Below are 57,671 nucleotides of genomic sequence, written 5' to 3'. Positions count from 1 at the left end.
AGTCCGCGCTGTTGGCCTTGGTGCCGTACCCGTTGTCCGACAGCACGTCGAACGTGCCGTCGGCGTTGCGCAGCACACCGCTGAAGCCCTGCACCGGCTGGTCGGCGAACGGCGGCACGATCCCGTTGACCGGGGCCGTGCCGAGGGCGGCGCCCGACGGCTCGCTGCCCGGCACGAACGTCACCGCGGGCAGTGCGGCGAACCCGGTCAACGTGGCGCGGCCGAAGTCGTGCCGGTCGCCGGGCGCGGCCGAGCCCGGCACCGCCGTCGACACCAGGACGAGCGCGGACAGACCGATGACCAGCGGTCTCCTCATGGGGGTTCCGTTCTGCCGTGGCACGCCCACCGGGGACGCGCATGCGCGGAACGGTAGGCGGACCCGGTTAACGGTGGGTGCCGACCCGGCGCGGGGCGGTCTTCCGGCGCCGTTGCCCGAAGACCGCCCCCCGATCGAGGCGTCAGCCCGCGTACGCCTCGAACTCGCCGAGCTGGGCGGCGGGCCAGCCGGTGTTGCCGGTGAACGTCAGCCGCAGGTAGCGGTGGTTCGCCGAGACCGGGATGGTGACCTGGTTGCCCGACGCCGGGTCGAACCGGAACCCGGCCGACGCCACGAGCCGGCCGTAGGTGGTGCCGTCGGTGCTGCCGGACACGCTCAAGGTCTGCGTCCGGGCGGCCCACGCCGCGGCGGGCGGCAGCTTCAGCACGATCCGGTTCACCGCGATCCGGCTGCCCAGGTCCACCGTGAACGCCTGCGGGAACGCGTTGTTCGGGCTCTCCCAGTACGTGGTGGCGTCGCCGTCCACCGCGTTGCCGCCCGGGAAACCGCCGTTGGCCGCGGCCTGCACCGGCTTGCCACGCGCCACGTTGCCGGTCGGCTGAGGCGTGGTGGTCGTGGTCGTGGTGGTGGTCGACGCCCGGCCGGAGTAGACCTCCAGCTCGGACAGCTGGGCGGCGGGCCAGGCGGTGTTGCCGGTGAACGTCAGCCGCAGGTGGCGGTGCGCGCCGGAGACCGGGATGGTGACCTGGTTGCCCGACACCGGGTCGAACCGGTACCCGGCCGACGCCACGATCTGGCCGTAGTTGCCGCCGTCCGCACTGCCGGAGACCGACAACGTCTGCGTGCGCGCCTGCCACGCCGAGGGCGGCGGGAGCTTCAGCACCAGGCGGCCGACGTTCTCCGACCGTCCCAGGTCGACGGTCAACGACTGCGGGAACTGGTTGTTCGCGCTCTCCCAGTAGGTGTTGGCGTCACCGTCCACGGCGTGGCCCGCCGGGAAGCCGCCGTTGGCGGTGGAAGCGCTGACCGCCTTGCCCCTGGCCAGGTTGCCGCCCGGCGGAACGGTCGTCGTCGTGGTGGTGGTGGTCGTGGTCGTTGTCGTGGTGGTGGTGCTGGTCGGCGGGTCGGTCGGGTCGGTGTAGATCGGGTCCGGCCACGGGCCGCAGTACGACGGGCCGTCCCAGCCGGAGTTGCCCGCGCCCCTGGTGATCTGGAACGCGTTCTCGCCCAGGCAGCTGTAGATGCCCGCCCGGCCGAGGCCGGTGGCGGTGACGTTGGTGAACGACGCCGCACCCGGCGACTGGAGCTGGACGCCGAACGTGCCGGCGCCGTTGATGCGCACGCCGTCGAAGTGGACGTTGGTGATCGTGCCGCTGATGAACTGGATGGCCTCGTAGTTGCTGTCGACCAGATCGGTGTCGGTGACGTCGATCCGGCCGTTCATCGCGCCGTCGCGGGCGTCGAACCACAGCGCGCCGACGCCGAACTGCCAGTTCGAGTCGAGCACGCCCGCGCGCAGCGTCGTGTTCTTCGACAGGGTGGTCGTGCCGGACAGGGGCACCGAGGAGAAGCGGTTGCCGACGTGGATGCCGCCGCCCTGGTCCTGGGTGTCGGCCACGACGTTCTCGGTGGCGACGTTGTCCCGGCCGCCGTAGATCGCGATGCCGTTGGCCTTCATCGGCACGACCACCGTGTTGCGGCGGATCGTGTTGCCGTGGTCGGCCTGCTGCTCCGACCAGAACGCGATGCCGTCGTCGCTGATGTTGCGGAACAGGTTGTTCTCGATCAGCACGTTGCTGATGCCGCGGTGCAGGTTCATGCCGTCGGCGAGCTGGTCGACGACCTTGTTGTCGCGGATGGTGAGGCCGGAGAACGGGCCGTCCAGCCACAGGCCGACCTTGGTGTGCTGGAGGAACATGCCGGAGATCACCGAGCCGCCGCCCAGCGCGCCGCCGATGGCGTTGGTCTGGTCGCAGTCGACCCGGTTGGTGACCTCGCCGATGATCGCGAAGTCGTGCAGGCCGACGCGGGTGCTCACGCCGGAGTTGCCGCCCTGGCCGCAGCTCGACGGCTCGCCCAGGCCGTAGAACCCGACCCGGTCACCGGTGACCACGCTGTGCCAGTGGCCCGCGCCGCGGACGGTGACCTGGTCGACGGTGACGTGCTTGGTGACGGTGAACCGCCCCGCCGGGATCCAGACCTCGCGGCCGGCCGCCCTGGCCGCGGCGATCGCGGCGTCGAAGGCGGCGTTGTCGTTGGTGCCGTCGTTCGGGGTGGCGCCGTGCTCGGTGACGGAGACCGAGTTCGCGGGCCGGGTGGCGGGCGCGGCGACGAGCTCGAAGTCGGCGAGGTCGATCGTGTAGGACGGCGCGGTGTCGCCGGCGTCGATCTGGAGCTTCACCTTGGCGCCGGCCGGCAGTGTGCGGGGGAACAGGGCGCGGGTGGAGTCGTAGAGGTGGTGCGGCTTGCCCTGGTTCGGGTCGTTGGCATAGGGGTAGCCGCCGTAGCGCCAGGCGTACTTCGAGGTGAGCGTGAGGCTGCCGGACTTCGTGCCGTCGAGGTAGAGCGACAGCGGCGCGGTGATGCCGGCGCCGTTGTTGCCGTCGGGGACGCTGTAGCGGATGTCGATCGAGTTCGCGGGCTCGGTGAGGGTGAACTCGACGTACCTGCCCTGGCCGGACAGCGTCACGGCGCGGCGTCCGGACGCCTCGCCCTCCAGCGTGCCCTGGCGGCGGCCGGGGCCGATCTTCGTGCCGTTCGTGGCGGCGTTCTCGGCCTCGTGCTCCACGAAGGGCACGTCGGCGCCCCGGCCGGGGATGTCGAACGGGGACGTGGCCGCCGCCGCGGCGACCCGGGCCGCGACCTCGCCGGGTGCGGCGGCGATCGTCATCGTGGTCACCAGGGACGTGGCCACCACCGCCGCGCCGAGCGCCAGGGGACGCCGGAGGGTGGGGTTGACTCGCATGGGTTCAGCCCTTCGTTGGACGGGACCTCGGTCTGCAAGCAGGGGTGTCAACGGAGTGTGGCGTGGCGCACACCATAAGCAGCCCCATCACGGGACCGCAAGATGTCTACTGAAAGACGCAAAAAGTTGACGACTGCTGAAGATACAGGGTCGCATGGTCCACTTGCGAGCTGCTTGCGGAAACTTGCGTTGATTTGCATGACCGGGGCGAGGCCCGGTCGGTGAGGTTCGGTCGGCACGGTTCGGTCGGGCTGGACGGGTGCCGCTCAGTAGGCGCCGCTCAGCTTGCGGTGGTCCCACGACACCACCGAGGTCGGCGCGAACCGCAACCCGACCCGCTTCACCGCCTGCGCGGCCACGAACGCGTCCAGCTCGGGCCCGCTGTGCCCGGAGTACCGCGCCGCCACCGCCGCGCCGATGCGGGCGACTTCCGCCTGCTCCTCGACCAGCCGCACGTCGCACTCCATGGTCACGCCGCGCAGCTGGTCGTAGGTCTGCCCCGCCTCCAGTTGCAGCGTGGCCTCGGGCGTGCGCCGCAGGTTCGCCACCTTCTGCGACGCCCGGTAGGTCCAGCCGGCCAGTTCGCCGTCCTCCACCACGAACCACAGCGGCACGAGGTGCGGCCTGCCGCGGGGGCCGATCGTGGCCACCGTGACCACGCGCTGCTCCTCCAGGAAGGCGCGCACCTCGTTCGTGGTCATCGTGATCAGGGCCCGGCGCGACATGCGCGTCAGGATAGGCGGCTGTTCTCCCGCGACGCGGTCGAGCCGAGTCCGGCGGTCAGGTCGCCGACGGTCCCGTTCTCCAACAACTCCAGAAAGACGTCCACCAGGTGCGGGTCGAACCGGGCACCGCGCCCGGACCGCAGCTCGCGCACCGCCTGCTCGTGGGTCAACGCCCGCCGGTGCGGCCGGTCGGCGCGCATCGCCGCCCACGCGTCGCACACGGACAGGATCCGCGCCTCGACCCGGATGGCGTCACGGGTCAGGCCGGCGGGGTAGCCCGCGCCGTCCCACCGCTCGTGGTGCTGGCGGATGACCTCGGCCACCTCGCCGTGGTCGGGCAGCACGCCGACCATCCGGGCGCCGCTGTCGGGGTGTTCGTGCAGCAGGTGCCACTGCTGGTCGGTCAACGGGCCGGACTCGGTGAGCAGGTCGTCGGGCAGCACGATCATGCCGACGTCCAGCAGCCGTCCGGCGCGGTGCGCGTTGTGGACCTCGGCCGGGTCCCGCTTGAGGTGCTCGGCGACGGTCCGCGCCCACTCGGCGATGGCCAGACTGCGCCCGGGACTGGCCACGCGCAGGTCGACCAGGTCCGCGACCTGGTTCAGGTAGTCCACCGCGACGTCCTCCCGGTGTTCGGTGAGCGATGTGCCACCGGCGACCGCCCGGTCCCGCCCGAGATCCTTGGCCAGGTACAGCGCGCGGTCAGCCGCCGACACCAAAGCGGACGCGGTGCCGTAGTGCGGCGCGAACGCGGCGGTGCCGGCGGAGAGCGTAACCGTCACCGAACGGCGACCGCTCACGGCGATCGGATGGTGCGACACACCGTGCCGCAACCGTTCCGCCAGACGGCTCAGGTTCTCGGCGTCCACACCGGTCGCGATCAGCGCGAACTCCTCGCCGCCGTACCTGGCCAGCACCCGGCCCGGCCCGGAGACCGCCTGCAACCGGTCGGCCACCTCGACCAGCACCCGGTCGCCCGCCGGGTGCCCGAACCGGTCGTTGATGGACTTGAACCGGTCGACGTCGAGGATCACCACGCCGAGCGGGCTGCCGGCGCGCCGGGCCCGGGCCACCTCGTCGGCCAGCCGTGCCTCGAAGTAGCGGCGGCTGCGCAGCCGGGTGAGGCTGTCGGTGATGGCGAGCCTGCGCTGGTCCACCGCCAGGCCGGCGAGCCGGGTCGCGGTCAGCGCGAACAGCACCGCGCAGCCCGCCGCGATGACCGGCACGTCGCGGCGCACGCCCTGGGCGTTCTGCAGGAGCAGCAGCGTGGGCCCGATCAGCGCACCGCAGGACAGGACCGCCAGCCGCGGCCAGCTCAGCCGCAGGCCCGGCACGTCGACGGCCTGCGCCATCCGACGGGTCGACGGGTGCAGCGCGCACGCACCGAACGCCACCTTGCCGGCCAGCCAGATCGCGTCCAGGAAGTTGCCCGCCTCGTAGCTGCCGTCGAGGCGTTGCAGCACGTACACCGTGTCCGCGGTCAGCGTGGCGGCCAGCCAGAACGCGAGCAGCACGAACGACACGTCCCGCCGACCGTCGCCGAGCAGCAGCCGCAGCGACACCAGCAGCAGGACCAGGTCCATCACCGGGTAGGCCAGCGACACCATCTCGACCAGCACCGGCGTACCGAGGCGGGTCTGCGGGCCGATCACGAAGACCCACGACAGCAGGCCCGCCGCCACGGTGAGCGACACCGCGTCGAGCAGGCTGGGCAGGTCGCGGCCCGCGCGGCGGCGCCGGATCAGCATGAGCACGCCGGTCACGGCGATCGGGTAGTGGCCGAGGTAGAAGATGTCGGCGTAGGACGGGTAGCTCGTGTCGTCCAGCACGTAGTGCGAGGCGTAGAACGTGGCGTCGGCCAGGGCGGCGACCAGTTGCGCCACCCCGAGGACGATCCACGGCGCGCGCACCTTGGGTGCGTCCCGCCGCGCGCCCCACCAGGCGGCGAGCGCGACGACGACGCTCAGGCCGCCGTAGATGATCAGTCGGACCGGCACCGCGCCCAGGAATGGCGGCAGCAGGTAGTAGACGCCGACCATGAGCAGGCCGAAAGCCAGGAAAGCGGTCCAGACCAAGTGCTGCTTTTCGGTGGGGATTCCGCGGTTTTCGTCCGACGTGACTCCGGCGCGCAATCGCGGCTCTCCCAACTGCGGCTAACGCTGATGTCCTACCAGGGGCGGGGTCATGAGACCCGAACTACGGGTCTGCGTCAATCCCTGTTGCCGAGTCTTCATCCACTGAACAGACGCTTCCGTGCGTCCGCATGGCCTCGGACACACATTATAGGGTGCATATTGTCCGCGGTGCGATCGATCGTGGCGCGTGGTGCCCGAGCGAGGGGGAACGATGGCGAACGACCTGCTGGAGCGGGTGCGGGAGGAGCTGCGGGGCGAGGGCGGAACGAACCGGCTGGTGCCGTTGATCGCCCGCGGTGCCGTGCCACCGGCCACGTTGGCGGCGTTGGCGGCCGAGGAGCACCGCATCGTGCAGAGCGACTGGCGAGCGTTCCTCACGTTGGCCGCGCAGTCCACGCGGCCGGCGCAGCGCGAGTTCTTCGCGGCGGTCGCGGGCGGTGAGGGGTTGGCGTTGGTCAAACTGGGTGATTTCGCCGCGGCGTGCGGCCTGACGCCGGACGACGTGGCCGCGTACCGGCCGTTGCCGGGATGTCAGGCATATCCGTCGTACGTGGCCAGGCTGGCGTTGGACGGCAATCCGCACGACGCGCTCCTCGCGATTCTGGCGAACTTCGCGGAATGGGGTGGCTATTGCGCGACGATCGCCGCCGCGCTGCGCGAGCACTACGGTTTCGACGACGCCGGGTGTGCGTTCTTCGACTTCTTCGCCCAGCCCGCGCCGGACTTGGACGCCCTGGGCCTGCGCGCCCTCGACGAGGTCCTGGCCACCGGCTGGGCCCCCGAGGCCGCCCTGCCCGCCGCCCGCCTCCTCCACTCCTACGAACTGATGTTCTGGAACACCCTGGCCGACCTCCCCCACCCCTGACCCCCACGCGAGTCGAACCTCCAGGACCAGCGAGTCGAACCTCCAGGACCAGCGAGTCGAACCTCCAGGACCACTGAGTTCTACGTTCAGGTACCCAGGGCCGTTCAACGACGTGGTCCTGAGCGTTGAACTCGGCGGGCCTGAGGGTTCGACTCGCGCGACCTGAGGGTTCGACTCGCGGGGCTTGGAGGTTCGACTCGCGGGTTAGTGGGTGGTGGGTTGGGTGTCCCAGTTCTCGGCCAGGTCGGGGCGGCCGAACAGGTAGCCCTGGGCGTAGGCGCAGCCGGCCTTGCGGAGCCAGTCGGCCTGGGCCTGGGTCTCGATGCCCTCGGCGACGGTGTGCGCGCCCAGGACGTCGGCGAGGTCGATGATGCAGCGGACCACGCCCGCGGTGCGGCCGGTGTCGTTCAACGCGGCCGTGAACGACCTGTCGATCTTCACCACGTCGAACGGGTACCGCTGCAGGTAGCTCAACGACGAGTACCCGGTGCCGAAGTCGTCCAACGCGACCCGCACCCCGGTCTCCCGCACCTCCATCAGCCCGCGCATCGCCGCGCCGTCGGCCCACACCGACTCGGTCACCTCGATGGTCAACCGCTCCGGCGGCAGCCCGGTCGTCTTCAACACCCGGTCCAACGCCGGCAGGAACGTCGGCGCGGACAACTGCCGGGTGGACACGTTCACCGTCACCCCGAGCGCCCGCCCTTGCTCGCGCCATCGCATCGCCTGCTCGCACGCGCCGGCCAGCACCTTGTTGCCCAGCGGCACGATGAGCCCGGTCTCCTCGGCCAGCCCGATGAACTCCCCCGGCCCGAGCAGCCCGTGCCCCGGCCGCTGCCACCGCACCAACGCCTCCGCGCCCGCCGCCGCCGACGTCGCCAGGTCCACGATCGGCTGGTAGTGCAGCACCAGCTGCCCGTCGGACACCGCGGTGCGCAGGTCGGCCTTGTCCCGCTGCCGGGCCAGCACCCGCTCGCCCATCTCCGGTCGGAACAGCCGGATCCGGCCGCCGCCCTCGCGCTTGGCCACGTACATCGCGGTGTCCGCGTCGCGCAGCAGGTCCGCCGTGCCCACCCCGGGTGACGACACCGCGATGCCGACGCTGGCCCGGATCACCGTCTCGTGCCCCAGCCCGGTCAACGGCCGCGCCAGCTCCGACAGGATGCGCGTGGCCAGCCGGGCCGAGTCGCGCACGTCGTGGCCGGGCGCGAGCACCGCGAACTCGTCGCCGCCCAGCCGGGCCGCCGTGGCCACGCGTCCGACGGCACGGCCGACGCGCTCGGCCGCCGACACCAGGTACCAGTCGCCCGCCTCGTGCCCCTCGGCGTCGTTGACCTCCTTGAACCCGTCGAGGTCTATCACCAGCAGGCCGACCGCCTCACCGGCCAGCAGCGCCTCGTCCACCAGGTGCAGGAAGTGCGCGCGCCCGGCGAGCCCGGTCAGCTCGTCCCGCTCGGCACGCGTGCGCATCGCGTCCTCCAGCTCACGGCGCTTGCTCACGTCCAGCGCGGTGACCAGGGTGTGCTTCTCGGAGACGTGCTCGACGGGCACCGCGTGCACGGCCAGCACGCCGGTCGAACCGTCCGCGCGGGTCACGCGGACCTCGACCGCCTCGTCGGCCGAACGGCAGCCGCGCTCGCAGTCGGTGATGTCCGGGCCGTGCGGGCACGGCACCCGGCCGGGTGCCGCCGCGGGCCACGCCAGCAGCTCGCGCGCCCGGTCGTTGTGCAGGCGGGGCGCGCCCTCGGCGTCGACCAGCACGAGCCCGATCGGGCTGGCCCGCACCACCGCGTCGACCGTGCGGCGCGCGTCCTCCACGAGTCGGGCCGAGCGGGTCGTCTCGTGCAGCGCCATCGCACCGACCATCAGCCCGACCAGCGGCATGAGGATGGACAGGATCAGCGGACCGGACACGGCGGCCGGCTTGACCGCGATCCACACCGCGCAGCCGCTCAGGTAACCGAACAGCGCGGGCAGGGCTTTGAACGGGAACGGTTCGTTGTCGCCGCGCAGCGCGCGGCGCACGGTCACCGCGAACAGGAACGCGATGACGGGTTGCGGGTTGGGCAGCACGAACGCCCCGCCGTGGGCGACCACGCACTCGACCGCCGCGACGAGCCAGCTGTCCCGGTTCGGGCGCAGCCACCACGACACGAGCACCAACGGCACCAGCGCGCCGAGCACCAGGTGGCTGGGGCCGACGCCGACGAAGAACAGCTGGAGGGTGAAGGCGACGGCGCTGAGCCAGGCGTAGACCTCGGCCAGCCGCCTGGTCCGGCGAAGCCCGGCCTCACCGGGCGACGAAAGCGGGTCGTCCACCACGCTGCGGGTTGGACGCGCCACGCCCGGTTACCCCCAAGTCAAGCGGCGATCGACTGAAACTCCGAAACGGAAGATCGAACTATCCATATCGGTGTTCACGTTCTCAACCGCCATTCGGGTGAGTCCACTATGGACCTCCGAAGAGCCGGGCCCGGGGGTGCTCAGGAGCCGGGGGTGGAGCCCTGCGGCGGGTCGCTGTCGGGCAGCGGGTCGGGGGTGGTCTCGGCGAGGTCGGCCGCCACCGCCTTGGCCTCGTCGATCTTGCGCTGGGACGCGGCCAGCCGCTCGTCCTCCTCGGGCGTCTCGACGCGGAAGGCGTCGGCGTCGGGCGCCGCGGTGTCGGTCGAGTCGATCTCGCGTTCGTCTTCGTAGGCCATGTGACCAGGGTTTCCGCGCACCCCCGGACCAAACTTGGACACCGGCCGCACGGCGGGTTACCGTCGATAAGAGCCCGCTGGTTCGTAAGGCCGCCGAGGAGACCCGATGTCGAGCACGACGACCGCGCCACCCCGCCCGTCCGCGCGGCGACGCGTGATCTTCACGGCGGTGTTGCTGACGGTGACCGCACTGCTGTTCTGGGTGCCCTGGACGGGGTTGCTAGCGCCGGGCGCGCGGTGGCCGTGGCCGGTGCAGGCGATCGGCACGGCGTTCTTCGTCGTCACGTCGGTGGCGTTCCCGTTGCTGCTGGTCCGCGCGCACGGCCGCCGCTACTCCGACCGGGCCGCACGCGTGGCGCACCTGATGCTGGGCGTGGCGTGGGTGTTCTTCGCCTGGACCGTGATCGGCCACGCGGTGCGGCTGGTGCTGGCGGTCGCGGGAGTGGAGAACCCGTTCCGGGCGAGGGTCCTCGCGGTGGCCCTGCTCGCGGTCGGCCTCGCGCTGGTCGCCCACGGCATCCGGGAGGCACGGCGGGTGCCGAGGGTGAAGCGGACCGACGTGGTGCTGCCCCGGCTGGACGAGGCGTTCGACGGGCTCACCGTCGCGGTGCTCGCGGACACCCACTACGGCGCGATCGACCGCACGAAGTGGTCCGTCGGCACGGTGGCGGCGGTCAACGCGCTGGACCCGGACGTCGTCGTCCACGTGGGCGACATCGCGGACGGCACGGTGGCGCAGCGCCGTGGCCAGGCCGCCGCGCTGGGTGACGTGCGGGCGCGGCACCGGTTCTACGTATCGGGCAACCACGAGTACATCAGCAACGCGCAGGCGTGGCTGGACCACATGGCCGAGTTGGGCTGGACGAGCCTGCACAACCAGCACCGGGTGCTGGAGCGCGGTGACGCCCGGCTGGTGTTCGCGGGCGTGGACGACGTCACCGGCGCGCACTCCGGCGAGGCGGGCCACGGTGCGGACCTCGACGCGGCGCTGGCAGGCACCCGCGCCGACGACCCGGTGGTGCTGCTGGCGCACCAGCCCAGCGAGATCGGCAAGGCCGTGGCGGCGGGGGTCGACCTCCAGCTGTCCGGGCACACGCACGGCGGTCAGATCTGGCCGTTCCACCTGCTGGTGCGGTTGCAGCAGCCGGTGCTGGCGGGGCTGAGCCGCCACGGCGAGCGCACGCGGCTCTACACGAGCCGGGGCGCCGGGTTCTGGGGTCCCCCGCTGCGCGTCTTCGCGCCGAGCGAGATCTCCCTGCTCACGCTGCGCGCCGCCTGACGGGCCGACCGCTCCGCCGGCACCGGTGAGGCCGATTCCGCGACCTCACCCGAATGGCCCTGTCGAATTCGGACAGATCGGACCGTCCACGACGCGGATGAGCACTGTCAGTGGGCCTTTTCGGGCGTCTTCTTACCCTTTCGTAGGGACACTTCACACGTAAGTAGCACAGGCGTTGTTGGCGGAACACAGGAGTCGGACCCTGCCTACAAGGGACGGTCCGCTCCCGTCGTCGAGGCGATGGGCAGGCCCTCGGCACCTACGTTCACGCCTAAGGACTCTCATGACCGAACTATCCCGCCGTGACGTCTTCCGCCGCGGCGCGGCGGCCGCAGTGGTCGCCGCCGCCACGGTCGGCTTCGTCACCGCGGCCCCGTCCAGCACGACGGCCGACCCCCACGGCCCCCACGCCCAGGCGCCCACCGACCCGCGCGACTTCGAGGAGAACTACAAGGGCAAGAAGATCAAGGGCGAGCACGACAAGGCCAACGGCAAGCACAAGGTCCACATCAACGGCAAGAAGCTCGGTGTCATGCAGATCGAGCTGCCGGTCGCCCCCGACTCGACCGGGACGTACACCGCCGTGGTCAGCACGCTCAACCACTTCGACCCCATCCCGCTCGACGAGGGCAACAACCGCGACGGCCTCAAGAAGTTGGCCAAGCTCGCCGTGGACCAGCTCGGGGATCAGGAACTCACCCACCACGCCGACCACACCCACCGCTGACCGGCGCCTGACCACCCCGAGAGGAGTGCCCAGCCATGGGAACCCGCAAGAGCGCGGCCGTGCTGACGGCCACCGAGAAGTCGAACTTCGTGGCCGCGGTGAAGTCGTTGAAGGCGCAGACCAGCGGCCGCAACTACGACTGGTTCGTGCGCACCCACATGGACTACTTCGGCACCGTCAACAGCCACAACTACGCGCACTGGTCGTCGTCGTTCCTGCCGTGGCACCGGCAGTACCTGCTGGAGCTGGAGAACGCCCTGAAGGCGTACAACCCGGCGGTCGACCTGCCCTACTGGAACTGGACGGCCAACCGCTCCACCACCGGCGCGCCGTTCACCTCCGACTTCATGGGCGGCAACGGCTCCGGTGGCAACGGCGCCGTCCTCAGCGGACCGTTCGCCGGGTCCACGAGGTGGCGGATCAACGTCAGCGCCACGTCCTCGACGTCGCTGCGCCGGGCGATGACGTTGCGCGGCTCGCTGCCCACGACGTCCGATGTGGACACCGTGATGGGTGTGTCCACCTACGACGTGTCGCCGTGGAACTCGTCGTCCAGCGCCGGCATGCGCAACCGCATGGAGGGCGGCCTGTCCCCCGGTCTGCACGGGCGCGTGCACAACTGGGTGGGCGGGCACATGGCGCAGATCGACTCGCCGAACGACCCGGTGTTCTTCCTGCACCACTGCTACATCGACCGGCTGTGGTCGCGCTGGCAGGCGGCCTGGGGCTTCGGCTCCGACCGGTACCAACCGGGCGGGAACGTGGCGGGCGTCGTCGACGTCGGCGAGGTGCTCGCCCCGTTCGGCGTCACGGTGGCCTCCACGCTGGACCACCGCGGCCTCTACACCTACGCCTGACGGGCTTCGCCGCGCGGGCCGCTAGCGAGTGCGGCGGCCCGGCTGCGGCGGGTCGTAGTCGTAGTCGTCGTCCTCGGGCACGTCGAACGGCAGCGGCCGGTTGGTCCAGGAATCGATGAGCACCACGATCGCGGCGCAGACGATGACGGCCACGCCGACCCAGGCCAGGCCGCCCCAGACCAGGATTCCCGCGATCAGCACCAGTGGCAGGACCATGAACAGGCAGAACGGGTCCACCCGCCCGAAATGCCGTCGTCGTCCGGAACTCGCCATCTACGCCCTCCCAGTCAAGCGCCTCCCCGGGTGAACTTACGCGACGGGTTCCGGCCGGCGGTCAACCGGGCGTCACGCGCCGCCCTGTTCGCGACCGGGGTACCGGTCCTGGGCGCGTTCCACGACCGTGGAGACCACGGCCAGAACGATCATGCCGGCACCGAGCCCGAGGTGCAGCAGGTTGTCGGCCGGGTTGAACGGGGCGAAGTTCGCCGCGCCGCCGTCGTGGTCCACCGAGTGCACGACCGACCCGTAGACCCACAGCAGCAGGTAGACGAACCCGCCGGCGCCCAGGAACAGCCGTGACGCGCCCCGCGTCGCGGACGCCAGGATCCCGGCCACGCCGAACAGCAGGTGCAGGGCGTTGTGCAGCACCGACACCTGGAACAGGCCGAACAGCAGCGCCCCGGAGTGCGGGCCGGCGAAGCCGATCGCGTCGAGGTCGGCCGTCGCGCCCGGCACGAACCCGAGCACGCCGACCAGCAGGAACACCACGCCGACGAACAGGGTGAACGCTTGGACGGGGCGGCGGCGGGTGCCGACGCGGTCGGTCGGGCTCGTCATGGCGTCCTCCGATCGACGGGGCTGGGGATCGACGGGCTTGGCGTACCCGGCGGGTGTGCGACGAAACGAAGACCGCCCTTCTCCGCAGGTGCGGAGTTATAGTGTCCGGCGTGCCGAATCTGCGGATCAGCGAGGCCGCGTCCCTGCTCGGGGTGAGCGACGACACCGTGCGCCGGTGGATCGAGCAGGGCCGGCTGTCGGAGGTGCAGCTCGACAGCGGGCGCAAGGGGGTCGACGGGCGGGAGCTGGCCGAGTTCGCGCAGCGCCTGGCCGAGGCGCCGGAGGCCGGGGTGACGGTGGCGGCGTCGGCCCGCAACCGGATGCGCGGGATCGTCACGCGGGTGGTCAAGGACGGGGTGATGGCGCAGGTGGAGATGCAGGCCGGGCCGTTCCGGGTGGTGTCGCTGATGAGCCGCGACTCGGCCGACGAGCTGGCCCTGGAGGTCGGCAGCGTGGCGGTCGCGTCGATCAAGTCCACGCACGTCGTGGTCGAGATCCCGGAGTCGTGATGCGGGCGTTCACGCTGGTCGCGGCGCTCGCCGTGGCCGGGTGCGCGGTGGTGGCCTGTGGCGCGGCGGAACCCGGTGCGCCGGGCGGGGCGGTGTCGGGGCGGATCACGGTGTTCGCGGCGGCGTCGCTGACCGGGACGTTCACCCGGCTCGGCGAGGACTTCGAGGCGGCCAACCCCGGCGTCGAGGTGGTGTTCAGCTTCGGCGGCAGCTCCGGGTTGGCGCAGCAGATCGGGCAGGGCGCGCCGGCGGACGTATTCGCCTCGGCCTCGCCCGACACCATGGCCCGGGTGGTCGACGCGGGCGGGACGGCCTCCGAGCCGGTCAGGTTCGCGCGCAACAGGTTGGAGATCGCGGTGCCCTCGGGCAACCCGGCGGGCGTCACCGGGCTGGCGGACTTCGGCGACGCCGACGCCAAGATCGCGTTGTGCGCGGAGCAGGTGCCGTGCGGTGCGGCGGCGAAGCGGGCGTTCGAGGCGGCCGGGGTGACCGCCCGGCCGGACACGGTGGAGCAGGACGTGAAGGCCGTGCTGACCAAGGTGCGGCTCGGCGAGGTGGACGCGGCGCTGGTGTACCGGACGGACGTGCGGTCCGCGAGCGGGCAGGTCGAGGGCATCGGGTTCCCGGAGGCCGACCGGACGGTCACCGACTACCCGGTCGCGCCGCTGGCGCGGGCGCGCAACCCGGCGGGGGCGCGGGCGTTCGTCGACCACGTGCTGTCCGAGCGGGGGCGGGCGGTGCTCGCCGAGGCCGGGTTCGACGCGCCGTGAGGACACCGACCCGTCCGACGCCGGCCGGTCCGCTGTCGCCCCGTCGGGGACCGACCCGCCGTCGGGCGGCGGGCCGGCTGCCGGTGGCGCTGGTGGTGCCCGCGGCGCTCGGGCTCGCGTTCCTGCTGGTCCCGCTGGTCGGCCTGCTGGTCCGGGCGCCCTGGGAGGCGTTGCCGCAGCGGCTGTTCAGCGCGTCGGTCGGCGAGGCGCTGCGGTTGTCGCTGGTGTGCGCGAGCCTGGCGACGGTGGTGTGCCTGGTGCTCGGCGTGCCGTTGGCGTGGCTGCTGGCGCGCGGCGACGTGCCGGGGCGGTCGGTGCTGCGGGCGTTGGTGACGGTGCCGCTGGTGCTGCCGCCGGTGGTGGGCGGTGTGGCGTTGCTGTTCGTGCTGGGCAGGCGCGGGTTGGTCGGGCAGTACCTGGACGCGTGGTTCGGCGTCTCGCTGCCGTTCACCACCGCGGGGGTGGTGCTGGCGGAGGCGTTCGTGGCGATGCCGTTCCTGGTGATCTCGGTGGAGGGCGCGTTGCGCGCCGCCGACCCGCGCTACGAGGAGGCCGCCGCGACCCTGGGCGCCTCGCGCTGGCTGGTGTTCCGCCGGGTGACGCTGCCGTCGATCCTGCCGGGCGTGGTCGCGGGCACGGTGCTGTGCTGGGCGCGGGCGTTGGGCGAGTTCGGGGCGACCATCACGTTCGCGGGCAACTTCCCGGGCGAGACGACCACCATGCCGCTGGCGGTGTACCTGGCCCTGGAGACCGATCCGGACGCGGCGGTCGTGCTCAGCGTGGTGCTGCTGCTGGTGTCCGTCGGGGTGCTGGCCGCGCTGCGCGACCGGTGGATCAGCGGGCCGTCATGACGTTGCACGCCGACCTGGGGGTCGACCGCGGGTGGTTCCGGCTGGCCGCGGAGCTGGTGGTGGGGCCGGGCGAGGTGGTCGCCCTGCTCGGCCCGAACGGGGCGGGCAAGAGCACCGCGCTGCGCGCCCTGGCCGGCCTGCTGCCGTTGACCGGCGGGCACATCCGGCTGGACGGGCAGACGTGGGACGAGCCGCCGAGGGTGTTCCGGCCCGCCGAGCGGCGACCGATCGGCGTGGTGTTCCAGGACTACCTGCTGTTCGCGCACATGTCCGCGGTGGAGAACGTGGCCTTCGGCCTGCGCGCGCGGGGTGTGGGGCGTGCGGCGGCGCGGGCGGAGGCGGCGCGGTGGCTGGACCGCGTCGGGTTGGCGGCGCACGCCCGGGCCAAGCCGCGCACGTTGTCCGGTGGGCAGGCGCAGCGCGTCGCCTTGGCCCGCGCCCTGGCCACCGGCCCGGAACTGCTGCTGCTCGACGAGCCGTTGGCCGCGCTGGACGCCGCCACGCGCCTGCACGTGCGCGCCGAACTGGGCCGTCACCTGCGCGACTTCCCGGGTCACACGCTGATGGTCACGCACGACCCGTTGGACGCGATGGTGCTCGCCGACCGGCTGGTGGTGCTGGAGCACGGCCGGGTCGTGCAGCAGGGCACGCCGACCGAGGTGGCCCGCCGTCCGCGCACCGACTACGTCGCCGACCTGGTCGGCCTCAACCTCTACCGCGGCACCGCGCACGGCACGACCGTCGCGCTGGACGACGGCGGCACGCTCACCGTGGCGACGCCGGCGACCGGGCCGGTGCACGTGGTGTTCCCGCCGACGGCGGTCGGCCTGCACCCCGAACACCCGACCGGCAGCCCGCGCAACGCGTGGCGCGTCACCGTGGCCGGGATCGAGCAGCACGCGCACACCACCCGCGTGCGGCTGGACGGAGCGCCGCCCGTGCTGGCCGACATCACCACGGCGACCGTCGCGGAGCTCCGGCTCCGGCCCGGCGACGAGCTGTGGGCGGCGGTCAAGGCCACCGAGGCGCACGCCTACCCGTCCTGACTGTGACCGACCAGCCACTCCCCCGGACACGCCTGCCTGTTTGACAAAAGTCGACCGGGAGCGTTCACTCGGCCAGGTAATGAGTGACTGACCACTCACACTTGGAGGACGAGATGGCGCACTCCCCCGAACAGGTCCTGGAAGTCGTGCTGCCCGGTGTGGTCGAGCCCGAGGGGCTGCGGTTGCGCCGCCGCGAACGGCCCGTCCCGGCGCGGGGCCAGGCGCTGGTCCGGGTCGAGGCGTCGGGGGTGTCGTTCGCCGAGCAGCAGATGCGCCGCGCCAAGTACTACGACCAGCCGGCGTTCCCGTTCGTGCCCGGTTACGACCTGGTCGGAACGGTGGCCGAGGTCGGGCCGGGGGTGGACGCGGCGCTGGTCGGCGGGCGGTTCGCCGCGTTGACCAAGGTCGGCGGCTGGGCCAGCCACGCGCTGGTGGAGGCGGCGGACCTGGTGCCGGTGCCCGCCGGCGTCGACCCGGCCGAGGCGGAGACGTTCGTGGTCAACGGCCTGACCGCGTGGCGGATGCTGCACGACGTCGCGAAGGTCTCCGCCGGTCAGACCGTGCTGGTGCACGGCGCGAACGGCGGCGTCGGCTCCACCCTGGTGCAGCTGGCCCGGCTGGCCGGCGCACGGGTCGTCGGCACCGCCTCGCCCCGCCACCACGACGCGGTGCGCGCGCTCGGCGCCACCCCGGTCGACTACCGCGACGCCGACCTGCCCGCCAGGGTGCGCGAACTCGCCCCGGGCGGCGTCGACGCGGTGTTCGACCACGTCGGCGGCCCCGGCATCGTCGAGTCCCACCGGCTGCTCGCGCCGCGCGGCACGCTCGTCGCCTACGGCACCGCGTCCACCCGCGACCGGCGGGGCTCGTCACGGCTGCCGGTGCTGAAGCTGTTCGTCCGCCTGCTGTGGTGGAACGCGCTGCCCGACGGCCGCACGGCGAGGTTCTTCGACATCTGGGCGGGCAAGCGCGACGCGGCGCGGTTCCGCGCCCGCCTGACCCGCGACCTGGGCGCGGTCCTCGCGCTGCTCGCCGACGGTTCGCTCCGCGCGCAGGTGGCCGCCCGCGTGCCGCTGGAGCAGGTCGCGGACGCGGTCCGGCTGGCCGAGTCGGGCACGGTCGCGGGCAAGGTCGTGCTGATCCCCTGACCCGCGCCGCGTCTTGACCTGGAGCGCGCTCCAGCCGTTAGCGTCGCGCCGGTCGGTGGCCGAGCAGGTGGAGAACGGAGCGCGACGTGCGGCTGGGCGTGCACATCACCCGGTTCAACCAGGGTGCGGAACGACTCGGTCCCGAGCTGGCGGCGGCCTGCGCGGCGGCCGAGGCGGCCGGGGTCGGGTGGCTGTCGGTCATGGACCACTACTTCCAGATGGAGCACAACGGCGGTCCCGAGGACCCGATGCTGGAGTGCTACACGACGCTGGGGTTCCTGGCCGCGCACACCTCCACGATCCGGCTCGGCGCGCTCGTCACGGGCGTCACCTACCGCCACCCGGGTCTGCTGGCGAAGATCGTCACCACGCTGGACGTGTTGTCGGGCGGTCGCACGACGTTGGGTGTCGGCGCGGCCTGGTACGAGCGCGAGCACGAGGGGCTGGGCGTGCCGTTCCCGCCGTTGGGCGAGCGCTTCGAGCGGCTGGAGGAGGCGCTGCGGATCTGCCTGCAGATGTGGGACCCGCTGGACGACGGCCCGTTCGACGGTGTGCACTACCGGCTGGCCGAGACGCTGTGCGTGCCCGCGCCGCTGAGCAGCCCGCACCCGGAGGTCATGATCGGCGGCAACGGCGAGCGGAAGACCCTGCGGCTGGTCGCCCGCTACGCCGACGCCTGCAACCTCCTGCTCCGGTCACCCGCCGAGGTGCCGCACAAGCTCGACGTGCTGCGCCGCCACTGCGACGACCTGGGCCGCGACTACGACTCGATCCGCAAGACGGTGGCGCACCTCGCCGACGTGCCGGACGACGCCGACGGCCTGACCGAGGCCGTCGCCGCCTACGCGGACCTCGGTGTCGACACGGTGATCCTGCTCTCGCCGGACGGTGACCTGGCGGACTGGATCGCGCGCGTGGTCGCCCCGGCCGCCGACCGCCTGGCGGGACCGGGCTGACGGGTCGCCGCCGGTCCGGTGCGGACCGTCGGGATCGCACCGGCCCGTGTCGGGCACGTGGTGGTCGCCGTGCGCGTGGTGTCCGTGCCCCCGGGCGTCGGGGCGAGCGGCACCTGGAACAATCACCTTCCCACGAAGGGGGTTGTGTGCAGGTGAGTGTCGACCACCAGGTTGTGCCGTCGCTGTCGGAACGGATCGCCGCGACCATGTCGGAGGCGATCGGCAGGGTCCGCGAGGACCTGGTGGGCGCGGACCCGGTGGTGCGACGATCCGATCGTGCCGACTTCCAGTGCAACGCCGCGTTGGCACTGGCCAAGCGCGTCGGTGTCAGGCCGGCCGACCTGGCCGCGGACATCGTGGCCGCGCTCGACGTCGACGACCACGCGGTGATCGCCTCGGTGGAGAGGTCCGGGCCGGGTTTCCTCAACGTCACCGTGACCGGTGGTGCGGTCTGGGAGCAGGTGGCCGCCCGACTGGCGGACCCCCGTCTGGGTGTCGGTGCGCACGAGCGGGGACGCCGGGTGGTGGTGGACTACTCCGCGCCCAACATCGCCAAGGAGATGCACGTCGGGCACCTGCGCACGACGATCATCGGCGACAGCCTCGCCCGCGTGGTGGGGTTCCTCGGCGCGGACGTGCTGCGGCAGAACCACCTGGGCGACTTCGGCACCCAGTTCGGGATGTTGATCCAGTACCTCGACGAGCACCCCGAGGCGGCGTGGCACCAGGACGAGCTGGGCGAGGGCACCTCGGCGGTGTCGGCACTGGACGCCCTGTACCGGTCGGCGCGCGCGAAGTTCGACGCGGACCCGGACTTCGCCGACCGGTCCCGGTCGCGGGTGGTCGCGCTGCAGTCCGGTGACCCGGCGACGGTCGCGGTCTGGCAGGACATCGTCGCCGAGTCCGAGCGGTCGTTCAGCGCGATCTACGCGCGGTTGACGGTGCTGCTGACGCCGGAGGACTCGGTCGGCGAGTCGTTCTACAACCCGATGCTGGGCGACACGGTCGAGGAGTTGGTCGAGGCGGGTCTCGCGGTGGAGAGCGACGGGGCGCTCGTCTTCTACTCCGACGAGGTGACCGGCCCCGAGGGCAGGCCGGTCACGCTGATGGTCCGCAAACGCGACGGCGGGTACGGCTACGACACCACCGACCTGGCCACGATCCGCTACCGCCTGCGCGACCTCAAGGCGAACCGGCTGATCTACGTCACGGACTCGCGTCAGTCGCTGCACTTCCACCTGGTCTTCGAGGCGGCCCGCCGTGCCGGTTGGCTCACCGACAGCGTCACCGCCGAACACGCCGCCTACGGCACGATCCTCGGTCCGGACGGGACGCCGTTCAAGACCAGGGCGGGTGGCACGGTCCGCCTGATGGACCTGCTCGACGACGCGGTGTCGCGTGCGCGTGCGATCGTCGCCGAGAAGAACCCGGGCCTCGACGCGGCCGAGCTCGACCGGATCGCCGAGTCGGCGGGCATCGGCGCGGTCAAGTACGCCGACCTGTCGACCTCGCGGGTGAAGGACTACTCCTTCGACGTCGACCGCATGGTCTCCTTCACCGGCAACACCGGGGTGTACCTGCAGTACGCCCACGCCCGCATCAGGTCGATCCTGCGCAACGCGGGCGATCACGGGACGACGGTCGACGACACCGTCGCGCCGCAGCCGGCCGAGCGGGAACTCGCCTTGGCCCTCGACGCCTACGGCTCGGTCGTCACGGAGGTCGCGGCCACCCTGGAACCGCACCGGCTCTGCGGCTACCTCTACGAACTGGCCCGCGCGTTCACGACGTTCTACGAAGCGTGTCCGGTCCTCAAGGCCGACGAACCCGTGCGCGGCAACCGGCTGGCCCTGTGCCGTCTGACGGCGCGGACGCTCGGCGACGGGCTGGGTCTGCTGGGCATCGCGGCGCCGGAACGGATGTAGTCCGACCGCGCTCGCCGCCTTGGCAGGAGGTGGTGCCCGTCTCGGCGGGGACGCCCGATCGACGAGGCCCTCGGTGGAGCCGGCGCGCGTGCCGTACTACGGTCACGGTAACGCCCAGCTGTTCCGCGCCGGCTCGCATGGCCCTCGTCACGCGGTCGTGCTGTCCTTTGGGTGCGCGTCGGCGTGTCGGGAACGGAGTGGGTCGATGACGGATGTCCGGCGGTTGGCTCGGCGTCTGCAGGTGCTGGAGGCGATCACCGACAGCGCGCTGCGCGAGCTGGACCTCGACAAGCTGTTCGAGGTGTTGTTGCAGCAGGTGCGGACGTTGTTCGCGGTCGACACCGCCACCGTGCTGCTGGTGGACCACAGCGGCGGGCAGTTGGTGGCCAGGGCGACCACCGGCCTGGAGGAAGAGGTGCTCCAGGGCGTGCGGGTGCCGGTGGGTTCGGGTTTCGCCGGCACGGTCGCGCACCGCCGTGAGCCGTTGCAGATCGACCACGTCGACCCCTCCACCGTGGTCAACCCGCTGCTGTGGGAGCGCGGTCTGCGGGTCCTGCTCGGCGTGCCGATGGTCGCCGAGGACGAGCTGATCGGTGTGCTCCACATCGGCAGCACGAGTTCGCGCCGATTCGTCGACGAGGACGTCGAGCTGCTCCAGCTCGCCGCCGACCGGTTGGCGACGGCGGCGCACCTGCACCGCTCGCGGTCCGAGCTGGCGGCGGCGGCCCTGTTGCAGGACAGCCTCCTGCCCGGCCGGCTGCCCACCACGTCCGACTGGGAGTTCGCGGCCCGGTACGTGCCGGGGGCCGGCAGCGGCGTGGGCGGCGACTGGTACGACGTGTTCGAACTGCCCGGCGACCGCATGGGCGTGGTCATCGGCGACGTGGTCGGCAGCGGTCTGCCCGCCGCCGTCGTCATGGGTCGACTGCGCAGTGCCCTGCGGGCCTACGCGCTGGAGTTCGACGATCCGGCGGAGGTGCTCGGCAAGCTCGACCGCAAGGCCAGCCACTTCGAGCGCAGCACGATGGCCACGGTCGCCTACGCCGTGATCGACACCATCACCGCCCGCGTCGACCTGGCGCTGGCCGGCCAGCTGCCGCCGGTGCTGGCCCTCCCCGGCGAGGCCGCGCGCCTCGTCCGCCCGCCGCTCGGGCCGCCCATCGGGCTCGACCTCGCCGTCACCGGCCGCGAGGGCACGACCTTCGACCTGCCGCCCGGCGGGTTGCTGGCGTTCTACACCGACGGGCTGGTCGAACGCCGTGACGTCGACCTCGACAGCCGGCTGGACCAGCTGTGCCGGCAGGTGACACCGGCGACCGCGGAGTCGGCGTGCGCCCGGATCATGGCGGACCTGGTCGGCAACCAGCCGGCCAGCGACGACATCGCCCTGCTGGTGACCCGCCACCGCCCCGAGGCCGGCTGACCGGTCAGGGGCGGGACGACGGCGGGCAACCGGCCGGGATCGGCGGCAGGCCGCGGTCCGCGTGCCACGACGCGGGCTGTGCCGGGCGAGGTGGGCCGTCCACCTCCGACGACCCACCTCGCCCGTCGATCCCCCTTGCGCCCCCCGCTCGCCACTCTGCACGGTCGGCCGTGCAAGCCGGTTGCGCAATCCTGCAATCCGCAGGTCCGCGGGGGTGCGCGGGTGGGGCGACGCCCGCCCGGCCGGCGGCTTGCGGTCGGCCGGGCGGGGGTCGTGGTCACCGCGTGAAGACCAGCGCCTCCCACGGTCGCAGGTCCACCCGGCCGGGCGAGACCAGCGCTTCCTCGGTGTTGGCCAGGACGACGTGGGCGGCGGACCACTCGCGGTCCAGTTCGGCGGTCTGCGGTGTGCCGCCGAGGTTGGCCACGACGAGCAGGCGGGTGTCGTCCAGGGTGCGTTCGTAGGCGTAGACGTGCGGGTGGTCGGGCAGCAGCATGCGGAAGTCGCCCAGGGCCACGACCGGGAGCCGGTGGCGCAGGTCGATGAGCCTGCGGTAGTGGTTGAACACCGAGCGCGGGTCGTCGTACTGGGCCTGGGCGTTGAGCCAGGTGTGGTTGGGGTTGACCGCGAGCCACGGCTCGCCGGCGGTGAACCCGGCGTTGCGGGTCGCGTCCCACTGCACGGGGGTGCGGGCGTTGTCGCGGCCCATCGCGCGCAGGCCGCGCAGCACCGATTCGGGGTCGCCGCCGGCGGCGACCGATTCGCGGTAGTGGTTGAGCGATTCGACGTCGCGCATCTCGTGCACGCCGGCGAACGGCGCGTTGGTCATCCCCAGTTCCTCGCCCTGGTAGACGAACGGGGTGCCGCGGTGCAGGTGCAGCACGGTGGCCAGCGCGGTCGCGGACTCGCGCCAGCACTCGCCGTCGTCGCCGAACCGGGACACCACGCGGGGTTGGTCGTGGTTGTTCCAGTACAGGCTGTTCCAGCCGACCTCGCCCAGCGCGGTCTGCCACCGGCCCAGCGACGCCTTCAGGTCGCGCAGGTCCAGCGGCTTCGGGTCGAACTTGCCGCCCGGTCCCTGGTCCAGCCAGACGTGCTCGAACTGGAACACCATGTCGAGCTCGCGCCGTGCCGGGTCGGTGAAAAGCCTGGCCTGCTCCCACGTCACGCCCGGCATCTCCCCGACCGTCAGGTACTCGCCGGGCCTGCCCTCGAACACCTCGCGGTGCATCTCCTGGAGGAAGTCGTGCACACCGGGGCGGGTGGCGACGTGCGGGAAGCCGTCGCCGAGGCCACCGACGCCGGTGGTGGCGCCGTCGGGCAGGTCCGGGTCTTTGGAGATCAGGTTGATGACATCCATCCGGAAGCCGTCCACGCCCCGGTCCAGCCACCACCGCATCATCTCGTAGACCGCGTGCCGGACCTCCGGGTTCTCCCAGTTCAGGTCCGGCTGCTTGCGGTCGAACAGGTGCAGGTAGTACTCCCCCGTCGCCTCGTCCAACGTCCAGGCGGATCCCGAGAAGAACGAACCCCAGTTCGTCGGCTCCGCTCCGGGCTGCCCGGCCTCGAACCCGTCACGCGCCGGACGCCACCAGTACCAGTCCCGCTTCGGGTTGTCCTTCGACGAACGGGACTCCACGAACCACGGGTGCTCGTCGGAGGTGTGGTTGACCACCAGGTCCATCACCAACTTCATGCCCCGCGCGTGCACCTCGGCGAGCAGGCGGTCGAAGTCCTCCAGCGTGCCGAACACCGGGTCGATCGCCTGGTAGTCCGAGATGTCGTAACCGTTGTCGGCCTGCGGCGACGCGTACACCGGCGACAACCAGACCACGTCCACACCCAGGCGCTCCAGGTGGTCCAACCGCGCCGCGACACCGTTGAGGTCACCCACACCGTCGCCGTCGGAATCGGCGAAGCTGCGCGGGTACACCTGGTAGACCACCGTCGAGGTCCACCACGGCGCGGTCGTGGTCGGGGTCGCGCGGGTCTGGTCGAGAGCCATGTTCCATCCTCACCCGGTTCGTCGGACTTCCTCCCAGTCCACCACTGCGCGCACCGGGCCGCACCCGAGGGTGGGACACCGGGTTCGGTCCCGGCGCCGGAACACCGGAAGTAACGTCCTATGTGGACTGTCAGTGGGGTCGCCGGCGGGGACCGCACGACCAGGGTGTCCAGCGGCACGCCGAACGACACCCAGGCCGCCGGCCGCACCGGTCCGGCCGGCGGCAGGACGGCCGGCGGTGTCCGACCTGCTGCCGGCGCAGTACGCGGTCGGCCGCCCGGCACGTGGCGAGGGCGTCGGAGGTGGCGGCCGACACCGCGCCCCGTGCCGGGCGGTGTGGTGTCCGGCCGCCCCCGAAGGGGAGGTCGGGAAGATCGCCACCAGGTGCGCCACGGCCGACCCGGGTCGCCGACGCCGGAGCGAGCGGGGTTCACCGGTGGTCGCGCAGGTGCTGCGCGGGCCGGTCCCACTACCGGGTGAATCGCGTGACGCACGTCGTGCCGGGGCGCGGTCCAGACCCTGTGGATTCCCTTCCGTCCCAGGTCGGTGACCTCCGACGGCCCGGGTCCGCGTGGTCGCGGGCAGAGCGTGCCCGCGCCGACACCGTCGGTTAGCATCTGGCCGGCCGGTTGATACACCAGCCGCTCAGGTCATTGGCAAGTGCGAGGCCTGTCCGGTGCCGTGGACGTCGTCTCGCCTGTGACGCCGGGGAGGCGTTCGGACGTGGTCGAGTGGTCGGCGCGACGGTTGTTCCCCGGTGACGACGCGACGAGCGCCGCGCACCGGGCGCACGACTGGGCGTCCACCCCGCTGGGGCCGGTGGAGCGCTGGCCGGTCGAGCTGCGCGCGGCGATCCGCACCGTGATGCCGTCGAGGGTGCCGATGCTGCTGTGGTGGGGGCCGCGGTTGGTGCAGATCTTCAACCACGCCTACACCCCGGTGCTGGGCGGGAAGTACCCGAGTGCGATCGGCCAGCCGGGCGCCGAGTGCTGGGCCGAGGTGTGGGACGAGCTGGTGCCGCTGGCGCGGCAGGCGTCGGCCGGCGTGTCGACGTACTCGGAGAACCAGCTGCTGTTCCTGCACCGGCACGGCTACCTGGAGGAGACCTACTGGACGTTCTCCTACAGCCCGGTGCACGCCGAGGACGGCACGGTGGCGGGGATCTTCGTGGCGACCACGGACGTGACCGCGCGGGTGCTGGGCGAGCGCCGGCTGGAGACGTTGCGGCAGCTCGGCACCCTGTCGATCGTCGAGGCGGACACAGCCGCGGACGCCTGCCGCGCGGCGGTGAAGGTGTTGGCGGGCAGTTCGGCGGACCTGCCGCGGGTGGCCGCGTACCTGCGCGCCGGTGACGGGGAGCCGGCGCTGGTCGCGTCCACCGGTGACGGCGCGGACGCCTCGTCGGAGGTGGTGGGTCGGGTGGCGGCGACCGGGCGGGCGGAGATGATCGGGTCGGACGGGACCCTGGTGCTGCCGTTGACGGCGGGCGCGGGCGGCACGCACGGCGCGTTGGTGGTGGGGTTGAGCCCGTTCCGGAGTTTCGACCAGCCGTACGCCTCGTTCGTGGACCTGGTGACGGCGGGCGTGGCCACGGCGGTGGACAACACGGTCGCCTACGAGGCGCAGCGCGCCCGGGCCGTGGCGTCCGCGGAGTCGGACGCGGCGAAGACGCGGTTGTTCCAGAACATCAGCCACGAGTTCCGCACGCCGTTGACGCTGCTGCTCGCGCCGTTGAGCACGTTGCTGGAGGAGCACGCCGACGCGCTGCCCGCCGGTCAGCGGGAAGCGGTGTCGGCCGCGCACCGGGCGGCGCTGCGGCTGCGCCGCCTGGTCGACACGCTGCTCGACGTGGCCCGCGCCGATCACCCGCACCTGAGGTTGGAGCCGACCGACGTGGCGGCGTTGACCGCGGACTGCGCCGCGATGTTCCGCGCCGCGGCCGAGGAGCTGGGCCTGGACCTGGTGGTCGACGTGTCGGGTGGGGTTGTGTGGCTGGACCAGGAGATGTGGGCGCGGATCGTGCTCAACCTGCTGTCCAACGCGGTCAAGTTCACCACCGACGGCACGGTCGCGGTCACGTTGCGCACGACGGGCGACAGCTGCGTGCTGACGGTCGCCGACACGGGCGTGGGCATCCCGGAGGCCGAGCAGGGCCGCGTGTTCGAGCGGTTCCACCGGGTTGACGGCGTCACCGGTCGCAGCCGTGAGGGCGTGGGCATCGGCCTGTCGCTGGTCGCGGACCTGGCGGCGGCGTTGGGCGGCGCCGTGTCCGTGCGCAGCACCCCGGGCCGGGGCAGCACGTTCACCGTCACCGTGCCGCGGGTGGGTGCCGCCGAGGCCGCCCGCCGGATGGCGCCGCACGACCTCGGCGCGAGCTTCCTGGGCGAGGCCCGGCAGTGGGCGCCGCCGGTGGCGCCCGAGCCGGTGGCGGGCGAGGCGCGGCGGCGCATCCTGCTGGTCGAGGACAACGCCGACCTGCGCGACTACCTGACCCGGCTGCTGTCCGCGCAGCACTGGCTGGTAGGCGCGGTCGGCGACGCCGAGACGGCGTTGGCGCACGCCCGCACGGCGCGGCCGGACCTGGTGCTCAGCGACGTGATGCTGCCCGGCCGCGACGGTCTGGCGCTGCTGGGCGACCTGCGGTCCGACCCCGTGCTGTGCCGGGTGCCGGTGGTGCTGCTGACCGCCAGGGCGGGCACCGAGTCGGCGGTCGAGGGGTTGCGCCACGGCGCGGACGACTACGTGGTCAAGCCGTTCCACCCGGCCGAGCTGATCGCCCGCGCCAGGGTCCACCTGGAGCTGTCGAGCTTCCGCGAAGCCCTGCTGGCCGAGGGCGAACGCGAGGCGAGCACGCTGCGCGAGGCGTTGGCCAGCCGCAGCACGACCAGCCAGGCGGTGGGCATCCTGATGGCGCTGCACCGCTGCGACGCCGACGCCGCGTTCCGGCGGATCACCGGGATGTCGCAGCGCCGCAACGTCAAGGCCCGCGACATCGCCGCCGAGCTCGTCACCCGGTTCGTGGCCGGCCTGCCGCAGGGGTGAAGCGCCGCGTCAGGCGTGCACGTTCGCCGCGGCGGGCACGCGCAGCAGCACGATGACGAACCGCTTGCGCAGCCGGAAGCCCAGCGACTCGTACAGCCGGATCGCGGAGGTGTTGGTGGCGGAGGCGTGCATCAGGGCCTGCTCACCGCGGGCCCGGATGCCCGCCGTCACCGCGAGCACCAGCCGGGTCGCCAGTCCGCCGCCCCGGTGGGCGGGATCGGTGCACACGGCGCTGATCTCGGTCCACCCGGGCGGGTGCAGGCGTTCGCCCGCCATCGCGACCAGCGCGCCGTCCCGCCGGATGCCGAGGTAGGTGCCCAGCTCGACGGTCCGCGGCCGGAACGGGCCCGGCTGGGTGCGCTCGACCAGCTCCAGCATCTCCGGCACGTCGGCGACGCCGAGCCGGACCGCCTCCGCGTCCTCCGCGTCCTCGGCGACCCGCACGCCGTCGTCCACCAGCTGCACCGCGTCGAACCGCTCGACGACCTCCCAGTCGGCGGGCGGCGTGTGCGGCGTGGTGATCGGCACGATCGCCCCCGGCCCGGCCAGCGCGGCGACGTCGGACCACACGCCGGCGTCCGGCCGGTCGGGCAGCGCCGCGAACGTCGCCACGTCCGGGTCGTAGCGCAGCGCCTGCCCGTGCCGTTGCGCGAAGCGGGCGTGCGGCCCGGTCAACGAGGTCCAGGCCGGGTTGTCCAACGGCGAGGCCATGCGCGGTTCCCCCAGGTAGTTCTCGCGGTAGTTCGTGATCGACCGAATCATGCGTGCCGCCGGGCCGGTCTGTCCACCGCCCCGCCACCCCCGCCCCGTCCACTCCGGGCGGATTCCGTTCTGGGCTGAACCGGTGACGATCGCGGTGCCCCGGGAGGGTGGGCTCGCTACTGTGCGCCACCATGGCACGTGCACTGGGACCCGACTTCACCAAGCTGTGGTTCGCCTCGGCGGTGTCCAACATCGGCGACGGCATGACGTTGGCCGCCGGTCCCCTGCTGCTGGCCTCGCTCACCGACGACCCGGCCCTGGTGGCCGGCGCGGTGTTCGCCCAGCAACTGCCGTGGCTGCTGTTCTCGCTGCTCAGCGGCGTGGTCGTGGACCGGTTCGACCGGCGCAGGCTCGCCGTCGCGGCGAACGTCGCCCGCGGCGCGGTGGTCGGCGGGCTCGCCGTCGCCATCTGGACCGGGAACGCCGCGGTGCCGGTCGTCTACGCCTGCCTGTTCCTGCTCGGCGTGGGCGAGACGATCGCCGACAACGCCTCGTCCGCCCTGCTGCCCTCGGTCGTCGCCCGGGACCACCTGCCGCGCGCCAACTCGCGCCTGATGGCCACGCACATCCTCGGCAACCAGATGCTCGCGCCACCGGTCGGCGCGGCGTTGTTCGTGATCGCCGCCGCGGTGCCGTTCGGCCTGGACGCGGCCAGCTTCCTGATCGCCGCCGCGCTCCTCGCGACGCTGCGCGGCGTCCCGGAGCAGGCGACGGTCGTGCGCCGCACGGTGCGCGCGGAGATCGGCGAAGGGCTGAGGTGGCTGTGGCACCACGAGGTGTTGCGGACGCTCGCCCTGTGCCTGTGCCTGATGAACCTCACGCTCATGGGCGTGGTGTCGATCCTGGTGCTCTACTCCGGCGAACGGCTCGGCCTCGCCCCCACGTGGTTCGGCCTGCTCTTCAGCACGATCGCGGTGGGCGGCGTGCTCGGCACGGCGGTCGCGAGCCGGTTGATCGACCGGTTCGGGCCGACCGCGCTGCTGCGGGTCGGCCTGGTGGTCGAGGCGGGCACCCACCTGGGGTTGGCGCTGGCCCGCTCCGTCTGGGTGGCGGGCGCCGTCCTCGTGGTGTTCGGCGTGCACGCGGTGGTGTGGAGCGTGATCACGCAATCGGTGCGGCAGCGCGAGGTGCCCGACGAACTGCGCGGCCGGGTCGGCAGCGCCTTCTTCCTGCTCAGCACCGGCGGGTCCGCGTTGGGCGCGCTGGTCGGCGGCGCACTGGCCCGCCAGTTCGGCATCACCACGCCGTTCTGGTTCGCGGTCGTGGTGGTGGCGGGCGTGGCCGTGGTCGCGTGGCGGCCGTTCGCGGCGGCGACCGTGGCGCACCGCTCGGCCACCGCCACGAGCTGATCACGCCACCGCGCCGTCCTCCAGGCGCAGGCGGCCGCCGCTGAACCCGCCCGCGGTGCGCGAGGCAGACCTTGTTCCCCGCGATCACCCGAGACCGACCGGCGGAGCCGCACCCGCGAAGTGACCGGCGTCACACGGTATTCCACGCCGATCACCGGTTTGAGTCGTATAGACTCAAACTATGTTCACCAGGGACGAAGCGCTCGAAAGGTCGAACGGGCGGGCTCGGCGACCGACCTCTTCGGCCCCGTCGACCCGGCCCGGCACAAGCAGGCACAACAGCTCTACCGACACCTCGCCACCGCCTTGCACCCGGACCGCGTCGACGCGCACGACACCAGGGCGCACGCCGCCGCGGCCGAGCTGAACCGCCTCCACCACGAGTGGCGCCACGCCACCCCCGTCGACCTGCACACCGACCGCACCACCTACCGACTCACCCAGCGGCACGCCGTCGGCAGCGTCACCAACCTCTACCGCACCGACGGCCCACACGTCGTCAAGGTCGTCCGCAACCCCGCGCTCAACCCCCTCCTGCACGCCGAGTGGGACGCCCTGCGCCGACTCGCCCGCTTCACCGACCAGCACCGCTGGCTCCGCCCCTACTACCCCCACCTGGTCGACACCTCCGGCGACGTCACCCGCGGCTCACGCGCCTTCACCGTGCTCGCACCACTCGTCGACGGCTTCGTCACACTCGCCGACATCCGACGCGCCCACCCACGAGGCCTCGACGGCCGCGACTACGCGTGGATGCACCGCAGACTGCTCCGAGCCATCGCCGGCGCACACCGCACCGGCCTCGTGCACGGCGCCATCACCGCCGACAACGTCCTGGTCCACCCCCGCGAACACGGGATCGTGCTGGCCGGCTGGACGTTCGCCGTCACCGCGGGCGAACGACTCCTGGCCACCGACAAGACCACCCACTACCCACCGGAAGTCCACCGCGGACAACCCGTCACCCCCGCCACCGACATCCACATGGCACACACGCTCATGCTGGAACTGCTGGCGCACAACGAAACCGCACAACGCAGGTTCGCCCACGGGTGCACGCAGGACGACCCCGACCGACGACCCGACGCCGTCGACCTGCTCACCGAGTACGACGACCTCCTCCACGAACTGCACGGCGAACGAACCTTCCGCCCCTTCGCAACACCGAGAACAGGAGCCTGACATGGGACACGGCAAGTGGGACGACAACGCCTACGCGGCAGCCAAGACCTTCCGCGCCGCCAAGGGCATCGACGACTTCGGCTACACCGCCACGATGCGCAACCGCCCCTCCGGCGAGTGGAAGGCCGACCCCTCACTCGACCCCAAGCACGTCACCGCACGCGAGTGCCGCGACTCACCCGACCACGCCGACTCGACCCCGATCGCGGTCCTGTTCGACGTCACCGGCTCCATGGGCCGCGTACCCCAGATCATGCAGCGCAAGCTCGGCAAGCTGCACGGCCTGCTGCAGCGCAAGGGCTACCTCACCGACCCCCAACTGATGTTCGGCGGCATCGGCGACGCCGACAGCGACCGCGTCCCACTCCAGATCGGACAGTTCGAATCCGACAACCGGATGGACGAACAACTCCGCACCATCTTCCTCGAAGGCAACGGCGGCGGCCAGAAGAGCGAGTCCTACGAACTCGCCGCCTACTTCGTGGCACGCCACGTCACCACCGACGCCTGGCAGAAACGCGGCCGCAAGGGCTACCTCTTCCTCATCGGCGACGAACTCAACAAGCCCCGACTCGAAGCACGGCACATCCGCCGCATCATCGGCGACGACATCCACCAGGACATCGACCCCGCCTCGATCTACCGCGAACTCAGCCGCAAGTGGCACGTCTACTTCGTACTGCCCAACCAGTCGTCCTACTACAACGACCCCCAGATCGCCGACCACTGGCGCGACCTGCTCGGCCAGCACTTCCTCAAGCTCGACGACCCCGGCGCCGTCTGCGAACTCATCGCCGCCACCATCGGCATGGAAGAACGCGTCGTCGACCTCGACCAGGCCATGGTCGACCTCGCCGAGATCGGCTCGGTCACCGAGAGCGCGGCCGTCGGCAAGGCCCTCGTCCACGTCGGGGGCAAGACGGTCGCCACCACCGCCACTCCCCCGCTGCTCGACGGCCCCGACGACGTCACCCTCACGTGATGACCGGCCACATCATCGTCGTCGGACTCGGATTCGGCGACGAGGGCAAAGGCGCCGTGGTCGACGCGCTCTGCCACGACCGACCCGTCACCTCCGTCGTCCGCTTCAACGGCGGCGCACAAGCCGCCCACAACGTCGTCACCGGCGACCACCACCACACCTTCAGCCAGTTCGGGTCCGGCACGCTCACCGGCGTGCCGACCCACCTCTCCCGACACGTCCTGGTCGAACCGATCGCCCTCGCCCGCGAATCACGCGACCTGGCCCGGCTCGGCATCACCGACCCGCTCCGACTGCTGTCCATCGACGCCGACGCCCTGCTCACCACCCCCATCCACGTCGCCGCCAACCGCGCCCGCGAAGACGCCCGCGGAGCCGGCCGACACGGCTCCTGCGGCAGGGGAATCGGCGAAACCGCCTGGTACGGACTCCTCACCGACCGCCACGCCGCACCGGGCGACGTGGTGGAGGACCAGCACGTCCTCGGCACCCCCGGCCCACCACCGACCGTCGGCGACTGCGCCGACCCGACCACCCTGCGCGCCAAGCTCGACACCCTGGCCCGCTTCTACGAACCACTCATAGGCGACGGCACGTCCGTGCACGACCTCGTCTCCCTCTACCGGGACTTCGCCGACGCCGTCCGCATCACGACCGGCGACGAAGTAGGCCGACTCGCCGACCGCGGACGCCTCGTCTTCGAGGGCGCCCAAGGCGTGCTCCTCGACCAACGGCACGGCTTCCACCCGCACACCACCTGGTCCACCGTCACCCCCGACAACGCCCGCGACCTGCTCGGACACCGCCACGCCACGGTCATCGGCGTCACCCGGACCTACCACACCCGACACGGCGCGGGCCCCTTCCCCACCGAGGACCCCCGGGTGCTCGCCCGGTTCCCCGAACGCCACAACGGCACCGGCCACTACCAGGGCGCCTGGCGCGCGGGACACCTCGACGCCGTCCTGCTCCGCCACGCGATCACCGCCTGCGGCGGGGTGGACGCGCTGGCCGTGACGCACCTGGACGCACCCGACCTCCAGGTCGCCACCACCTACGACGCACCCCTGCCGACAACCGACCTCACCGACTTCCTCACCCACCGCACCCCGACCCTCACCGCCATGCCGGACCCCGTCGCCTGGCTGGAGGAACACCTCGGCGTGCCGGTCCTCGTCACCGGCGCCGGACCCGACCGGGCCGACTACGCCCTGCGCACACCGGCGCTCCGGTGAATGCGGGAGAATCGAGCCATGATCGAGTCGACCCCGGTGTCGGTGGACGTGCTGGCCCTGCGCTTCGACCCGGCCGCGCGCACCGTGCTCCTCGGCATCGCACCCCGCGCGCTCGAACCGTTCGCGGGCGAGCTCGCCCTGCCCGGTGTGCTGCTGGGCAAGGGCGAACGCCTGCGCGACGCGGCCCGCCGGGCGGTGACCGGCAAGCTCGGCGTCCCTGAGCAGGCCATCTCCGCCTCCGGCCAGCTGACCACGTTCGACGAACCGTCCCGCGACCCGCGCGGACCGACGCTGTCGATCGCCCTGTGGACCACCATCGACCCCGCCCGGCTCACCGGTGACGGTCCGACCTGGACCGCGCTCGCCGGGGTACCGCCGCTGGCGTTCGACCACGACCGCATCGTGCGCGACTGCCGCCCGATCCTCGCCGGCCTCCTGTGGCGGGACACCGCGTTCACCGCCGGCCTGCTGGGCCGTGAGTTCACCACCGCGCAAGCCCTCGACGTCACCGAATCCCTCACCGGCGACCGGCCCTACCCCGCCAACCTCGGCCGCACCATGGAACGCGTGCCCGGTCTGGAACGCACCGCCGACCACGCCGCCGCCCTCCCCAAGGGCGGACGACCGCCGTCGGTCTGGCGCTGGACCTCGTAGCCCCTGCGGTACCGTTCCACGCCCGGACATCTCTTTTGGTCAGCACTGAAGTCATGGAGTAGATCAAGTGCGTCTCGGCGGCGGTCCGAACGGGTACTCCCCGGTCGTCCACGACCAAGGAGGCCGAGATGCACCCGCTTCCCATCCCGTTCGCGCCGTGGGTGTGGCGCAACGTCGACGAGCTGCTCGACGGGCGCGACACCGACTCCCCCGAGGCCGACGAGGCGACCCGGTCCACCGAGCGCCACGACCGCCCGGACATCGGCCTGCTCGGGTACGAGGTCGAGGCGCTCGACGGCGTGATCGGCGAGGTCGACCAGTCGAACGCCCGCGTGCCCGCCGACTGCCTGCTGGTCGACGCCGGCACCCGGTTGTCGCAGCTGAAGGTCGTGCTGCCGGTCGGCGCCGTCGCGACGGTGGACCACGAGGCCAAGAAGGTCCACGTCGACCGCACCAAGGACCAGGTGCGGCAGGCCCCGGAGTACGACCCGGACACCTTCGACGCCGACGACTACCGCCGACGCCTCGGCGACTACTACACCGAGAGCTACCGCACCACACCGCCCGCCTAGCACCAGGGCCCGACACCGCACCGTTCGCCACATGCGCCGCGTGAGGTGTCGGGCCCTCTCGCGTCCGTCCTCATCCCCGTCGCGCCAGGGAAGCGATGGCAAGTCGGGCGACCACCCGTGCGATGCGGTTGCTATCCTTGCGGGGAGTCATCACAGCTCGCTAGGAGGCGGCGGTGAGCGGCAGACGCGACTACGGGCAGTTCTGCGGCATGGCCGCCGGCCTGAACATCATCGGCGAACGTTGGACCCTCCTCATCGTTCGTGAGCTGCTCATCGGTCCCGTCCGGTTCAGTGAGATGATCGACAACCTGCCCGGGATCGGGCCGAACCTGCTCTCCGAACGACTGAGATCGCTATCAGATCATGGAGTTATCGAGCAGCTTCCCGTGCCGGGAGACGGCCGCGGCAAGCTCTACCAGCTGACCGACGCCGGACGGGAGCTGCGCGGCCCGCTGCTTGCTCTGGCGCGGTGGGGCATGGCGTTCCTGGACGACGAGGACGACGCCGACGCGATGCGTGCGGAGTGGGGTTTCCTCGCGGTCCAGGCCATGATCATCGAGGACCGCGTGCCGGACGTGGACGAGGTCTACGAGTTCCGCGTCGGCGACCAGGCGTTCGCGGTCGAGGTGGTCGACCGCAAGCTCGGCTTCACCAGGGGCAAGGCGGACAGCCCGAACCTGCTCGTCACCTGCGCCCCCGACACGTTCATCCGCATCGGCGCCCGCCTCACCACGCCGTTCGAGGCCCTCGCGACGGGCGGGGTGAAGATCGAGGGCCCGACCGACGTGATCCAGCGCTGCGTGCGCATGCTCGGCCTGGCCGACCCGCCACCACCCGCCGCACGCGGATCGGCGGCGAACGCGCGCTAGCGCCGGCCCGGGCGTTCATACGGGACGGGAAGCGGCCGATTCCTCACCGTCCACGGTGCCCGCCGTACCCCTCCTGCCAACCCTGCCGTGGATCGACCACCCGTCGAACCGTCCACAACCTCCAGGTGCGAGCACCTAGTCGAGCCGGATCGCCGCGGCGTGGTCGCGGCCGGAAGGCCAGTGCAGCAGGCGCAGCAGGGCGTCCATGCCCGCGCGCAACGAGATCGGCGTCATCCCCATCCGCCTGGCCTGCGCGACCGCGCCCACCTCGTGCGCCATCCCGGCCCCGCTCCACAGCGACCACTCGGCGACCACGGTCGAGCAGCCCGGCAAGCGGGCCGCTTCCCGGAGCGCGGCACGGCGCAGCAGTTCGTTGGCCAACCCGTACGCGCCCATCTGCCGGTGCGGGTCGCGGGCCGTGATCGAGCCGAACACCACCAGGTGCCGCAGGCGGTCGGCCGGCAGCACGTCGAGGACCGTCCGCAGGCCGGTCACCTTGGCGGCCTGCGCACGGGCGAGGTCGGCCGGTGTGCACCGCCGCACCGCACCGGCCGCCAACGTCCCCGCGCAGTGCACCACCGCACCGATGGGCACGCCGACGTCCGCGAGCGCGCGTGACAGCTCACCTCGATCGGTCACGTCGGCCCGCACCACCACCGCACCGACCGACGCCAACCGCTCCTCCGCCCGGGCGTCCGGCCACGCGGCGTCCACGACCACCGGGCACCACCCGTGCACGTAGGCCAGCACCAACGCGGCGCGCAACCCGAGACCGCGCGCCCCACCGGTGACCAGCACACCGGTCCCGGCCAACGGCCGCCGGGGCGGCAACTCCACCGCCTGGCCGGCAGGACGCGCGATCCGCCCCCGCTCGTCCACGAGGAGGTCCGGGTCGACGGAGTCCACGGCCGCCACGGCGAGGTCGGCGACCTCCCGTGACGGCACCGCGGGCAACTCCACGACCCGCACGGCCAAGCGGGGGTCTTCCAGCGCGGCGACCCGCAGCAGGCTGCCGCCGCCCGCACCCAGGTGCGCCAGGACCAGCGGACCGCCGTGCCGCAGGGCGGACGCGACCCCCTCCAGCAGCAGCGCGTTGTCCGCCGGCCGGAACCGCGACCCGAGCAGCACGGCCGTGCCCGCCTCGCCGCCGTCACGGCGCAGGCGCGACGCCAGCGGGTGCGCGGTCGACCCGACCACGTGCCACCGGTGCGGCACCGCCGGGACCGGCCGCACCGGTTCACCGACGACGATCGACGCCCTGACCACGACCGCCTACCCCCGCAGCACGGTCAACAGCGTCGGGATGGCCTCCGCCTGGAAGTCCACGTCGACGTCGAACTCGTCGATCATCCCTTCCAGCACCAACAGCGACACCAACGGGAACACGAACTCCGGCGCCGCCGAGATCCCCGACCGCCGCTGCGCGTCGAACAGGCGGGTGGCGAACGGCGCGAGGCGGAACCGGCCCGCGGTCTGCCCGTGCGCGGTGGCGACCAGGTCGACGACCGCGCGCCGGAAGCCCTCGACGTCGCTGCCCGGCGGCACGTGCTCGGCACTGCGCAGCACCACCTCGGCGCACTCCTCCGCCCGCCCCAGGGCCATGGCCAGGAAGAACTCCGCGAACAGCTGCCGCACGTCCGGCCCCAACCGCACCACGAACCCGGCGTCCAACAGCACCACGTCACCCGCGCGGGTCAGGTACAGGTTGCCGGGGTGCATGTCGCAGTGCACCTGACCGTCCACGAACAACATCCGGTAGACGCCGTGGAGCACCCGCCGGACGATCTCGCGGCGCTCCTCCTTGGTGAAGTCGTGCGGCCCGAACCGGGTCAGCCCCTCGATGAACTCCATGACCAGCGCACCGTCACCGCTCGCCTCCGGGATCGGCCGGGGTATGACGAAGTACCGGTTCCCGTCGAGGTTGCGGCGCAGGGCGGCCAGCGCGTCGGCCTCCTGGACCAGGTCGAGCTGGCGGCGCACCGCGAACCCGACCTGGTCGACCATCCGCCGCGCCGGCACCTCGCGCAGCCACGGCAACCGCTCGAGCACCCCCGCGCCCAGGCTGAGCAACGCGAAGTCGGCGTGCATCCGCCGGGCGATGCCCGGCCGCCGCAGCTTGACCGCGACCTCGCGCCCGTCCTCCAGCTCGGCCCGGTACACGCACGCGATGCTGCCGCCGGCGCACGGCGTCCGGTCGAACCGCGTGAACGGCCACCGGTCGGGGTACGCACGCGCGAGCGCGTCGGCGGCCTGCGCCCCGGTCATCGGGCGGACGTGGTCGTGCAGCCGTCCCAGGCGGTCGCACCAGGACGGCGGCAGCACGTCCTTGCGGGTGCTGAGCAACTGGCCGCCCTTGACGAAGGTCGGCCCGAGCGCGGTCAACAGCCGGCCCACGCGACGTGCCACCACCGCGCCGTCACGCCCGCCGTCGCGCCGTCGGCCCGGCAACCGCTCGCCGGTCCACTCCACCAGTCCCGCCGCCGCGTGCCAGGACACCGCGCCCGCCCACTGGGCGGACCGCAGGGCGAGGTGGTACCACCGGACGTCGGGTGTGGCCTGACTGATCGTCACGCTGTCCCCCTTGGGGCAGAACGCTATGTGAAGCGCAAGTCGCATGTAGACCCCGATCCTGCTGCCGACCTCGACAACCGGGCCACCGCCGATCGAGTGAAGCGAAGAATGAGCACATCGAAGAACTATTTCACTTTTAGGTTCTATAGCGTGTTGACGGTACAACCCACCTGACCCGGAGGGATGCCGCAATGGCTATCGACCTGTGCAACAAGTCCCCCGCCTCCTTGGCGGAGCGCGATCCCGGCGCTTGGAGCAAGGCGGTGCCCGAGGACGCCGTGCTGCTCGACGACCTGGGCACCGAACAGCGCGACGCGCTGAACTTCGCCTACCGCACCACGTTGAGCAACGTCGACCCGCGGTTCGTCGCGGGCGACCCGGCCGCCTGGGCCAGCGACTTCGGCTACGCGCTCGACCGGGTCGCGATCCGACTGGACAACCGCACCAACGACGAGCTGCGCGAGCAGGCGCTCAACCACCCGGACCCGGCCATGCGCGAGCAGGCCCTGTACGAGTACGCCGACCGCGACCACGGTGACGCGATCGAACTGCTGGAGCAGGCCGCGCTGAACGACGACGACCGCGAAGTCCGGTGGGACGCCCTGTGGGCGATCGAGAAGCTCGGCGGGCCCACGGCCGTCGCGTCGCTGCGCAAGTTCCGGACCGACGCCGACCCGGAGATCGCCGAGTGGGCGAAGCTGTTCGGCAGCGAGCTGCAGAGCGGCGACCCCTCGTTCGACGGGCGCTCGGGCAAGTTCACGCCCGGCCGGACCTTCGACGAGACGATCCACCTGCTCATCCACTGCGACCTGTACGTGCGGCTGGACGACACCAACACCCACTGGGGCAAGATCTCGCTGGCGCCGCAGGGCCTGGCGCGGATCTACGGCCAGGCGCACGCCTGCCCCAACGTGTCCACCCGCGAGAAGCAGCTGGTGATCGCCAAGACGATCTCCGGGTTGCACAAGGACGGTTCGCCGCACTGCGACAACTACCTGTTCCGCGGCTTCACCGACCGCACCCGTCGCGACCGCGGCAACTTCTTCTTCGAGTCGCTGGTGCCCCGGACGTTCTTCAAGTCCGGCCGCGCCGACGACCCGAGCGCGGGCATCCGCCAGGCCAACATCGGGTTCGCCCGCTACGGCACCTGGCACCTCGACCCGAAGTTCCAGATCCGCGAGGAGGCCGCGATCCGCTACGTGCGCGGCCGGTTCCAGGGTTGGGGTTACGTCGACCTGAAGCGCATCGCGGGCAGGTCGCTGGAGGACGTGCTGACCCCGGGCAACGGCGTGCTGTCCACGCTGCACGACCCGGAGGTCGGCCCGATGACCAACGCGTTCATCCTCGGCACGTTCAAGGGCAAGCTGAACGACTGGGACGGCGACGGCGTCATCGACATGAACTCCCGCGACGTCTACTCCACCGTGGACGGCGAGATCGACTCCGACCAGGACGGCGTCGCCGACCAGCCCGGTCTGACCTGCTGCGACCACACGACCCAACTCGTGTGACGAGTGACGAGCACGGAAAGGGGAAGATGATGACAACGTCCGCGCAGCAACCGACCGTGGTCTACGGTCGCCCGGTCACCACAGACGGCGTGCCCAACCTGTACGAGGGCACGAACGTCGTGCCGTGGACCCCGCCCGAGCGGGGCATCGACAACCTCGGCATCACCTCGGTCGACACGTTCGCCGTGCCGGGCGTCGGGGAGTACACCGTCGAGTTCGACGGCTACGTCCGCGTCGTGCGGTCGGAGCCGACGTCGAAGGAGTGGGCCAACGCCGAGGTCTACACCAACCTCATCGAGATGAAGATGGTCGGGCAGAGCGAGGAGCTCGGCGAGATCACCGTCACGCTCAACCCGGACGCCCTGTCCACCGGGCAGATCCGCACGCCGTTCGACCCGTACGCGGGCGAGGGCCCGTCGGCCAAGGCGTGCCGGATGGCCGTCGGCGCGATCTTCGACATGCCCAAGCTCGGGATGCGGCTGGTGAACAAGGAGCCGATCATCCTGACGATCGACGACGTGCGGCAGATCCCGCCGGCGGGTTCGCCCGGCAAGGGCCAGATCTACCGCATGCTGCCGCTGCACGACGAGCGCGACCTGCACGGTTCGCCGGTCGCGTACGTGACCAGCCTCCGGTTCCGGATGGGCGGCTACCTGGCCAAGGAAGCGATGTAGTCGACGAGCCGGTCGGCAGGCGGACGCGGTGAGGGGTCGGCGGGACACACCGACCTCGCACCGCATCCGCGCGCCCCGGATCGGGACGAGTGCCCACACCCCCGGGTGACCGAGAGCCACCGCACCGGGTCGGACCGAGGGGTAACGGCACCTGGCCCGACCGAGGGCCGCGTGCCCTAGGTACGACCGAGCGCCAGCAGCAGCGGGACCGCGGGGATCACCGGCGGGTCGTACGGGCGGGCGCGGTGCAGGCGGACCTCGAACGGTTCCTCCGCCCGTCCGCCGCGCACGACCACCGACGCCTCCGCCGAGCCGACGTGCTCCTGAGGGTCCGCGCACAGCGCACGCGTGATCGTGGTCCGCTCGGCCAGGCACACCGCGAACGCCTGGTACTCGCCGTCCTCCTGGACGGCGATGCCGACCCGGCGGCCGTCCGGCTCGGTGAGCGGCAGCACCGTGCACCCGACCGGCCTGCCGGACGGGATGCCCGCCGGGAACAGGCCCGTGACCAGCACGGCGGGGTGGGACGGGCCGCCGAGCACGACACCGCGCACGGCCGCGCGCGGGAACGGCGCGACCCGCGACACGTCCAGCAGGCTGCTGATCCGCCGACCGCCCACCTGCGCCACCGCACGCCGGTAGGCGCTCGGCGACACCCCGACCAGCCGGCTGAACCGGGTGGTGAACGTGCCGAGGCTGGTGTAGCCGACGCGGTCGCGGATGGCCGTCACCGACAGGTCGGTCTCGGTGAGCAGCCGCTTGGCCACGGCCATCCGGACGGCGGTCAGGAACTGCGCCGGCGTGGTGGCCGTGACCTCCCAGAAGGTGCGGCGGAAGTGCGAGGGGCTGAGCATCGCCACCGCGGCCAGCTCGGCCAGCGGGTGCGGCGCGCCCGGTTCCGCACGGATGTGGCGGACCACCCTCGTCACCGCATCGACGTGGAGTTGCGCGACCGACGAGGGAGCTGCCATGATCACGAAGCGTAGCTATATGAACTTGTATCTATAAGTGGGCAACGTGAAAGTAGCAAGACGCGAGAAGAGTGTTGTGGCGGAACGGCCCTAGCATCCGAAGGGGACGAAGGTCACGGACGAGACGGGGTGTGCCATGGCTGAGGCGGCCGGCGTGGAGGCGACGAACAAGGAGTTGTTCCGGCGGTTCGTGGAATCCATGAACAGCGGTGACTTCCAGGCCGTGCTCTCGGTGTGGTCGCCGGACATGGTGCACCACGGGCGGTTCGGCGACTACGGCCGCGACGACGTGGCCCGGTTGATGGGCGGCTTCCGCAAGGCGTTCCCGGACCTCCGGTTCCACATCGAGGACCTCGCCGCCGACGGTGAGCTGCTGTTCGCCCGGATGACGGCGACCTGCACGCACAAGGAGGGCTTCCAGGGCATCCCGGCCACCGGCAAGCAGGTGCGCGTCCAGGTGATGGGCGAGCTGCGCATCGTGGACGGCCGGATCGTCGAGCACCGCAACGTCATGGACGAGCTGCACTTCCTCAACCAGCTCGGCCTCGTGGACGACGGGCTGCTCACCGCGATCCTGGCCTGACGTGCGCGTCGCGGTGATCGGCGCGGGACCGGCCGGGCTCGCGACCGCCCTGGCCCTGCTCCGCGCGGGCGCGACGGTCCGCTGCTACGAGCGCTCCCCCGGGCTCACCGCCGAGGGCACGGGGTTGACGTTGTGGCCCAACGGGTTGGCCGCTCTGGACCGATTCCGCGCCGGTGACGCGGTGCGCTCGCGCGGCCTGGCCGCCGACGGCATCGCGATCCACGCCGCAAGCGGGCGGGCGTTGCAGGTCGTCACCTCCGACGCGATGGACTCCGTCGGCGGCAACGGCATCGCCGTGCACCGCGCGGAACTCGTCCGCGCGCTGCACGATCTGCTGCCGCCGGACACGGTCGACTTCGGGTGGGACTGCGTCGGCGCGCACACCGACGGAGAACGAGCGACGGCCACGTTCCGCGACGGCAGAACCGTCACCGTCGACCTGGTGGTGGCGGCGGACGGCGTCGGGTCGGTGGTGCGCGCGGCGTCCGGATTGGACTCGGCGCGCCGCGGCGGGTTCAGGGTGTGGCGAGCGGTCGTAGACCACCGGTTGCCGCCCTGCGCGGGCCTGCTCACGATGGGCGGCGACTCCGCCGTCGGCGTCTGGCGGCTGCCCGGCGACCGCGTGTACTGGTTCGCCTCGGCGCCGGACGGCGGCCCCCGGCCGCCAGGGCACCTGGCAGGCTGGCACGACCCGATACCGCAGCTGTTCACCGCCACGCCCACCGACCGGATCGTGGTCACCGACGTGCGCGACGCGAAGCCGCTGCCCGCGTGGAGCCGCGGCCGGATCGTGCTCGTCGGCGACGCCGCGCACCCCAGCCTGCCCAACATGGGCCAGGGCACGTCTCAGGCGTTCGAGGACGCGGCGGTGCTGGCCGACCGGGTGATGGCGGGCACCGACCTGACGGCCGCGCTCAAGTCCTATGAGGACGGTAGGCGGGACCGTGCGGACGCCGCGACGGCACAGGCACGCGCGCTCGCGCGAATGGGCGCGTGGCGCAACCCGATCGCGTGCCGGGCGCGCGAGTTCATGATCGCGGCGATGCCGACGGCGGTGCAGTTGCGGCAACTGCGCGCGTTGTTCGCGCCGCCACGCTGACCGGCCGCCGTCGACATCGCAAGCTTCGAGAAGTTACCGCCGGCCACCCGTGCCAGTCTCGGACCATGACGACGACCGGCCAGGTACCCGCCGGCGGAGCGTTCGCCGGTGTGCCAGCTCCTCCCTCCTTCGACCTCACCGCCCGTGCGGCGGCGTTCACGCCGCTCGGCGGCTCCGCCTTCCCGATGGTGCAGGACCGGTGGGAACGCCTCGTGAGCACGGTGACGATCCCCGAGCCCGCCGACCGGGTGTGGGCCGCGTTGACCGATCCAGACCACCTCCGGGAGTGGTTGGCGGTCGCGCGCGGCTCCTGGGCCGCTCGCGGCGGCGAGTCCACCTTGGACTTCGAGGACGGCGAGTTCTTCTACTGCTCCACCAGCCGCAGCACGCCACCGATCGGCCTGCAACCGGGCGTGCTGGACCACCTGTGGCGCTGGAACGGGATCGGTCCGGCGACCGCTGTCACGTGGACCGTCGTCCCCGGCGCGGACGGCACCGCGGTCACGGTCACCGAGCAGGCGACCAACCCGCCGTCGGACTGGCGGTCGTGGAACGGCATGGGGTGGCCGGGCATCCTCGACCAGCTCGCGACCTACCTGCGCACCGGCTCGAACACCCGGTGGCCGTGGCGGCGGATGGGCCCGTACCTGCAGATCCCGCTGCCGATGATGCCGTTCGAGGCCTGGGAGCTGCTGACCAGCCCGGGCGCGGTGAAGCACTGGCTGCAGCGTTCCGCCGGGTCGTTCGCGCCGGACGACGAGCTGACGCTGGTGATGGGCGACGCCAGCGGCACGGTGCGGATGCGCGTCACCAGGGTGGTCGACAGCGGCCAGGAGTTCCCCTCCTACCTGCCGCACCTGGAGTTCGAACTGCGCCGCCCGTCGTGGGAGCGGGCGTTGGGCGGCCGGATCTGGATCGAGCCCGCAGGTCTCGGCCAGAGCCTGCTCCAGGTCTTCCACTTCGACTGGGAACGGCTGGACCTGGCCGACCCGGTGACCGAGCGCAGGCTGCTCACCAACTTCTGGATCAACGCGGCCGGACGGGCGCAGATGCTGTGCGGGCCGAAGCAGGGCCCGGTCGGGCCGCACGGCTGGTCCGTCGGCGGCGGGCAGGCCGAGCAGCACGCCGAGCCTGCCTTCGACTTCGCCGCGGCGGCCGGGTTCGCCGGTCGGGTGATGGACGACCTCGGCGGCGCGATGACCGGACTGCTCGGCGCGCTGGGCGTGCGGCTGGGGTTGTTCGGCGCCCTGGCCGGCGGCCCGGCGACGGCCGGCGAGCTCGCGGCGCGCACCGAGCTGTCCGAGCGGTACGTGCGCGAGTGGTCCTGGGGCATGGCGAACGCGGGTTACCTGGAGGTCGACGACGCGGACGGCCGGTTCCGGCTGCCGGCCGCGCACGCCGCGGTGCTGGCGTTCGAGAACTCGCCGTTCCACCTCGGCGCGGGGTACGAGCTGCTCACGCCGATGGCCCGGATGGTCGAGGACGTCGCGGAGGCGTTCCGCACGGGCGAGGGCATCGCGCACGAGCGGTACCCGGACTCGTTGGCCGCCGCCATGGAACGGATGAGCGCGACCTGGTTGGACGGTCAGCTGGTCGACTCCTGGCTGCCCGCCGTGGACGGCGTGGTGGCCCGGCTCGACCGGGGTGGTGCGGCGGCCGACGTCGGCAGTGGCGGCGGTCGGGCGTTGATCGCGTTGGCGCGGAGGTTCGAGCACGCGCGGTTCGTCGGCTTCGACCTGCACGCGCCCAACGTGAAGCGGGCGGCGCAGGCCGCGGAGCAGGCCGGTGTCGGCGAGCGCGTGCGGTTCGAGAACGTCGACGCGACGACCGGGCTGTCCGGACCGCTCGACCTGGTGACGATGTTCGACGTGCTGCACGACGCGCCGGACCCGGCGGCGCTGCTGCGGGCCGCGCACGAGGCGTTGGCGCCCTCGGGCGGTGTGCTGCTGGTGCTGGAGAGCCGTGCCGCCGCGGATCCCCGGGACAACGCCGGTCCACTCGGGACGATCCTGGCCGCGACCAGCACGCTGTACTGCGTGCCGACCGCCTTGGCCGACGGTGGCCCGGCGCTGGGCACGCTGGGCCTGCCCTACCCGAGACTCGCGGAACTCGCGGCGGAGGCGGGGTTCCGCTCGGTGGTCGAGGTGCCCGTGCAGAGCCCGCAGAACTCGCTGTTCGCCTTGCGCCCCTGAGCCCGCGCCCGGAGCAGCGTCCTCTGGCGACCGAGTCGCCCGCCCGGCCGACCACCGCTGTCGGCCGGGCCGGTCGCGTTCGGTGGTGTCCGGCGGGTGCGATGTGCCGATTGTGTGGTTCGGGCTCCCCGACCTGACGAAGTCCGCACTTTCGGCGTAGATTACTTAATAAATATGTTGTGACATTTTTTGGGGAGGGCGTTGTGAGCGAGTCCGCAGTCCGGGTGCGGACGAGGGTCGAGCGGTCGGTCGAAGCGACCTGGCGCGCCCTCGTCGATCCACTGGAGGTCACCAGGTGGTTCGGCGAGCTCGAACGGCCGTGGCAGGTCGGTCGGGAGAACCGCGTCGACTTCGGCGACGGCGACTTCTTCACCGCCACGGCGGTCGAGATCGTGGACCGGCGCAGGCTCGACTTCGAGTGGAGCTTCCTCGGCCTGGGGCCGGTCGCGCGGATCCGGTGGTCGGTCACCGTGCTGCCCGACGGCACCGAGGTCGAGGTGGTCGACCGGGAACCGGACCGGACGCCGGCCGAGGTCGACCAGATGGTGGCGGGCTGGACGGACTTCTTCGAGCGGCTGGAGCGCTACCTCAGGACCGGCGAGAACACGCGGTACGGGTGGCGGGAGGACATCGACGGCTCGGTCGACCTGCCGCGGGCCGCGTTCCCCGTGCTGGAGCGCGACGAGCTGTACCGGTGGCTGCCCGTCGCGACCGACGGGTTCGAGCCGAGTTGGTTCTTCGTGGTGGACGACCAGGGCCCCCGCCGGTTCCGGCTCACCGAGTGGCGGGCCGAACCTGATCGAGTGAACTTCTCGGTCGAGGTGCCGGGCGCGCGGCGACCCACGTCGTGCACGGTCACCGTCGAGCACCTGGCGAACGCCGACCGGCTCGCGTTCAGCCACTCCGGCTGGGGCGCCACCGGCCTGCCCGACCGGCGCGCGCACGAACTGCGCCGGCGCTTCGCCGCGACCTGGACCGCCGCGCTCCGGAAGGCGGGCGACATCGCCCGGAACGGGAATGGCTGACCGCACAGCCGAGGTGCGCGGATCCTCCGCTCCTGGCAACCAGTCCACCCAAGACAGCCCTTCCGCCCACGGCGGCCACTCCGATCACGGAAGCCATTCCACGCGCGACGGCCACTCCGGCCGCGACAGCCACTCCGCCCAGCCCAACCATCCCACCCAGCGCAACCATCCCACCCGGGACGGCCACTCCCCCCACGGCAGCTACTCCACCCGCGACGGTCATTCCACCCGGGACGGCCACGCGCGCGACAGCCACCCGGCGCGAGAGAGCCATCCCGCCCGCCACGACGCGGCCGGCGCCGACCGCACCGCCATCGACCAGACCGCCGCCGTGCTCCGCTCGATCCGGTCCATCGCCGACAACGTCGGCGCCGGGCACTCGCTGCGGGCGCTCGCCCGGGAGGCGCGGTTCAGCCCGTTCCACTTCCACCGGGTGTTCCGGGAGCTCACCTCGGCGACGCCGGCGCAGTTCCTGGCGGCGGCGCGGATGCTGGAGGCCAAGCGGCTGCTCGCGAACACCTCCCTCAGCGTCACCGAGATCTGCATGCGGGTCGGTTACACCAGCCTCGGCACGTTCACCACGCAGTTCACCCGGCTCGTCGGCGTGTCACCGCGCCGGTTCCGCAAGGTCTTCGCGAAGTTCGCGGACCAGTCGTTCGCCGCCCTGGTCGAGGAGATCCGACCGGTGGTGGCCGTGCCCGCACACGTCCAGGTGACCGGCGTGGTGACCGGTGGATCACCGGCCGCGCCGGTCGTGGCGGGCCTGTTCCGCTCCGGCGTGCCGCAGGAACGGCCCGCCGCGTGCGCGATCATGGCGGCGCCCGGGCTGGCCGAGTTCGGCGGCCTCGACGACGGCGACTACCACCCGCTGGCGATGAGCTTCCACCCGCTGGCCACGGTCGCCGAGGCGCTGCTGGCCGACCGGCCCGACCGCTGCTACGTCGGCGCCGGTAGAACCCCGGTGGTCGTGCGCGACGGCGAGGACGCCGACACGGAGCCGTTCCACCTGGCACTGGGCGCCCGCCGCGCGACCGATCCCCCGCTGGTACTGGCCCTGCCGCTGCTGATCGCCGCCGAACTCCGGGCGACCGACCGCGGTTGACGGGGAGGAGCGGGTGCCGGAAGGCGGGTCAGCGGAACGCGTCGATGTTCTTGCGCGCCCACTGCTCGAACGTCGTGGCGGGGTTCCCGGTGATCTCCTCCACCGACCGGTGCACCACGCCGTGGACGCCGCTCTCGTCCGCCATGTGCCGCATGATCCCGGTGACCATCCCCTCCGGGTAGCCCTCGTTCAGCCACTCGGCCTTCGCCACGTCCGGCGGGACGTTGATGGTCTTGATCTCGCGCCCGAGGACGCCGGCCAGCACGGCCACCTGCTCCTCGATGCTGAGCGCCTCCGGACCGGACAGCGGGTACGCCTTGCCCTCGTGGCCGGACGACCGCAGCACGGTCACCGCCGTCGCGGCGATGTCCTCGGGGTCGATCGGCGCCTGCTTCACGTGCGCGAACGGCTCCCGCACGAAACCCTCGGCCTTGACCGTCTCGGCCCAGGACAGCGCGTTCGTCATGAACTGGCCGGGCCGCAGGAACGTCCACGGGATGCCCGAGTCGCGCACGGCCTGCTCGCCGTCGCGGTGGAAGCTGGTGTGCGAGTCCACGGCACCGTCGTCCTGCGTCGCGATCACCGACAGCCGCACGAGGTGCTTCACGCTGCCGCCCCGCGCCGCCTGCAACAGGTTCCGGTCGTACGTCCGGGTCTCCGGGGCGCCGAACGTCGGCAGGATCACGCACAGGCGCTCGGCACCGTCCACCGCGGGCTTCAGGGTCTCCGGGTCGGCCAGGTCGCCCTCCACCAACTCGACCTCCTCCGGCAGCCGCGCCTTCTTGGGGTCACGCGTGAGCGCCCGCACCTGCTCGCCCGCCGCGACGAGTTGGGTCACCACGTGGCTGCCCACCGGTCCGGTGGCGCCGGTCACCAAGATCATGTCGGTCCTCCTATCGCAAACAAACACGGCGAGTTCGCACGTCCTGCGGAGCGCCGAGCCTAGTGACGCTTATGGACTGAGAGTTCTTCCAGATTGCTATTTGCGTTCCCGACGGCGTTTCACACTGTGCCGTTGTGACCGTTGTGGCATCCTGTACGCGAGTGGCGACCGAATCGCGCCACGATTGTTCGGCGACCATTCGGACAGGTCACAGGTCCTCGCATCGGCGTGAATGGAGCGCGAAGAAGCATGCGGATGAACGTTGCGCAGATCGGCGTGTACGTCAGCGACCAGGACGCGGCACTGCGGTTCTACACGGAGCAGCTCGGCTTCGAGGTCCGTGACCTGCAGGAAGGCGGCGACTTCAAGTGGATCGAGGTGGCCCCGCCGGGTGCCGCCACCACGCTGTCGCTGGCCACCGCCGACTTCCCGGTCGGTGACGCGTCGAAGGTCGGGCGCTACACCGACATCGCCTTCGAGACCGACGACATCCAGGAGTTGCACAAGACCTACCGCGACCGTGGCGTGCGGTTCACCAAGGAGCCCGAGCTGCAACCGTACGGCAAGTGGTTCGCCGCATTCCTCGATCAAGACGACAACGAGTTCTTCGTATTCCAGCGCGCCTAGCCGGCGGTACCACAGAGCAATGTGAAAGAAGAAGGTGGTCGGTCCGCGTTCATAGGCTCGGTGGTCACACCCGCGCGGGGAAGGACCGAGCATGACGCGGACGACCACCTACATCGAAGAGCGCAACATGGACCTGGTGCGCGAATTCCAGGTCAAGTGCATGCACGCCCAGCGCATCGACCTCATGGGCGACTACGTGTCGCCGGACTTGAAGATCCACCTGCCGTCCGGGCTGATCGACCAGGGCGCGGAGAACGCGTTCTCCTGGTTCGCCGAGTGCACCGAGTGGTTCACCAGCACCGGCATCGAGGTCAAGATGATGATCGCGGACGGCGACACGGTGTTCCAATTGATCGAACTGCATTTCGACCACACCGGCGAGTACATGGGCGTACCGCCGACGGGCAAGCACCTCTCGGTGCCCGGCCTGGCCGCGTTCAAGGTCCGCGACGGGCGGATCACCGACCACTGGGGCCTGTACGAGATGGACGTGATCCCCCGTCAGCTCGGCCTGCCCGTGACGGGGTCGCCGTGGGACGACGTCGCCGCGCCGGAACCGGAGCGGTTCGTGCCCGCGCAGGCGGACGTGACCGCGTTCTACGACCGGTCCGGGCCGCTCATCACCACCCTCGCCGGCCGCAACTCGCACAGCGGCTACTGGACCTCCGCCGATGACGCGAGCTCGATCGCCGAGGCCACGGACGCGTTGACCGACCTGGTCATCGGCAAGCTGGGCGCCGAGGCGGGCGACCGGGTGCTCGACGTCGGTTCCGGGCTCGGCGGGCCGGCCGCCCGGCTCGCCCGCGCCACCGGCGCCCACGTGGTCGGCGTCGAGCACAGCGAGGTGCTGCTGGCGCAGGCGCGACAGTGGGTCGAGGCCTCCGGGCTCGCCGACCGGGTCGACTTCGTGCACGGCGACGTGCAGCGGGAGGTCCCGGTCGAGCCGGGTTCGTTCGACGCCGCGCTGATCATCGAGACGTTCGTGCACCTGGCCGACCGGCAGGCCGCGCTGCACCGGGTCGCCGGGGCGCTGCGGCCCGGCGGCCGGGTCGTGCTCACCGATTTCTACCAGCGGGAGCCGTTGCGCGGTGAACGCGTGATGATGAACGAGATGTTCCGCCGGGCGATGCTCAACAGCCCGTTCCCCACGCTGGCGGAGCACGTCGGGATGTTCCGCGCCGCGGGTTTGGACCCCGTCGAGATCGTGGACGTCACCGATCACGTGAACCGGTACTACGCGGAGCTCGCGCGGGCGTTGCGGGACAACGCGGCCGATCTCGGCGGCGAGTACGGCGAAGAGGGCATCGCATTCCTGGAATCCGTGTGCCGCAACTGCGTCGCCACCGGCGAGCCGAACTACCTGGTCATCACCGCCGTGCGCGCGGACGATCACGACGCGGACGGGCCCGGCGATCCGGGCCGGGCGTGATCGAATATCGGCGTAGCAATCAGAGAGAAGTATCGGACGGCCTGTTGGGCACAGGATTGGGCACGTGAGAAGAAGTCTGCGGTGCAGGAAGAGGTGACCAGCGTGGAGTCAGCGCGGACGGTGCACACCCGGGACGTGGCAACCAGGTTCTTCGAGGCGTGCAACACCCACGACCTCGATCGGATCATGGGGTTCTTCCACCCCGACATCGTGCACCACGCGCGCCTCTCCGATTATTCCAAGGAGGGAATCGCGTTCGTGTACGAGTTGACGTTGCAGGCGTTTCCCGATTTGCGCTGGACGATAGTCGAGATGATCGCCGAGGACGATCGGGTGGCCACGCTGATCCGGTACGAGGGCACGCACTCGGGTGACTACCTGGGTGTGTCGAACACCGGGAAGAAGGTCGACTTCTTCTCGATCAACATCGCCCGCGTGGTGGGTGACCAGTTCATCGAGCACCGTGGCGTGCTCGACGAACTGCACCTGCTGACCCAGATCGGCGCGCTGCCCGCGCCCTACCTCGCCCAGATGTCGTGACGAGTGCCGCGGGCACTCGCAATCCGTGAAGAAGGTGTTATCCACGATGACCCCAGTCCTGGCCGTCGAGCAACGGAACACGATCACCGCCGAGGACGTCCGCGGCGTGGTCGAAGACTTCATCCGAGCGGTCAACGACCGCGACCTGGACGCCGCCGTCGACCTGCTGGCCGCCGACGCGGTGCACCGGGGCCGGATCTCGAACTACCGCCCCGAAGGCGTCAAGGTCCTGCTGAACCTCCTGATCGGCGTGCTGCCCGACCTGCGCCTGGACGTGGTCGACATGCGCGTCGAGGGCGACCGGGCGGTGACCCGCGTCGTCGGCACCGGCACGCACACCGGTTCGTACCTGGGCAAGCGGCCGTCGGGCCGGCCGATCGCGTGGGAGTCGGTCGACATCGCCCGCGTGGGCGTGCGCGACGACGGCTCGGTGGCGATCCTCGATCGCTACTGGGACATCTACAGCGACGTCCGCGTGTGGCAGGAGATCGGTTTCATCCCCGCGATCATGTGCTGATCGCGGGCGGGGCGGGCTGACCGGCCCGCCCCGCGCCTGGCGTCACCGCCCGACCGGCGACGAGGAAGGCACCGACACCGATGCACGCGACCGAGCCGAGGGGCGCCGAGCCGAGCGAGGACGACGACTCCTACCTGCTGTGCGAACGGGTGCTGGTCGCCGTCACGGGATCACCCGCCGCACTGACCATGCCCCAGACGGTCCTGCTGATGCGCCAGTCGCTGGCGCGCGAGGTGCGGGTGATGATGTCGCGCTCCGCGTGCCGCTTCCTGCCCCCCTACACGATGAGGCTGTTCGCGGGCAGCTGGGTGCACACCGAGACGCACCGGGCGAGCGACGACGCGCTCATCCCGCACCTCGACCTGACCGCGGACATCGACCTGCTGCTGGTGATGCCGGCGACCGCGAACGCGCTCGCCAAGGCCGCGCACGGCATCTGCGACGACCTGATCTCCACCGCGATCGTCGCGAGCCCCGCGCCGGTGGTCCTGGTGCCCGCCATGAACGAGACGATGTGGCGCAGCGCCGCGGTGCGCCGCAACGTCGAGTCGGCGACCTCACTCGGCTACACCGTCGTCGACCCGACCATCGGCACCCAGCTGTCGGACCTGAACCCGGCCGTGGGTGTCATGCCCCCGCTTGAGCACATCCTCGACCAGCTGGTCGCGGTCACGAAGGGCGCCCGGGCGCGGCGTGAGCCGGTCGGTCCACTCGCGACGGCCGGCCGGCGTGCCACCGACAAGACGAGACGAGGCGCACGATGACCGCTGACGTGTCAGAACCCGCACAGTTCGACCCCTTCGGCGAGGAGATGACGAAGGACCCGCACTCGTACTACCGCCGGATGCGCGGCCAGTGCCCGGTCTTCGTCAGCGATTCCTCGTCCGACGAGTGGCTGGTGAGCGACGAGGCCGCGAAGGTCTTCGTCGTGACCACCTACGGCGACTTGGTCGACGTGCTCGAACACCCCGACCTGTACCCGTCCGGCAACAAGACCGGCCCGGAGGACCCGGTCGAGGTCACGCGGGAGCTGGAGGCGGGCATCCCCAAGGCCAAGACCCTGTACGAGTCCGACCCGCCCGGCCACACCCGGCTGCGCTCGCTGATCCAGCAGGCGTGGTCGCCCGGCCGCATCAAGGACTCCGAGCCGAACATGCGGGCCGTGGCCGACGAGGTGGTCGACGGCTTCCTCGCCGACGGGCAGGCCGACCTGTTCGCCGACTTCTCCGACCGCTACGTCAACCGGGCGATCCTCGACTTCATCGGCGTGCCGCGGGAGGACCACGACAAGATCAAGTACTGGGACGGGCTGTGGGTGAAGGTGTTCATCCCCGGCCACCCGCTGGAGGACCAGGCCGCCGCCGCGCGCGAGATCGTCGAGTACCAGCGCTACCTGGAGGCCCTGTTCGAGGACCGCCGGGCGAACCCGCGCGACGACCTGCTGTCCTCGCTCGTGCACGCCGTTACCGAGGACGGCGAGAGCCTCACCATGGGCGAGCTCGTCTGGGGCCTGATGGAGCTGTACGGCGCGGGCTACGGCAACACCACCGAGGCCATGGCCAACCTGGTCACCCTGCTGCTGGAGGAGCGGGAGCTGTGGGAGCGGCTGGTCGCCCAGCCGGACCTGGCCGAGCACGCGGTGGAGGAGGGCCTGCGCATGGACGGCCCGGTGCAGTGGCTGTCGCGCGAGGCGGCCCGTGACACCGAGCTGGCGGGCGTGGCCATCCCCAAGGGTTCCACCGTGATGGTGTCCTACGTGTCCGCCAACCGGGACCCCGCGCACTTCCCCGAGCCGGACCGGTTCGACATCGACCGGCGCGGTGTCACGACCAGCGGCGCGAAGCACGTGGCGCACGGCCGCGGCATCCACTACTGCGTGGGCGCCGGGTGGTCCCGGTCCGCGTTGCGCATCGGTCTGCGGGTGCTGCTGGAGCGCATCCCGTCGCTGCGGCTGGCGCCCGGGTTCACCGCCGAGTACCACCTGCCCGCGCCGATGATCCGGTGCGTCACCGAATTGCGCACGACGTGGGACGTGTGATCGGGGCAGTCGACCCGTGAAAAAGGCGGCGTGCCCTCCATCGGAAGGGCACGCCGCCTTTTCGTTCCGGTGGTCGCGCACCGGCGGTATCGGGGCGGTCAGCTCGCACCGGGTGCTTCGAGGAGCGCGAACTGGTTCTTGTCGTCGTCGATGAACACCGCCGTCCGACCGAACGGCATCTGCATCGGCGGCTGGGTGAACGTCACACCGCGCGAACTCAACTCCGCGTGCGTCGCCTCGATGTCGGCGGTGACGAACTGCAGGCCGGTGAACTCGCGCATCAGGTCTTCCTGGTACACCGGGTTGTCCTTCGGGAACAACACGATGGAAGTGGGCGCTCCCGCCGGCGCCACCTCGACCCACCGGATGAAGCCGAACGAATCGTCCCGGCGCAGCTCCAACCCGAGCTTCTTGGTGTAGAAATCGACCGCCCGGTCCTGGTCGGTCACGAAAATGGTCACGCTGCCCAAACCGTCGAGCACGACGACCTCCTCGGCAGAAGAATTCGTGGACTGCTCTCGGGAAAAAGCTACAAGCGATTCCCGGACGGAGTTTCTCCGAGATTGCGGTACGGGTTCGGCCGGGTCGATCGCCGAGCGGTACGCTTCGCGGGACGCGCCACCGAGAACGCCCTGGCGAGGAGGTCGCGAGTGGGAACACGGACTGGCGGTGTCGGCCGGAATGCGGCCGACGGTCGAGTCGAGGCGGTCGAACGCGCGGTGCAGCGGATGCGGGAAAATCTCAGCGACCCCCAGGTGCTGACCGATCACGCGCACGCCGGGCTGCTCAGCCCCTTTCACTTCCACCGCGTGTTCCGCGAGGTCACCTCGGCCACACCGGCGCGCTTCCTGACCGCGTTGCGCATGTCCGAGGCCCAGCGGCTGCTGATCCACTCGGGGCTGCGGGTCAGCGACATCTGCGCCAGCGTGGGTTACCTGAGCTCCGGCACGTTCACCACCCAGTTCACCCGGCTCGTCGGTGTGTCGCCGCGCGAGTTCCGGCTCGTCGTCCAGCGGCACGGCGACCGCTCGCTGGTCGACTGCGTCCCCGGCCTGCCCGACCCGGACCGCCCGACCGACCACCCCGCGGGCGACGCGCCGCACGCCGAGCCGGACACCCCGACCGGATGTCTCGACGGAGTGGTCGAGAGCGCCGCCGCGGGCATCCTGTTCGTCGGCGCGTTCACCAACGGCATCCCCCAGGGCACGCCGCTGACGTGCACCGTCATCGCCGGACCGGGCCCCGTGCGGTTGCCGCCCGCGCCCGACGGCGACCACCACGTGCTGTGCGTGCAGTTCACGCCCGGCGTGACGCTCGCCGAGTCCCTCGACCCTCGGCACTCGTGCCGCCTGGTCGGCTCGACGCCGGGCACCGTGCGGGTGCGGCGCGGCCGGGCGGCGCCGTTCCGGATCGTGCTGCGCGAGCCCCGGCCCACCGATCCGCCGATCGTGCTGGCCCTGCCCGTGCCCGCGCGCCGACCCGCCGCGCGACGGCGGGCCGCGAGCGCCCCGGTCGTACCCGCGGCCCGTCAACCGGCCGGTTGAGCGGCAGCCGGGTGAGAGTGGTGCCGTCCGCGTTGCCGTCCGTCACCGGCGTCACTAGCGTGGTGATCACCGAAAGGAGAGCACCCCATGGCGAAACGCGGCAAGCGTGAGATCCGCGGCTGGAAAGCCATGATGGACGAGGCCGCCGAGCGCTTGAAGGCGAAAACCGGTGCGTCCTTGGCTGAGTGGAACAAGAAGGTGCGCGAGGAGGACCCCTCGGGTGAACCCGCGCTGCGCAAGTGGCTGACCGAACAGGGCGTCGGCGGTTATTCACAGGACCTGCTGGTGTACGAACGCCACGGCTACCCCGAGTTCATGCTCACCGACCCGGCCGAGCTGATCGACGCCCAGTACGCCGATCGGGAACAGCTGCGCCCCATTTGCGACGCCGTGCTCGACGCGGCGTACTCGGTCGGCGACACCGTCGTGCAGGCCCGCAAGACCTACGTCTCGCTGGTCTCGCCGAAACGCACTTTCGCCATCGTGAAAGCGACCACCAAGAGCCGCGTGGACGTCGGGCTGCACCTTCCGGGGCGCAAGCCGGGCGGCCGACTGCTGTCGGCGAAGAGCCTCGACAAGGGCAACGTGCGCATCGCGCTGGAGTCACCCGACGACGTGGACGCCGAATTCAAGCGACTGCTCAAGGAGTGCTACCGCGAGAACAGCTGACCCACCGGGGCACGCGCTGTCACCGCAATCTCGGAGAAGAAGCCCGGCCGGCACCGCCGATAGCGTTCGGCTGTCCGGCGACGGAGGTTTCCATGACCGAGACGACACTCGCGGAACTGCCGACCCCACCGATGATCAAAGGCCTGCCGCTGCTCGGCAGCCTGCTTGAGTGGAAGCGCGACCACCTCGGTGTTTTCCAGCGCGGGTACCGCGAATTCGGCCCGGTGTTCGGCATCCGGCTCGGACCGCACCGCGGCGTGGTCCTGATCGGGCCGGAGCACCACGACTTCTACTTCAAGCAGGTCGACCGGACGCTGTCGGTGCCGGAGCTGTACCGGTTCGTGGTGCCCATGTTCGGCGACGTGATGATGGCCTCGACCGACGGCGACCGGCGCAGGCGGCACGTGTCGCTACTGCAGTCGGCGTTCCAGGGCGGGCGGCTGCGGCACTACACCGACGTCATGTCCGCCGAGGTCGACGCGTGGCTGGACGGGCTCGGCGACCGGGGCGAGTTCGAGCTGTGGGACACGTTCGAGCCGCTGGTGATGCGGATCGCCGCCGCCGCGCTCATGGGACCGGAGATCCACGCGCGGGTGGACGAGTTCCGGCCGCTGCTGGTCGACCTCGCCCGCGGCATGGAGTTCATCCTGCCGCCCAACCTGCCGCTGCCGAAGTTCCACCGCCGTGACCGGGCGAAGCGACTGCTCACCGGGATGCTCAGGCCGGTGCTCGCGGAACGGCGGCGCCACCCCGGGCGGTACGACGACTTCCTCCAGACCCTGGTGGACGACCCGGACCTGCGCGCGGAGGGTGCCGAGGCGCAGGTCGGCATGGCGTTGTGCACCATCTTCACCGGGTACATCACCACCGCCGCCCAGGCCGCCTGGACGTTGGTCGACCTGCTGCGCCACCCGGTCCACCGCGACTCGGTCGTGGCCGAGCTGAAGGCGGGCGGCGGGCGCGGACCGGGGCCGCTGGACCGGGCGTTCAAGGAGTCCGTGCGGCTGCACCCGGTCATGAGCCACTACGCCCGGACCAACACCGTGGACTACGAGGTCGGCGGCTACCGGGCGCCGCGCGGCTGGCAGACGATCCTGTGCCCCGGCGTCTCGCACCGGCTGCCCGAGGTGTTCACCGACCCCGAGCGCTACGACCCGGACCGGTTCGCGCCCGACCGCGCCGAGGACAAGCGCCACCCCCACGCGATGATCGGGTTCAGCGGCGGCTTCTACCGCTGCCCCGGGCAGGCGTTCGGCACCAACGAGGTCAAGGTGCTCCTCGGCGCGCTGCTGCGGGAGTACGACCTCGACCCGCTGCCCCGCACGCCGCGCCCCGACTTCGACCTCGGCGTGACCAAACCCGCATCGCCCTGCGTGATCCGCTACCGCCGCCGGCGATGACCTCGTCCAGGAGGGTTCCCCGTGACCGATGACAACCCGCGCGTGTCCACGCCGCGCCTGGTCGCCCGCTTCGCGCGGATCTTCGCGACGGTCGTGTGCGCCGCGCTGCTCGCCGTGCCGATCGTCCTGTCCGGACTCGTCACCGACGGCCGGGCGGGCGTGCGCCGCAACGGCTACCGCCTGCTGGTGCGCACGCTGCAAGCGCTCGGACCGACGTTCGTGAAGTTCGGCCAGATCTCCAGCACCCGCCGCGACACCATGCCCGCCGAGCTGTGCGAGGAGATGGGGCGGCTGCACGACCGGGTCCGCCCGCTGTCGCCGCGCCGGTCCCGCCGGGTGCTCCGGGAGGCGGGCGTCGAGGCGTTGGCCGAAGTGGACACCACGCCGCTGGCCAGTGGCAGCATCGCGTCGGTGTACCGGGGCTCGCTGCACGACGGCACGCCGGTCGCGGTGAAGGTGAAGCGGCCGGGCATCGACGCGGTGATGCGCGCCGACCTGGCGCTGCTGCAAGGCGCGGTCCGCCTCGCGCAGAAGGCGCCGAAGCTGCGCGGCATGCCGCTCGCGGACCTGGTCGGCTACATGAGCCGGGCCATCCTCGGCCAACTCGACTTCCGGCAGGAGGCGGCCAACGCACGGACCCTGCGCGAGTGCCTGGCAGGCGTGCCGGAGATCCTGGTGCCGTCCGTCTACCACGAACTGTCCACGACGGACTGCCTGGTGTTCGAGTACGTGCCCGACCTCGACGCGAACACCCCCTCGGAACTGTCACACGACACGAGGGTGCGGCTGGCGGGGCGGACGCTCACGGCGGTGCGGCAGATGTTCTTCACGCACGGATTCGTGCACTGCGACCTGCACCCCGGCAACATCTACCTGACCCGGGACGAACGGGTCGTCGTGCTCGACGCCGGGTACTGCGTGCGGCTGCCCGACCGGGTGCGCGACCTGATCGGCGAGTTCTTCATGCGGCTGGTGTTCGGCGACGGCCGCCGGTGCGGCGAGATCGTGCTGGAGAGCGCGGTGGACACCTCGTCGGTCGACCGGGAGGTGTTCCTCCAGGACATGGCCGACGTGGTCGCCGAGTTCGCCGGGCCGGGCAACCGCCTGGACATGGCGGAGTTCGGCAACGCGGTGTTCGCGGTGCAGCAGCGGCACGGCATCTACGCCGCGTCGGACTTCGCGTTCCCGCTCATGTCGCTCAACGTGCTGGACGGCACGGTGCGGCGGTTCTCGGAGGACGTGGACCTGCAGGACGTGGGCCGGTCATCCACGCCGCCGCGCGCCGCCTGACGCGCCGGCACCGTCCTGCTCCTGCTCCGCCTCTGCCGCGTGGCCGGTCAACGTCAGGAACACGTCGTCCAGCGTGGGGCGGCGCAGGCCGATGTCGAGCACGTGCACCGACTCCGCGTCGAGCAGCCGGACCGCCTCGACCAGCACCTCCGCCCCACCGCTGACCGGGACCGTCAACCGCCGCGCCCGCTCGTCCACCACGGGCTCGCCGAGCGCGACCGGCACGAGGGCCGAGCGGGCGGTGGCCGTGTCGGCCGACGAACCGACGGTGAGCTCCAGTCGTTCGCCGCCGACCTGGTCCTTCAACTCGTTCGCGGTGCCCAGGGCGATGACCTTGCCGTGGTCGATGACCGCGATCTT

The 57,671-nt window shown here is 71.7% G+C and carries 52 protein-coding genes and 1 pseudogene (1 of these 53 running past the window's edge); 37 read left to right on the top strand and 16 right to left on the bottom strand.

All coding sequences use genetic code 11. From position 1 onward, the window contains the following. The 4 genes from AB0K14_RS25475 to AB0K14_RS25460 form a co-directional block, all read right to left on the bottom strand. Positions 1–316 carry the start of an esterase-like activity of phytase family protein gene (locus AB0K14_RS25475; protein WP_360456059.1) on the bottom strand. Its footprint begins 878 nt before the window's first position, so only the first 316 of its 1,194 coding nucleotides appear in the window; its start codon is at positions 314–316; its stop codon lies off the left edge, out of view. Positions 317–458: 142 nt separating this feature from the next. After that, entirely contained in the window at positions 459–3,242 is a 2,784-nt protein-coding gene (locus AB0K14_RS25470; protein ID WP_360456056.1) for a discoidin domain-containing protein, read from the bottom strand. 266 nt (positions 3,243–3,508) lie between these two features. Beyond that, the gene (locus AB0K14_RS25465; RefSeq protein ID WP_360456053.1) at positions 3,509–3,967 is read right to left on the bottom strand and encodes a TIGR03618 family F420-dependent PPOX class oxidoreductase; all 459 of its coding nucleotides are present in this window, start codon (positions 3,965–3,967) and stop codon (positions 3,509–3,511) included. Positions 3,968–3,972: 5 nt separating this feature from the next. Next, positions 3,973–6,042, bottom strand: coding sequence for a diguanylate cyclase (locus tag AB0K14_RS25460; RefSeq protein ID WP_360456050.1), 2,070 nt, complete (start codon positions 6,040–6,042; stop codon positions 3,973–3,975). Positions 6,043–6,313: 271 nt separating this feature from the next. Between AB0K14_RS25460 and AB0K14_RS25455 the strand changes: the two genes are divergently transcribed. Beyond that, on the top strand, positions 6,314–6,967 hold the full coding sequence (locus AB0K14_RS25455; RefSeq protein WP_360456049.1) for a transcriptional regulator: 654 nt from the start codon (positions 6,314–6,316) through the stop codon (positions 6,965–6,967). A 204-nt stretch (positions 6,968–7,171) separates the two neighbouring features. Here the strand turns inward: AB0K14_RS25455 and AB0K14_RS25450 are convergent, their stop codons facing one another. Together AB0K14_RS25450 and AB0K14_RS25445 are read right to left on the bottom strand one after the other, a co-directional pair. Further along, positions 7,172–9,310: an EAL domain-containing protein gene (locus AB0K14_RS25450; RefSeq protein WP_360456046.1), complete on the bottom strand. Its 2,139-nt coding sequence runs from the start codon at positions 9,308–9,310 to the stop codon at positions 7,172–7,174. Between the two features lie 140 nt (positions 9,311–9,450). Next, positions 9,451–9,666, bottom strand: coding sequence for a hypothetical protein (locus tag AB0K14_RS25445; protein ID WP_360456043.1), 216 nt, complete (start codon positions 9,664–9,666; stop codon positions 9,451–9,453). 106 nt (positions 9,667–9,772) lie between these two features. Here AB0K14_RS25445 and AB0K14_RS25440 point away from each other — a divergent pair, with 106 nt between their 5' ends. The 3 genes from AB0K14_RS25440 to AB0K14_RS25430 all read left to right on the top strand — a co-directional run bounded on the left by AB0K14_RS25440 (position 9,773) and on the right by AB0K14_RS25430 (position 12,529). After that, positions 9,773–10,945 carry a metallophosphoesterase gene (locus AB0K14_RS25440; RefSeq protein WP_360456040.1) on the top strand — a complete coding sequence of 391 codons (1,173 nt, stop codon included), beginning with the start codon at positions 9,773–9,775 and terminating at the stop codon, positions 10,943–10,945. A 283-nt stretch (positions 10,946–11,228) separates the two neighbouring features. Beyond that, entirely contained in the window at positions 11,229–11,672 is a 444-nt protein-coding gene (locus AB0K14_RS25435) for a tyrosinase family oxidase copper chaperone (protein ID WP_360456037.1), read from the top strand. Between the two features lie 35 nt (positions 11,673–11,707). Beyond that, complete coding sequence (locus AB0K14_RS25430; RefSeq protein ID WP_360456034.1) at positions 11,708–12,529, top strand: tyrosinase family protein; 822 nt, start codon at positions 11,708–11,710, stop codon at positions 12,527–12,529. A gap of 21 nt (positions 12,530–12,550) precedes the next feature. On the opposite strand, the gene AB0K14_RS25425 is transcribed toward AB0K14_RS25430, so the two are convergent. Continuing rightward, a complete protein-coding gene (locus tag AB0K14_RS25425) occupies positions 12,551–12,802 on the bottom strand; it encodes a hypothetical protein (RefSeq protein WP_360456031.1) in 252 nt (83 codons plus the stop codon). 72 nt (positions 12,803–12,874) lie between these two features. Then, a complete protein-coding gene (locus tag AB0K14_RS25420) occupies positions 12,875–13,366 on the bottom strand; it encodes a DUF4383 domain-containing protein (RefSeq protein WP_360456028.1) in 492 nt (163 codons plus the stop codon). Between the two features lie 110 nt (positions 13,367–13,476). Here AB0K14_RS25420 and AB0K14_RS25415 point away from each other — a divergent pair, with 110 nt between their 5' ends. The 8 genes from AB0K14_RS25415 (at position 13,477) to AB0K14_RS25380 (ending at position 21,994) form a co-directional block, all read left to right on the top strand. Next, complete coding sequence (locus AB0K14_RS25415) at positions 13,477–13,875, top strand: helix-turn-helix transcriptional regulator (RefSeq protein ID WP_360456025.1); 399 nt, start codon at positions 13,477–13,479, stop codon at positions 13,873–13,875. Continuing rightward, on the top strand, positions 13,875–14,645 hold the full coding sequence (gene modA / locus AB0K14_RS25410; protein WP_360456022.1) for a molybdate ABC transporter substrate-binding protein: 771 nt from the start codon (positions 13,875–13,877) through the stop codon (positions 14,643–14,645). Before AB0K14_RS25415 ends, modA begins: the two co-directional genes overlap by 1 nt. Positions 14,646–14,722: 77 nt before the next feature. Further along, the gene (gene modB, locus AB0K14_RS25405; protein ID WP_360456203.1) at positions 14,723–15,496 is read left to right on the top strand and encodes a molybdate ABC transporter permease subunit; all 774 of its coding nucleotides are present in this window, start codon (positions 14,723–14,725) and stop codon (positions 15,494–15,496) included. Further along, a complete protein-coding gene (locus AB0K14_RS25400) occupies positions 15,493–16,542 on the top strand; it encodes an ABC transporter ATP-binding protein (protein ID WP_360456019.1) in 1,050 nt (349 codons plus the stop codon). The genes modB and AB0K14_RS25400 overlap by 4 nt, the downstream gene beginning before the upstream one ends. A 113-nt stretch (positions 16,543–16,655) precedes the next feature. Beyond that, a complete protein-coding gene (locus AB0K14_RS25395; RefSeq protein WP_360456200.1) occupies positions 16,656–17,690 on the top strand; it encodes a medium chain dehydrogenase/reductase family protein in 1,035 nt (344 codons plus the stop codon). Between the two features lie 86 nt (positions 17,691–17,776). Continuing rightward, positions 17,777–18,646, top strand: a complete 870-nt coding sequence (locus AB0K14_RS25390) for an LLM class F420-dependent oxidoreductase (RefSeq protein WP_360456016.1) — start codon at positions 17,777–17,779, stop codon at positions 18,644–18,646. Positions 18,647–18,798: 152 nt separating this feature from the next. Continuing rightward, positions 18,799–20,571 carry an arginine--tRNA ligase gene (gene argS / locus AB0K14_RS25385; protein ID WP_360456013.1) on the top strand — a complete coding sequence of 591 codons (1,773 nt, stop codon included), beginning with the start codon at positions 18,799–18,801 and terminating at the stop codon, positions 20,569–20,571. Between the two features lie 205 nt (positions 20,572–20,776). Beyond that, a complete protein-coding gene (locus AB0K14_RS25380; protein ID WP_360456010.1) occupies positions 20,777–21,994 on the top strand; it encodes a GAF domain-containing SpoIIE family protein phosphatase in 1,218 nt (405 codons plus the stop codon). A 277-nt stretch (positions 21,995–22,271) separates the two neighbouring features. On the opposite strand, the gene AB0K14_RS25375 is transcribed toward AB0K14_RS25380, so the two are convergent. After that, a complete protein-coding gene (locus tag AB0K14_RS25375; RefSeq protein ID WP_360456007.1) occupies positions 22,272–23,999 on the bottom strand; it encodes an alpha-glucosidase in 1,728 nt (575 codons plus the stop codon). Between the two features lie 723 nt (positions 24,000–24,722). On the opposite strand from AB0K14_RS25375, the gene AB0K14_RS25370 reads away from it, so the two are divergent. Then, positions 24,723–27,041 (top strand): ATP-binding protein, encoded by a 2,319-nt coding sequence (locus AB0K14_RS25370; protein ID WP_360456005.1) that lies wholly within the window; start codon positions 24,723–24,725, stop codon positions 27,039–27,041. A 9-nt stretch (positions 27,042–27,050) separates the two neighbouring features. Here the strand turns inward: AB0K14_RS25370 and AB0K14_RS25365 are convergent, their stop codons facing one another. After that, complete coding sequence (locus AB0K14_RS25365; protein WP_360456197.1) at positions 27,051–27,752, bottom strand: GNAT family N-acetyltransferase; 702 nt, start codon at positions 27,750–27,752, stop codon at positions 27,051–27,053. Positions 27,753–27,934: 182 nt separating this feature from the next. On the opposite strand from AB0K14_RS25365, the gene AB0K14_RS25360 reads away from it, so the two are divergent. The 7 genes from AB0K14_RS25360 (at position 27,935) to AB0K14_RS25330 (ending at position 34,646) form a co-directional block, all read left to right on the top strand. Beyond that, a complete protein-coding gene (locus AB0K14_RS25360) occupies positions 27,935–29,152 on the top strand; it encodes an MFS transporter (RefSeq protein ID WP_360456002.1) in 1,218 nt (405 codons plus the stop codon). A gap of 159 nt (positions 29,153–29,311) precedes the next feature. After that, positions 29,312–30,334 carry an adenylate cyclase gene (locus AB0K14_RS25355; protein WP_360455999.1) on the top strand — a complete coding sequence of 341 codons (1,023 nt, stop codon included), beginning with the start codon at positions 29,312–29,314 and terminating at the stop codon, positions 30,332–30,334. A 1-nt stretch (position 30,335) separates the two neighbouring features. Next, complete coding sequence (locus AB0K14_RS25350; RefSeq protein ID WP_360455996.1) at positions 30,336–31,316, top strand: hypothetical protein; 981 nt, start codon at positions 30,336–30,338, stop codon at positions 31,314–31,316. Beyond that, complete coding sequence (locus tag AB0K14_RS25345) at positions 31,316–32,551, top strand: adenylosuccinate synthetase (protein WP_360455993.1); 1,236 nt, start codon at positions 31,316–31,318, stop codon at positions 32,549–32,551. Before AB0K14_RS25350 ends, AB0K14_RS25345 begins: the two co-directional genes overlap by 1 nt. A gap of 18 nt (positions 32,552–32,569) precedes the next feature. Beyond that, the gene (locus AB0K14_RS25340; protein WP_360455990.1) at positions 32,570–33,205 is read left to right on the top strand and encodes an NUDIX hydrolase; all 636 of its coding nucleotides are present in this window, start codon (positions 32,570–32,572) and stop codon (positions 33,203–33,205) included. Positions 33,206–33,333: 128 nt separating this feature from the next. Continuing rightward, complete coding sequence (locus tag AB0K14_RS25335; RefSeq protein WP_360455987.1) at positions 33,334–33,777, top strand: PRC-barrel domain containing protein; 444 nt, start codon at positions 33,334–33,336, stop codon at positions 33,775–33,777. A gap of 173 nt (positions 33,778–33,950) precedes the next feature. After that, the gene (locus AB0K14_RS25330; RefSeq protein WP_360455984.1) at positions 33,951–34,646 is read left to right on the top strand and encodes a winged helix-turn-helix transcriptional regulator; all 696 of its coding nucleotides are present in this window, start codon (positions 33,951–33,953) and stop codon (positions 34,644–34,646) included. Positions 34,647–34,781: 135 nt separating this feature from the next. On the opposite strand, the gene AB0K14_RS25325 is transcribed toward AB0K14_RS25330, so the two are convergent. Together AB0K14_RS25325 and AB0K14_RS25320 are read right to left on the bottom strand one after the other, a co-directional pair. Then, positions 34,782–35,912, bottom strand: a complete 1,131-nt coding sequence (locus AB0K14_RS25325; RefSeq protein WP_360455981.1) for an SDR family NAD(P)-dependent oxidoreductase — start codon at positions 35,910–35,912, stop codon at positions 34,782–34,784. 6 nt (positions 35,913–35,918) lie between these two features. Next, positions 35,919–37,217, bottom strand: coding sequence for an AarF/UbiB family protein (locus tag AB0K14_RS25320; protein WP_360455978.1), 1,299 nt, complete (start codon positions 37,215–37,217; stop codon positions 35,919–35,921). Positions 37,218–37,408: 191 nt separating this feature from the next. Between AB0K14_RS25320 and AB0K14_RS25315 the strand changes: the two genes are divergently transcribed. Beyond that, entirely contained in the window at positions 37,409–38,728 is a 1,320-nt protein-coding gene (locus tag AB0K14_RS25315; protein ID WP_360455975.1) for a HEAT repeat domain-containing protein, read from the top strand. 26 nt (positions 38,729–38,754) lie between these two features. Then, positions 38,755–39,402, top strand: a complete 648-nt coding sequence (locus tag AB0K14_RS25310) for a DUF6073 family protein (RefSeq protein ID WP_360455972.1) — start codon at positions 38,755–38,757, stop codon at positions 39,400–39,402. Between the two features lie 176 nt (positions 39,403–39,578). On the opposite strand, the gene AB0K14_RS25305 is transcribed toward AB0K14_RS25310, so the two are convergent. Further along, positions 39,579–40,373 carry an AraC family transcriptional regulator gene (locus tag AB0K14_RS25305; protein WP_360455969.1) on the bottom strand — a complete coding sequence of 265 codons (795 nt, stop codon included), beginning with the start codon at positions 40,371–40,373 and terminating at the stop codon, positions 39,579–39,581. 136 nt (positions 40,374–40,509) lie between these two features. Between AB0K14_RS25305 and AB0K14_RS25300 the strand changes: the two genes are divergently transcribed. The 5 genes from AB0K14_RS25300 to AB0K14_RS25280 all read left to right on the top strand — a co-directional run bounded on the left by AB0K14_RS25300 (position 40,510) and on the right by AB0K14_RS25280 (position 46,374). Beyond that, the gene (locus AB0K14_RS25300; protein WP_360455966.1) at positions 40,510–40,956 is read left to right on the top strand and encodes an ester cyclase; all 447 of its coding nucleotides are present in this window, start codon (positions 40,510–40,512) and stop codon (positions 40,954–40,956) included. Position 40,957: 1 nt separating this feature from the next. Continuing rightward, entirely contained in the window at positions 40,958–42,055 is a 1,098-nt protein-coding gene (locus tag AB0K14_RS25295; protein ID WP_360455964.1) for an FAD-dependent monooxygenase, read from the top strand. A gap of 65 nt (positions 42,056–42,120) precedes the next feature. After that, a complete protein-coding gene (locus AB0K14_RS25290) occupies positions 42,121–44,247 on the top strand; it encodes a methyltransferase (protein WP_360455961.1) in 2,127 nt (708 codons plus the stop codon). Between the two features lie 203 nt (positions 44,248–44,450). Next, on the top strand, positions 44,451–45,272 hold the full coding sequence (locus tag AB0K14_RS25285) for an SRPBCC domain-containing protein (RefSeq protein WP_360455958.1): 822 nt from the start codon (positions 44,451–44,453) through the stop codon (positions 45,270–45,272). After that, entirely contained in the window at positions 45,265–46,374 is a 1,110-nt protein-coding gene (locus tag AB0K14_RS25280) for a helix-turn-helix transcriptional regulator (protein WP_360455955.1), read from the top strand. The genes AB0K14_RS25285 and AB0K14_RS25280 overlap by 8 nt, the downstream gene beginning before the upstream one ends. A 28-nt stretch (positions 46,375–46,402) precedes the next feature. Here the strand turns inward: AB0K14_RS25280 and AB0K14_RS25275 are convergent, their stop codons facing one another. After that, positions 46,403–47,257, bottom strand: a complete 855-nt coding sequence (locus AB0K14_RS25275; protein ID WP_360455952.1) for an NAD(P)H-binding protein — start codon at positions 47,255–47,257, stop codon at positions 46,403–46,405. A 249-nt stretch (positions 47,258–47,506) separates the two neighbouring features. Here AB0K14_RS25275 and AB0K14_RS25270 point away from each other — a divergent pair, with 249 nt between their 5' ends. From AB0K14_RS25270 to AB0K14_RS25245, 6 genes are all read left to right on the top strand, one after another. Next, positions 47,507–47,884 (top strand): VOC family protein, encoded by a 378-nt coding sequence (locus tag AB0K14_RS25270; protein WP_360455949.1) that lies wholly within the window; start codon positions 47,507–47,509, stop codon positions 47,882–47,884. 91 nt (positions 47,885–47,975) lie between these two features. Next, positions 47,976–49,313: a methyltransferase domain-containing protein gene (locus AB0K14_RS25265; RefSeq protein ID WP_360455946.1), complete on the top strand. Its 1,338-nt coding sequence runs from the start codon at positions 47,976–47,978 to the stop codon at positions 49,311–49,313. A 102-nt stretch (positions 49,314–49,415) separates the two neighbouring features. Continuing rightward, positions 49,416–49,853: an ester cyclase gene (locus AB0K14_RS25260; RefSeq protein WP_360455943.1), complete on the top strand. Its 438-nt coding sequence runs from the start codon at positions 49,416–49,418 to the stop codon at positions 49,851–49,853. A gap of 46 nt (positions 49,854–49,899) precedes the next feature. Next, positions 49,900–50,370, top strand: a complete 471-nt coding sequence (locus AB0K14_RS25255; protein ID WP_360455940.1) for an ester cyclase — start codon at positions 49,900–49,902, stop codon at positions 50,368–50,370. Positions 50,371–50,450: 80 nt separating this feature from the next. Beyond that, positions 50,451–51,134, top strand: coding sequence for a flavoprotein (locus AB0K14_RS25250; RefSeq protein WP_360455937.1), 684 nt, complete (start codon positions 50,451–50,453; stop codon positions 51,132–51,134). Positions 51,135–51,142: 8 nt separating this feature from the next. Continuing rightward, a complete protein-coding gene (locus tag AB0K14_RS25245; protein ID WP_360455934.1) occupies positions 51,143–52,408 on the top strand; it encodes a cytochrome P450 in 1,266 nt (421 codons plus the stop codon). Between the two features lie 98 nt (positions 52,409–52,506). On the opposite strand, the gene AB0K14_RS25240 is transcribed toward AB0K14_RS25245, so the two are convergent. Next, a complete protein-coding gene (locus AB0K14_RS25240) occupies positions 52,507–53,184 on the bottom strand; it encodes a VOC family protein (protein ID WP_360455931.1) in 678 nt (225 codons plus the stop codon). Here AB0K14_RS25240 and AB0K14_RS25235 point away from each other — a divergent pair. The 4 genes from AB0K14_RS25235 to AB0K14_RS25220 all read left to right on the top strand — a co-directional run bounded on the left by AB0K14_RS25235 (position 53,164) and on the right by AB0K14_RS25220 (position 57,311). Continuing rightward, positions 53,164–53,952: a helix-turn-helix transcriptional regulator gene (locus tag AB0K14_RS25235; RefSeq protein WP_360455928.1), complete on the top strand. Its 789-nt coding sequence runs from the start codon at positions 53,164–53,166 to the stop codon at positions 53,950–53,952. The genes AB0K14_RS25240 and AB0K14_RS25235 overlap by 21 nt on opposite strands. An 87-nt stretch (positions 53,953–54,039) precedes the next feature. Continuing rightward, entirely contained in the window at positions 54,040–54,621 is a 582-nt protein-coding gene (locus AB0K14_RS25230) for a DUF5655 domain-containing protein (protein ID WP_360455925.1), read from the top strand. Positions 54,622–54,713: 92 nt separating this feature from the next. Then, positions 54,714–56,021 carry a cytochrome P450 gene (locus AB0K14_RS25225; RefSeq protein ID WP_360455922.1) on the top strand — a complete coding sequence of 436 codons (1,308 nt, stop codon included), beginning with the start codon at positions 54,714–54,716 and terminating at the stop codon, positions 56,019–56,021. 21 nt (positions 56,022–56,042) lie between these two features. Next, complete coding sequence (locus AB0K14_RS25220) at positions 56,043–57,311, top strand: AarF/UbiB family protein (RefSeq protein WP_360455919.1); 1,269 nt, start codon at positions 56,043–56,045, stop codon at positions 57,309–57,311. On the opposite strand, the pseudogene AB0K14_RS25215 reads toward AB0K14_RS25220, so the two are convergent. After that, positions 57,285–57,671: pseudogene (locus AB0K14_RS25215) on the bottom strand (daunorubicin/doxorubicin resistance ABC transporter ATP-binding protein DrrA); the annotation flags it as partial. The gene AB0K14_RS25220 and the pseudogene AB0K14_RS25215 overlap by 27 nt on opposite strands.

It is taken from the genome of Actinosynnema sp. NPDC050801 (assembly GCF_040673975.1).
Taxonomy (GTDB): domain Bacteria; phylum Actinomycetota; class Actinomycetes; order Mycobacteriales; family Pseudonocardiaceae; genus Actinosynnema.
The sequence above is the reverse complement of the archived record's forward strand: the minus strand, read 5'-3'. Positions and strand labels throughout refer to the sequence as shown.

Excerpts from the sequence above, each read along its gene's own strand:
- AB0K14_RS25470 (WP_360456056.1), bottom strand. The coding sequence starts at position 3,242 with ATGCGAGTCAACCCCACCCTCCGGCGTCCCCTGGCGCTCGGCGCGGCG.
- AB0K14_RS25465 (WP_360456053.1), bottom strand. The coding sequence starts at position 3,967 with ATGTCGCGCCGGGCCCTGATCACGATGACCACGAACGAGGTGCGCGCC.
- AB0K14_RS25455 (WP_360456049.1), top strand. The coding sequence starts at position 6,314 with ATGGCGAACGACCTGCTGGAGCGGGTGCGGGAGGAGCTGCGGGGCGAG.
- AB0K14_RS25445 (WP_360456043.1), bottom strand. The coding sequence starts at position 9,666 with ATGGCCTACGAAGACGAACGCGAGATCGACTCGACCGACACCGCGGCG.
- AB0K14_RS25440 (WP_360456040.1), top strand. The coding sequence starts at position 9,773 with ATGTCGAGCACGACGACCGCGCCACCCCGCCCGTCCGCGCGGCGACGC.
- AB0K14_RS25435 (WP_360456037.1), top strand. The coding sequence starts at position 11,229 with ATGACCGAACTATCCCGCCGTGACGTCTTCCGCCGCGGCGCGGCGGCC.
- AB0K14_RS25430 (WP_360456034.1), top strand. The coding sequence starts at position 11,708 with ATGGGAACCCGCAAGAGCGCGGCCGTGCTGACGGCCACCGAGAAGTCG.
- AB0K14_RS25425 (WP_360456031.1), bottom strand. The coding sequence starts at position 12,802 with ATGGCGAGTTCCGGACGACGACGGCATTTCGGGCGGGTGGACCCGTTC.
- AB0K14_RS25420 (WP_360456028.1), bottom strand. The coding sequence starts at position 13,366 with ATGACGAGCCCGACCGACCGCGTCGGCACCCGCCGCCGCCCCGTCCAA.
- modA (WP_360456022.1), top strand. The coding sequence starts at position 13,875 with ATGCGGGCGTTCACGCTGGTCGCGGCGCTCGCCGTGGCCGGGTGCGCG.
- AB0K14_RS25400 (WP_360456019.1), top strand. The coding sequence starts at position 15,493 with ATGACGTTGCACGCCGACCTGGGGGTCGACCGCGGGTGGTTCCGGCTG.
- AB0K14_RS25395 (WP_360456200.1), top strand. The coding sequence starts at position 16,656 with ATGGCGCACTCCCCCGAACAGGTCCTGGAAGTCGTGCTGCCCGGTGTG.
- AB0K14_RS25380 (WP_360456010.1), top strand. The coding sequence starts at position 20,777 with ATGACGGATGTCCGGCGGTTGGCTCGGCGTCTGCAGGTGCTGGAGGCG.
- AB0K14_RS25375 (WP_360456007.1), bottom strand. The coding sequence starts at position 23,999 with ATGGCTCTCGACCAGACCCGCGCGACCCCGACCACGACCGCGCCGTGG.
- AB0K14_RS25365 (WP_360456197.1), bottom strand. The coding sequence starts at position 27,752 with ATGGCCTCGCCGTTGGACAACCCGGCCTGGACCTCGTTGACCGGGCCG.
- AB0K14_RS25360 (WP_360456002.1), top strand. The coding sequence starts at position 27,935 with ATGGCACGTGCACTGGGACCCGACTTCACCAAGCTGTGGTTCGCCTCG.
- AB0K14_RS25350 (WP_360455996.1), top strand. The coding sequence starts at position 30,336 with ATGGGACACGGCAAGTGGGACGACAACGCCTACGCGGCAGCCAAGACC.
- AB0K14_RS25345 (WP_360455993.1), top strand. The coding sequence starts at position 31,316 with ATGACCGGCCACATCATCGTCGTCGGACTCGGATTCGGCGACGAGGGC.
- AB0K14_RS25340 (WP_360455990.1), top strand. The coding sequence starts at position 32,570 with ATGATCGAGTCGACCCCGGTGTCGGTGGACGTGCTGGCCCTGCGCTTC.
- AB0K14_RS25335 (WP_360455987.1), top strand. The coding sequence starts at position 33,334 with ATGCACCCGCTTCCCATCCCGTTCGCGCCGTGGGTGTGGCGCAACGTC.
- AB0K14_RS25315 (WP_360455975.1), top strand. The coding sequence starts at position 37,409 with ATGGCTATCGACCTGTGCAACAAGTCCCCCGCCTCCTTGGCGGAGCGC.
- AB0K14_RS25310 (WP_360455972.1), top strand. The coding sequence starts at position 38,755 with ATGATGACAACGTCCGCGCAGCAACCGACCGTGGTCTACGGTCGCCCG.
- AB0K14_RS25305 (WP_360455969.1), bottom strand. The coding sequence starts at position 40,373 with ATGGCAGCTCCCTCGTCGGTCGCGCAACTCCACGTCGATGCGGTGACG.
- AB0K14_RS25300 (WP_360455966.1), top strand. The coding sequence starts at position 40,510 with ATGGCTGAGGCGGCCGGCGTGGAGGCGACGAACAAGGAGTTGTTCCGG.
- AB0K14_RS25290 (WP_360455961.1), top strand. The coding sequence starts at position 42,121 with ATGACGACGACCGGCCAGGTACCCGCCGGCGGAGCGTTCGCCGGTGTG.
- AB0K14_RS25280 (WP_360455955.1), top strand. The coding sequence starts at position 45,265 with ATGGCTGACCGCACAGCCGAGGTGCGCGGATCCTCCGCTCCTGGCAAC.
- AB0K14_RS25275 (WP_360455952.1), bottom strand. The coding sequence starts at position 47,257 with ATGATCTTGGTGACCGGCGCCACCGGACCGGTGGGCAGCCACGTGGTG.
- AB0K14_RS25270 (WP_360455949.1), top strand. The coding sequence starts at position 47,507 with ATGCGGATGAACGTTGCGCAGATCGGCGTGTACGTCAGCGACCAGGAC.
- AB0K14_RS25265 (WP_360455946.1), top strand. The coding sequence starts at position 47,976 with ATGACGCGGACGACCACCTACATCGAAGAGCGCAACATGGACCTGGTG.
- AB0K14_RS25255 (WP_360455940.1), top strand. The coding sequence starts at position 49,900 with ATGACCCCAGTCCTGGCCGTCGAGCAACGGAACACGATCACCGCCGAG.
- AB0K14_RS25250 (WP_360455937.1), top strand. The coding sequence starts at position 50,451 with ATGCACGCGACCGAGCCGAGGGGCGCCGAGCCGAGCGAGGACGACGAC.
- AB0K14_RS25230 (WP_360455925.1), top strand. The coding sequence starts at position 54,040 with ATGGCGAAACGCGGCAAGCGTGAGATCCGCGGCTGGAAAGCCATGATG.
- AB0K14_RS25225 (WP_360455922.1), top strand. The coding sequence starts at position 54,714 with ATGACCGAGACGACACTCGCGGAACTGCCGACCCCACCGATGATCAAA.